Genomic DNA, 57,142 nt, shown 5'->3' with positions numbered 1-57,142 from the left:
AGCCGCTCTATGCGGCGTTCGAGAACGCGTTCAAGGCGGCGCCGGGGCGTTGATTGGATAATCCTCCCCCGCCAGGTGGAGGTGGCGCGCGCAGCGCGACGGAGGGCGAGGACACGAAACAGACGTGGCCGCCGCCCTCCCCCTCCGTCAGCTTCGCTGACACCTCCCCCTGGCGGGGGAGGATTTAGAGCCCCGCCACGATCTGCTTGAGCGTCGCCTTCATCCGGGCAAGCATCTCCGGGGTCGGCGGGCCGAGCACACCCTTGGTGTCGCCCTCCAGATGCGGCACCGGATCGGCCGAGAAGACGAAGTTGTCGAACACCATCCGCCAGACCTCGCGCTGCTCGTCGGGGATGCCGCGAAAGGCCCAGAGCGCGTGCATCAGCGCGTCATAGGGGCGGCCAAGGCCCGCCTGGGCGGGGTTCCACCAGTAATTGACGAAGGCGTTGACCTTTTCGAGCGAGTCCACCGCGTGCCACCAGTGAAAGGGCAGATAGATGGCGTCGCCAGGCTCCAGCACCGCCGACTGGGCATGCTTCGCGGCCTCGGCGTAGAGCGGGAAACGCTCAAGATCGGGATGCGCGAGATCGACCAGGCTCACCGGCGTCCCCGCGGGGGTCACCTCGATCGGGCCGATATAGAGGTTGGGCAGCTGATCGGGCGGGAAGACGGTGAAGCGCCGCCTGCCGAGCACGACCATGCCGATATTCTCCATCAGGTCGAAATGCGGCGCGACGCGGATCGTGTTGCCGATCCAGATGCGCGGCTGGACCGACCGGTCGAGCAGGCCGGTGTCGTTCGCCTCGACGAAGCCCGGGAGCAGCTGCGGGATATTCTCCCCCTGCACCGCGAGCGAGAAGGGCGCCTCGGCAGTGCGATCGCCCAGCAGCCGGCCGAAAAAGGCCGCGAGCGGCGCGGCGGCGCGGGTGAAGTTCATGCCCTTGAGATCGGGCGCGTAGAAGAAGCGGCCCTCGATCTCGGGCGCGCCGATCAGCACCGTGACCTCGCGCGGCGGGGCGAGCGACATGAGATAATCGATCCCCGCCTCGTCCGATTGCATGCCCGCCTTGACCGACGGCCAGTCGGCGCCGAGCCCGCGCAGGATCGCGGGCTGCTGGAGCGGACGGATCTCGTCCTCGAACATGCGCCGGTCGACGTTGGTGAACTCGCGGATCGGCCTGGGGTCGGGCAATTGGGTCACGAGGCGCGTCTCAAACTCACATCACTGTTGCTGTTGTTCTGCACGAAGAATTCCCGCTGGGTCGGCATCTGCTCGGCGGTACTCTCGATCACCTCGCGGATATGGCGGAGGCGCTTGAGCGTCTCCTCGTCGGAGAGCAGGTCGGCGCTGGGGTGATAGCCGCCCGCCTGGATCCCCTGCCCGATCAGCACCGCCTGCCAGCTGCTCTCGGTGAACAACTCCTCATGCTCGCGGAAGATGCGGCCGTTCGATCGGAACATGGCGAGCTTTTCGGCGAGGCCCGCGGGCGGATCGATGTTGCGGCAATAGTCCCAATAGGGCGTGTCGTTGCGCTCGGTCGCCATATAATGGAGGACGAGGAAGTCGCGGATATCGACATATTCCTCCTCGGTCTTGGCATTGTAGCGGTCGATCTCGGCCTGGTTGAAGTTGCGCGTCGGGAACAGCGTCATCAGACGGCCGATGCCCGACTGGACGAGGTGGATGCTGGTCGATTCGAGCGGTTCGAGGAACCCCCCGGCGAGCCCGAGCGCGACGACATTCTTGACCCAGGCCTTTTTCCGGTGCCCCGCCTGGAAGCGGAGGTAATTGGGATCGGCGAGCGTCGGCGCGCCCAGATTGGCGAGCAACGTCTCGAGCGCCTCGTCGTCCGAGATATGCGCCGAGCTATAGACATAGCCATTGCCGACGCGGTGCTGGAGCGGGATGCGCCATTGCCAGCCCGCGGGCCGCGCGGTCGACCGGGTGAGCGGCTGTTCGTCGGCGCTGCTCTCGCACGGAATCGCGATCGCGCGGTCGTTGGGGAGCCATTTGCCCCAATCCTCGAACCCGGCCCCCAACGTCTGCTCGATCAGCAGCCCGCGAAAGCCCGAGCAATCGATGAACAGGTCGCCCTCGACGCGGGCGCCGCTTTCGAGCGTCACCGCCTCGACGAAACCGGTTTCGCCATTCTGGACGACATCGACGATCTTGCCCTCGGTGCGGACCACGCCCCAGGCTTCGGCCATACCGCGCAGGAAGCGGGCGTAGAGCCCCGCGTCGAACTGGTAGGCATAGGCGATCTTCGAGACCGGCGAATTGGGCAGATCATAGCGCGGCCGCATCATCCGCGACTTGAGCCCCGCCACCGCGCCGATCGAATAAAGGTCGAGTTCGGTCGTGTCGCCGAGCGCGCGGCCCTTGAGCCAGTGATGGTAGAATTCGATCCCCATCATATCGACGCCGTAGAAGCCGAACGGATGGACGTAGCGATGCCCGATCCGCACCCAGTCGCGGAATTCGATGCCGAGCTTGTAGGTGCCGTTGGTCGCCTTGATGAAGGCGTCCTCGTCGATCCCCAGCATCTGGTTGAACAGGGTGATCTGCGGGATCGTCGCTTCGCCGACGCCGACGGTGCCGATCGCGTCGGATTCGATCAGCTCGATCCGCAGCCCGGGCATCTCGCCCATGATCTTGGAGAGCGCGGCGGCCGCCATCCAGCCGGCGGTGCCGCCGCCGACGATGACGACGCGCCGGATGCGGTCGTCCCTCACAGCGGCGTGCCCCAGTCGATCGGGGCGGGCGCGGGCGGCGACGGATTGGCGATCATCTGGAGGAATTCGCGCTGGCTGGGCATCTGCGCCGCGGTCTGGCGATAGCCTGCACGCATCTGCTCCATCGCCTCGAGCACGCGGTTCTCGTCCATCGAATCGGCGACCGGATCATAGCCGTCGGGGACGATCCCCTGCCCCAGCAGCACCGCCACCCAGCTGGTGACGCCGAACAGATCGAAACCCTCGCGGAAGGTCCGCCCCTTGGCGCGCCACAAGTCGATCACCTCGGCCAGCCCTGGCGGCAGTTCCATCGTGCGGCAATAATTCCAGTAATCCGAATCGTCGCGTGTGGTGGCGGCGAAATGGAGCGCGATGAAGTTGCGGACGTCCTCGTATTTGAGCTGCATCACCGCGTTGAACTTGTCGCGTTCGGCGTCGAGGAAGCGGCGGTCGGGGAAAACCAGCAACAGCATCGCGAGCGCGTTCTGGATCAGATGGATGCTGGTCGATTCGAGCGGCTCGATAAAGCCGCTCGACAGGCCCATCGAGACGACATTCTTGTTCCACGAAAGCTTGCGGCGGCCGGGGGTGAAGTTGATCCGCCGCGGCTCGTCGAGCGCCTCGCCGTCGAGGCCCGAGAGCAAGGTGTCGATCGCCTCGTCGTCGCTCATATGCGCGCTCGAAAAGACGATGCCGTTGCCGGTGCGGTGCTGGAGCGGGATGCGCCACTGCCAGCCCGCGCGCTTCGCGGTGACGCGGGTATAGGGCGTCAGCTCCTCGGGATTGGCGCAGGGGACCGCGTAGGCGCGGTCGTTGAGCAGCCACTGGCCCCAGCTCTCGTACCCTGTCCCCAGCGCCTGCTCGATCAGCAGCCCGCGGAAACCCGAGCAATCGATGAAGAGGTCGCCATGGATCTCGGTGCCGTTCTCGAGCCGGACCGCCTCCAGATAACCGGTCTCATTGTCCCGGAGCACATCGGTGATCTTGCCCTCGACGCGCGTCACCCCGCCGGCCTCGGCATAGCTGCGAAGGTATTTGGCGTAGAGGCTCGCATCGAAGTGATAGGCGTAGGTCAGCTCGCGGATCGGCCCCTGCGCGCTGGCGGCGGGGCGCGCCATCTTGTTCTGCAGCCCCGCCACCGCGCTCATGCAATATTCGGCGATATTGGGCATCGGCCGCTTGGCAGCCTCCCGCAGGTAGAAATGGTGGAAATGCACCCCGTGGATCTGGTGGCCATATTGGCCGAAGGGGTGGAAATAGCGCTCGCCGATCGCGCCCCAGTCGACGAACTCGATGCCGAGCTTGAACGTCCCCTGCGTCGCGGCCAGGAACTCGTTCTCGTTGAGCCCGAGCATGCGGTTGAACTCGACGATCGGCGGGATCGTCGCCTCGCCCACGCCGACGATGCCGATCTCGTCGCTCTCGATCAGCACGGTCTTCGTGTAGCCATTGTTCATGAAGCGGGCCATCGTCGCGGCCGCCATCCAGCCGGCGGTGCCGCCGCCGACGATGACGATACGGCGGATACGGCGATCGCTGTCGATCGAAACCTCTTCTGTCATCGGGAAGCACCTGAAAGCTGGCGCATATAGGCGCCCTGAGTGGGAAGGTTGGGGATCATCGCGGCGATCCCCTCGCGCATCTGGGCCATGGCCCGGTCGGACTGGTCGGGCGGGGTCAGGTCGATCAGCGGATCGACCCGGCGCGGCATCACCCCCTGGCCGAGCAGCACCGCAGCCCAGCTGTGGCGGGTGAAGGTCTCTTCCTCATAGAGCGGCAGCCGGCCGCGCTCGCGGAACAGGCGGAGCGTGTGCGCGAGCGAGTCCGGCGGCGTCGCCGCGGCGGCATCGCGCCAGAAGGGCTCGTTGCGCTCGGCGGCCGCATAATGGAGCGCGACGAAATCGCGCGCACGCTCGGCCTCGGCGGCGCATTCGCGGTTGAAATCCCACAGCTCGACCGGCGACCAGTCGCGGTCGGGCATCTTGGTGATCAGCCGGTCGAGCGCGCTGTGCGCGAGATGGAGGTTGGTCCATTCGAGCGGATCGATCGTCACCGCCGCATCGCCGATCGCGACGCAATTGCGGAACCAGGGCTGCGAGCGGCGGCCCGAGCGGAAGGCGACGCTCGTGCCGGGGAGCATCGCCCCCGCTTCCGCATCGGAGAGATGCGCCGAGCTGTAGACCAGCCCCCGCGAGCCCGAAGCGCGCGACTGGCACTGCCACGCCCAGCCCGCGGCGTGCGCGGTGGCGGTGTCGAGCGTCGGCGGATCGGCGGCGCCCGGCCCCTCGGCGAAGATCGCGCGGTCGCAGGGGAGCCAGGCGCTCCAATCCTCGAACCGGTCGTCGAGCTTCGAGCGGATCGTCGCGGCCGGGCCGGTGCAATCGACGAACAGATGCCCGCCGATGCTGGAGCCGTCGTCGAGCAGCAGGCTCTCGACATAGCCGGTGTCGGCCGCGAGCCGGACATCGGCGATCCCCACCGGCCGCTCGACCACCCCGACATGCTGCGCAAAGGCGCGCATCATCGCGACATGGCCGCGCGGATCGACGATGAGGCCATATTCGAAGCCCGAGAGCGGCGAATTCGGGTCGTCCTGCGGATGCACGAAGCGGCTCCCCCGCGCCATCATCGCGGCGGGCGAATAGCTGTCATAGGGCGCGGGCTTGCCCTTTTGCGCCTGGCGCACCCAATGCTGGTGGAACTGCGCGATCCCGATCGTGCGGCCGACCTCGCCATAGGCATGGACATAGCCGGGACGCTTGCCGTTCCAGCCCTCGAACAGCGTGCCGAGCCGGAAGGCGGCGCCGGTGCCCATCATCACCTGCGCCTCCTCGATCCCCAGATCGACATGGAGGCCGACGATCGAGGGCAAGGTGGCATGGAGCCGTTCGGACAGCGCATCGGCGGGCGCGGCGCCCACCAGGGTCACGGTGGCGCCCGGGATCTTGCGCTTGAGCATCGCCGCGGCGGTCAGCCCGACAAGGCCGCTGCCCGCGACGACGATCCGGGAGATGCGGCGATCCTCGGTCACATCGCCTCCGCCGGCATCGGGCAATAGCGCTCGAGATAGTCGCGATGGCCCTGCATCCCCGCGATCTCGGTGCGGATCTGGGCCTTCATCTGCTCCATGCCCTTCGCGACCTGATCGAGCGGCGGCGCGTCGGCGCGCAGGTCATGACCCTCGGGGATCACCCCCTGCCCCAGATAGACCGCGATCCAGCTCGCATCGAGGAACACGCCCTCGCGATATTTCACGACCCTGCCCCGCTTGCGGAACAGCTCGAGCTTGTCCGCAAGGCTTTCGGGGATGCTCATCGTGCGGACATAGTCCCAATAGGGCGTGTCGTTCCGCCGGGTCGCGTGATAATGCAGGATCAGGAAGTCGCGGATGCGGTCATATTCGAGATCGACCAGCCGGTTGAACTCGTCGCGGTCGATATCGGCGATCGCCTTTTCCGGGAACAGCTCGATCAGCGCGGTGATGCCGATCTGGGTGAGGTAAATGCTGGTCGATTCCAGCGGCTCGAGGAATCCCGAGGCGAGCCCCACCGAGACGACATTCTTGACCCAGCTCCTGCGCCGCCGCCCGGCGATGAACTTGAGCAGCCGGGGATCGGCCATCTTCTCGCCCTCGACCGCCGCGACCAAGGCCGCCGCGGCTTCGTCCTCGCTGATGAAGCGGGTCGAGAAGACATAGCCATTGCCGGTGCGGTGCTGGAGCGGGATGCGCCAGCGCCAGCCTGCGGGCATCGCGGTGACGGTGGTGAGCGGCGTCAGCGCCGTCGCGGTCTTGCAGGGCATCGCCACCGCGCGATCGTTGGGCAGCCAGTGCGACCAGTCCTCGAACGGCTCGCCCAGCGTCTTGCCGAGCAGCAGCGAGACGAAGCCCGAGCAATCGACGAACAGATCGCCCTCGATCACCTCGCCGCTCTCCATCGTCAGCGAGACGATGTCGCCGCTTTCGGGATGCTGGTTGACGCCGACCACCCGGCCCTCGGTCCGCACTGCGCCGGCCTCCTCGGCGACCTTGCGCATGAAGGGAGCATAGAGCGTCGCGTCGAACTGATAGGCATAGCCGAAGGTCGAGGCGAGCGAGGTCGGATCGGTCGAGGGCAAGGCGAAGCGCGCCTGGCGCGCGACCTGCACGCCCATCGACAGCTCGTCGAGTTCGGGCACCGGCACGCCCGCCTGCTTCAGCCGCAGCCAATATTGGTGGAAGTCGACCGCACCGCCGCCGAGACCGAAGGTGCCGAACGGGTGGATATAGGAGTCGCCGATCGCGCCCCAATCGTTGAACTCGATCCCCAGCTTGAAGGTCGCGCGGGTGGCGGCCATGAACTCGGCCTCGCGGATGCCCAGCCGCTCGTTGAAGGCGCGGATATGCGGCAGCGTCGCCTCGCCCACCCCGACGATCCCGATCGCTTCCGATTCGACCAGGCGGACATCGACGCGGTGCGGCAGCAGCTTCACCAGCGCCGCAGCCGTCATCCATCCGGCGGTGCCCCCGCCCACAATCACGACACGCTGTACAGAGCCGGCCTTCATCCGATCCCCGTTGCCTCCCCTAGCTATCCCGCGGGGTTAGGGCGCGCGCGGCGGCCAAGTCAAACCCGATTCGGCGCCTGCTGCGCGCGCACGGACAATATAGCCAATATGGCGCGACCCATTTTTGTCAGCGCTGTCACCCCCTTCGCCGTGCACGCGTCCCACGGCGAGACGAAGACCCCGCAAAATCCCTGATCCGCATTGGTCCAAAATGACGGCACATGCCTCGTTAACCACGGTTTTCTGCCATTCCCGGGCCGGCAGCGTTGCGCGGATGCCACATATGACAGGTTAATTACAGCACCTCTCCGGCGCCTCCCCCGCAGGACCTTGCAGTCCGTCCCACATTCCGATACCGCTAACATAACGAAAATAGCACTCAGTGCTGTCAGCGTTGTCAGAATACGCTTCAAATGGGGAGGAAGCTTCAATGATTCGGATCGGTAGTGAATCTGCGCGTCAGGGCGGGATGGGTCGCGCGCTCCGCTCGGGTGCCTCGGTGCTCGCGCTCGGCGTGATGGCCGCCGCATCGCCGGCGTTTGCGCAGGACGACAAGCAGGAAGAGCCGACGATCACCGTCACCGGCATCCGCGCGTCGCTGACCAATTCGCAGAACATCAAGCGCAACTCCGATACGGTTGTTGACGCGATCACCGCCTCGGACATCGGTGCCCTCCCCGACCGTTCGGTGACGGAAGCGCTGCAGCGCGTTCCTGGTGTCGCGATGAACCGCTTCGCCGGTTCGAACGACCCTGACCACTTCTCGGCGGAAGGCTCGGGCGTCGTCGTCCGCGGCCTCACCTTCGTCCGCTCGGAATTCAACGGCCGCGACGTGTTCGCGCCGGGCGTCTATGGCCAGTCGATCGGCTTCCAGGACGTGCCCGCCGACATGCTCGGCTCGGTCGAGGTCTACAAGAACTCGACGGCGGAACTGGTTGAGGGCGGCCTCTCGGGCACCGTCAACATGAACCTGCGCAAGCCGTTCGACCGCAAGGGCTTCTTCCTCGGCTTCTCGGCCGAGGCCGTCTATACCGACATGCGCCAGAAGTGGAGCCCGGTCGTCTCGGTCGTCGCCAGCGACACCTGGGATACCGGCATCGGCCGGATCGGCATCCTCGGCGCGATCTCCTATTCGAAGCTGTTCAGCCGCGCCGACGGCGTCCAGGTCTCGAACTTCCAGACCCGGGACGGCAAATATGCGGTCCAGTCGAACACCTCGAACACGCTGGTTTGCCGCAACGCGCTGCCGGGCAGCACCGACACGGTTGGCTTCCCGCCGAACGTGGCGGGCACCAATCCGGGTGACCCCTGCTATGGCCCTGCGCCTGCGGGCGCGAACGGCTTTGCCGACTATCTGCCGCTGGTCTATGCGCCGCTGGGCGGCCAGTTCCGCAGCCAGGAATATGACCGCACCCGCCGCGGCTATGCCGCTGCGTTCCAGTGGGAAAGCCTCGATCGCCGCGCGGTGTTCAGCGCCTCGTTCCTGCGCTCGCACGCGACCACCGAATGGGGCGAGTGGACCTTCGAGGCCGGCTCGGACCTTTCGGAGTACAACACCTATCCGAAGGGCTGCCGTCCGAACACCGCCGCCCCCGGCTCGGTGCCGCGCGCCGAGTGCCCGACCGGCTTCACCAACTATCAGTATGACTCGAGCAACATCTTCGAGAATGGCTACATCACGCTGCCCGTGGGCGGCTGGCGCGGCAACATCTACACCAACGCCAACGCCGATGTGGGCGACAAGGTGCCCGGCGGCGGCATGGAGAACACGCTGACCCGCCGCATGGTCGACGAGACCAACATCGTCAACGACCTGGGCTGGAACCTGAAGTTCACGCCGAACGAGCGCTGGGCGTTCAACTTCGACGGCCAGCACATCTGGGCGAAGCGCGATCAGCTCGACTTCTCGGTCACCGGCTCGAATTACGCCGACCAGGAGCTCGATCTGCGCGGCAACTATCCGGTCATCACCCCGCACAAGCCGCAGCAGCTCGGCCTGTGGGCGACCTGGTCGCAGAACTCGGCGGTGTCGCCGGCGCTGGCGGCTGCCAATGACGCCGAATATTTCGGCAATCCGCGCTACACCTTCTGGCGTTCGGCGATGGATCACATCGAATCGAGCACCGGTCAGGAATGGTCGGCCCGCGCCGACGTCCAGTTCAACTTCCTGGACGATGTGCCCTTCCTGAAGCACATCAAGTTCGGCGCGCGTTACGCCGATCGTGACCAGCAGGTTCGCTACACCACCTATAACTGGGGTTCGCTCTCGGAAACCTGGTCGGGCAACGCGATCCAGTTCGACGAGTTCGGCACCGGCTACAGCCAGCATGACTGGGGCAACTTCTTCCGCGGCCAGACCAAGGCGCCGCCGGTGGGCAATTTCTACAATGGCGACCTGATCGACCAGTACGGCTCGTCGGTGGCCTTCTTCCAGCAGATCCAGGGCCGCGCGCGGCTCCTCGGCGGTGGCGGCGCCACCAGCTGGGTCCCGCTGGCGGGGCGCCCGGGTGTTCTCACCGGTACGCCGTTCCTGCCGTCCGACATCCAGCCGGTCAGCGAAAGCAACTGGGCGGGCTATGCCATGCTCAGCTTCGGCAGCCCGGATCCGATCTTCGGCGGCGTTACGCTCGATGGTAATATCGGCGTCCGCTATGTCAGCACGCGCGTCACGTCCGGCGGATCGATCGGTGCGCCCACGCAGCAGTCGCTGGGTATCAACCTGCCCTTCACCGATCCCGATGGTGCCGGCCCCCTTTCGGGCCGTTGCGATCCGGTCCTCCCGCCGCTGCCGGCGCCGCAGGTGCCGCAGCCGCAGCGGGGCGTCTGCCTCCTGGGTGCGGCGGGTTATGCCGCGCTCCAGTCGTTCGCGAACGGTGCCACCTTCGCGAACACCGCGGTCAACACCTATGATTACTTCCTGCCGAGCATCAACCTGAAGTTCGGGCTGACGGATAACCTCATCCTGCGCCTCGCGGCGGGCCGTAACATGGCTCGTCCGGCGATGCAGGATATCCGCAACTTCCTGACCATCGGCGGTGCCGGCACCACGAGCGACTTCCAGCTGACGGCGACGGCGGGTAATCCCTTCCTGAAGCCGGCCATCTCGGACAATTTCGATGCGGGCCTCGAATGGTATTTCGGCGGTTCGCGGGTCGGCTCGCTGACGCTCAACCTGTTCGCGAAGAACATTCACAACTTCTTCTACCAGAACATCTCCGAGCGTCAGATCTCCAACAACGGACAGACCTACACCGTCTTCGTCCGTGGCCCGGCCAACTATGGCCAGACCGGCAAGGTCCGTGGCTTCGAAGTCGCCTACTCGCAGACGTACGACTTCCTGCCCGGCTTCCTGAGCGGGTTCGGCCTCAGCGCGAACTACACCTATATCGACAGCACGGGTCTCTCGAACTCGCAGCTTTTCCTGGGTGGCCGGTCGCCGATCGGTACGCCGGGCAACCTGCCGCTCGAGCAGCTGTCGAAGCACAACTTCAACATCCAGCCCTTCTACGAAAAGGGTCCGATCTCGATCCGTGTCGCGTACAGCTGGCGCTCGAAGTTCCTGCTGACCGCGTCGGACGTGATCTTCCCCTATTATCCGATCTACAACGCGGCGACGGGCACGCTGGACGCCACGGTGTTCCTGAAGCTCACCGACAACTTCAAGATCGGCGTGCAGGGCGTGAACCTGACCAACGAAGTCACGCAGACGCTCCAGCAGTTCACGCTGAGCGGCCTGCAGGGCCCGCGGTCGTACTTCATGAACGACCGTCGCGTGCACCTCATTCTCCGCGGCAGCTTCTAAGCTCCAAGGAGACGAACGGATTGGGGCCCCCGGAAACGGGGGCCCCTTTTCTTTTGCCCGAGGCGCATCGATGCCGCGCGCGAGGAGATGGCACGTGCAACCGCCCGGATGCCGCCAGCCAGAATGGCCGGAACCGCTGCGCCGAAATCCTCCATGGGGCTACCCGGCGCGGCTGGCATCCTCGCGGCGGAGGCGGCATAGCCATGGCATGGAGATCGAAGGGGTGACGCTGGCCGCGCTGAGGGCGCTTCCGCCCGGCGAGCAGGACGCGCTGCTCGCCTTTGGGCGCCCGATCACCTTTCGCATGGGGACCGTGACCATCCTCGCCGAGTTCAATCGCGCCGATCGCGCGCTGGAGGTCAATCTCGCACATATCGGCGGCGAAGGCGTGCTGGTGGCACTGTGGAAAGCCATTACGGCCTATGCCGCCGAGCGCGATTATTCGGCGATCATCTGGAACGTCCACGCGCTGACCTGCGCCAATCCCAATCCGCGCCTCCAGCGCTTCCTGCGTGCGCGGGGCTTTGCCGAGGCCGATCACCCCGTGCATGGCCGCATCCTGACGCTCGAGCACGCCCTGGGATCGTCGCCGCGCCCGCCCCACCTTCCCTCTCGCGCCGCGGGCGGCCGGCGTGCAGAGAGATAGCATGACCGCCCCGCTCCCCGCGCCGAATCCCCTGCCCGAGCGCGGCGGGGTGACGCCCGCGATCTTCGCCGCCGAGATCGAGCCGGGATACCGCCCGGTCGTGATGCGCGGCCTCGCACGCGACTGGCCCGCGGTGGCGGCGGCGCGGACGTCGGACGCCGAACTGGCCCGCTACGTCACCAGCTTCGATCGCGGCACGCCCGTCGAGGCATTCCTGGGGCCCGCCGCGATGCAGGGGCGCTATTTCTACACCGACGACATGCGCGGTTTCAATTTCGAGCGGCGCAAGGGGCCGCTCGCGGGGGTTTTCGACTTCCTGCTGCGTTCGGCCGAGGATCCCGCCCCGCCCTGCTTCTATGTCGGCGCGACGCCGGTGCCCGAGGCGCTGCCGGGGTTCGATACGGCCAATCCGATGACCCTGTTCGGTCCCGGCATGTCGATCCCTCGCGCCTGGATCGGCAACCGCTCCACCGTCACCACCCATTTCGACGTTTCGGACAATATCGCGGTGGTGGCCGCGGGACGGCGGCGCTTCACCCTTTTCCCGCCGGAGCAGCTCGCCAACCTCTATGTCGGCCCGCTCGACCATACGATGGCCGGGCAGCCGGCGAGCATGGTCTCGCTCCACGACCCCGATCTGGAGCGCTTCCCGCGCTTCGCCGAGGCGATGGGCGCGGCGATGAGCGCCGAGCTCGAGCCCGGCGATGCGATCTATATCCCGTCGCTATGGTGGCACCATGTCGAGGCGCTCGCGCCGGTCAACCTGCTGGTCAATTACTGGGTCGATCCCCCCGCCGACGAGGGATCGCCGTTCGACGCGATGATCCACGGCATCTTCGCGATCGCGGCGCTTCCCGCGCCGCGCCGGGCGGCATGGCGGAGCTTCTTCGATCATTATGTCTTCCGCCCCGAGCACGATCCGGCGGAACATCTGGCGCCCGAACATCGCGGCATCCTGGCCGAACAGACGCCGGAACTGCGCGAGAAACTGCGCCTGTTCCTGCTGCGGCACCTGAGCGGACGCTGACGGCGCAAATTTCCTTCAGGAACGGCGTGCTAATTCGCGCGTCCGGGACTAACAGCATGCCCGGACGGGCAGGAGTGGTTCGATGGCGGCCGGGGCCGCGGGCGAGGAATATGAGACGCTGCTGAGCGAGGTCGTGGAGCGCCGCGATCTCGATACGGCGTTGTTGCTCGCGCTCGCCGACGCCGTCGCGGCGATGCACGCCAGGGCGCCCGCCGCGGCTTCCGCGCCGCCGATCGCGGGCCTTCAGCGCCAGGCGGGGACGCTGGCCTCGCGTGCGGCGGCGGGGCGGGTGCGGCTCGGGCATGGCGATCTGCGCCTCTCGCATATCGCGCTGACCGAGGAGGGGGCCCTGCCCTTCGGCGGATCGGGCGCGCCGATCGACGTGCTCGCCGATCTCGCGGTGCTGCTCGCCGATCTGTGGGAGCGCGGGCTGATCGTGCCCGCCAATATCGTCGCCAACCGCTATGTCGATGTCGCCCCCCAAGGCGCGACCGGCTGGGCGCTGCTGCCGCATTTGATGGCCGCGCGGGCCGACGATCACGCGCTCGCCGATCCGGTGCCGCCGCGGCTGGTGGCGATCGGCGGGCTTTCGGGATCGGGCAAATCGACGCTGGCGCGGCAGATCGGCGCGTTCATCGGGCGGGCGCCGGGTGCGCGCGTGCTGCGCAGCGACGTGTTCCGCAAGCGGATCGCCGGGCTGCCCCCCGAAGCGCGGCTGCCCGCGTCGCACTATACCGCGCCGATGGACGAGGCGACCTGGGAGGCCTTGTTCGAATCGGCCGACGATCACCTCGCCTGCGGGACGAGCGTCGTCCTCGATGCGGTGTTCATGCGCCGCAGCGAGCGCGACATCGCTGAGATGCTCGCCGAGCAGCGCCGCGTGCCCTTCACCGGGCTGTGGCTCGAGGCGCCCGAGCGCGACCGGATCGGCCGGGTGATGGCGCGCTCGGGCGATGCCTCGGACGCCGGGGTCGATGTGGTGCGCGAACAATCGCGACGCTCGGTCGGCGAACTCTATGGCTGGCACCGGATGAAGGCGAACCGGCCGATCGAGACGCTCGTCGCCGCCGCGCGGGGTGCATTGGCCCGACGTTAGCCTATTTGGCGTATTTCAATCGAATTCACGATCCAGAAAGGCTCAGGCAGGTTCATGCTCGGCGCAGAGCAGCCCATGGAGCGTCTCGAGCATCAGCTTCGCATCCGCGCTCGACAGCGAATAATAGATGGTCTGGCCCGATCGGCGCGCGGTCACCATGCCCTGGCGGCGGAGCAAAGCGAGCTGTTGCGAGACTGCGGTGTCGCGCGCATCGGTCAGCCGCGCGAGCTCGCCCACGGACTTTTCGCCATCCCAGAGATGGCACAGCAGCAGCAGTCGGCTTCGACCCGCCAACGCCTTGAGGAACAGCGACGCGCGGTCGACTTCGGCAATCATTTCGTGCTTCACGGGCGCACAGCTATGAAATCGACCCGTCGATTACAACAGCTATCTTACAGAGATAGCTCGAAAATATTCTTACGTTTGTGCAATTATCAAGGAACGAAGCGGCTCACGACCTCTTTGGCGAGCCGCGCCGGGCGCTTTGTGACGCTGTCCAGACAGCACCACACGCTCTTCACCTCGGCCACCACCTCCTCGCCGCGGCGAATCGCCGTGTTGAAATAGGCGCGCACGCCCTGCATGTGCTCGGCGATCACGTCCGCCACGACCAGATCGTCGAGGAAGGTCGGCTTGAGATAGGTGATCTCATGCTTGAGCGCGACCCAGAGGTGCGCCGCAACCGCGTCGGCCGGCGCGATCTTCTCCCAATATTCCACCACCGCGTCCTGAACCCAGCGCAGATAGACCGAATTATTGACGTGACCCATATGATCGATGTCGTCCGGAGCGATGCCGATCGTGTGGCGAAACATGCGAAAATCCGTGCATTGGAGGGCGTTGCCCCCAATTGCTGACACGCTTGTAAGCAGCCCGCAAGCGCCATTTTGCAGCGCAGCAACCTAACGCTACGGCATCCGTGCCGAATAGAGGCTGTGATGGGTCAGGATGAAGAGCGTCCGCCCGTCCGCGCCGCCGAAAATCAGCTGGAGCGGGCGTTCGGGCACCTCGATCAGGCCCTTTTGCGTGCCGTCCGGGGCATAGACCCAGACCTGGCCGTTCGCGACATAGACCTGCCCGTCCGGCCCCACCGCGACGCTCTCGCCGCCGCGATTGGCGAAAGGCTTGAGATCGGTCAGCGCGCCGGCTGGGCCGAGCTGGCCGGTATAGGTGGTGTTCTCCGCCCCCGCGGTGAAGAAGACGCGCTGGCCCTGCCTGGCGGTCACGAAGCCATAGGTGTCGAGCGTGTCCGACCAGCGCCAGCCGAGGAAGTTCGCCCCGCCCTGCGCGATCGTGCGGAAGGCGGGGAGGACGAGGCTGCCGTCGGGCGAGACATATTCTCGGGCCTTGGGCGCGGCGAGATCGCGGGCGAGCAACTGGGGCAAGGTGGTGAAGCTGTCGCTACGCGCGTCATACTGGTCGCGAAACTCGCCATTGTTCCAGAAATTCACCGGGAGCGCGGTGAGCGCCTTCGGGCGGTCGGCCACGGGCGTGGGCGGGATCAGGGTGAGCGAGCCGTCCTGGGTGCCGGGCTTGAAGGCATAGACGGTCGCCTCGGGTCCCTCGATCGAGAGGACCATGATGTTGCCCGAGGCGTCGATCGCGAGGTTGACCGGGTCGAGCGGGGCGTCGCGGACCGTCTCCAGGCCGCGCTCGGGCGTCCAGCGATAGATGCGGTGGAACTTGCGCTCGACGAAGTGGAGCGCGCCCCTGGCGTCCACCGCCGCGCCCGAGATCGCGTAGAAGCCGGTTTCGAGCCGCTCGACCTTCACCCCGGCCAGGCTCGCCGATACGGGCCGGACGGGATTGAAGGGCACGTCGAGCACCGCGAACTCGCGCTCGCGCACTTCGAGCTTGTGCGTCATGTCCTGGATCGCATTCTCGAACGCGAACTTGCTCGCGCGCAGATAGGTGCCGCAGCCATTTTCGTCGCAAAAGGCGAAGCCGCTCTCGGCGTTCGAATGGAGGTTGCGGAAGCGGATATCGCCCGAATTGTAGAGCCGCACCGCCGCGGGGGCCGGTTTCTGCGATCGGGTGACGCGATAGCCGTGATAGTTGGCGATGCGGATATTGCGCGAGTTGCGGATCTCGAGCGCCACCGTGTCCCAGCCGTCGCGCTGCTCCTGCTCGGTCTGCGGGGCGAGGAACTCCCAATTCTCGACCCCGTCGAGCACGACCTCGTGGCGGACATGATGCTCGGCCGAGAGCTCGTAGACGGTGGCCGGCGTCTTGGTGTTCGAGACGAACAGGCCCGCCTGGGCAAAGGTGTTGGGCGTCCATACCGAGTTGAAGGTGCCGCCGCCGCCGTCGATCACCATCACGCTCGGATATTGCCCGTCCCAGCGGTTGCGCGGATCGTTGAAGTCGATGCGCTGGCCGCCCGCGCGCGTGGTGCCCGCGCCGCCATGGATGCGGACGTCGTCGACCTGCGAGGCCGCGCCCGCCTTCCACATCAAAGCGGTCGCACGCGGATTGATGATGCCGGTGTTGAGCCCGATCGCGTAGAGCATCGCAGCACCGCCGCTGGCGCTTTCGATCAGCGGCTTGGGCGCGCCGATGCCGCGATAGCCGGGCGTATCCTCGGGAATGATCAGCTGGGTCAGGTTCGGATGGAGCCCGATCAGCACGGTTTCCGGGCGCAGCTTGAGCGTGCCGGTGATCAGGTAGCGGCCCATCGGGAAATAGAGGACGCGATAGGTGTCGATCGCTTTCTGGATCGCGGCGGTATCGTCGGTCTGGTCGTCGCCCTTGACGCCCAGGCTCTTGACGTTGGTCCATAGCGACATGGGCGGGAGCGGCTTGATCGCGGCGGCGCGCGGTTTGGGCAGGTCCTTGAGCGGCACGATATCGGCGCGCTGATCGAAGCTGCCCATCGATCCCAGGCCGGGAAGCGTCAGGCCGTAGGTGAATTCCCTGACCTGATATTTGGGCCCCGCCGCAGCGACGGTCTTGCCGCTTTCGCGGTAGCGCGCGAACACCGGGGTGTTGGCCGCGAGCGCGTTGTCGAAACTCACCTGGGTGAAGACATTGCCCTCGTTGCTGATCAGCACCGCGCTGCCCGAGACATTCTCGAACCGGACGTCCTTGCCATAGAGCTGGTCGCTATAGCCCTTGTCGATCTCGATGCCCGTGGGCGTGTTGCGGATCGTGACGTTGGCGAGGGTGAGCTGCATCTCATGCTCACGAATCGCCGCGTCGCGCTGCCCCTCGAACACCGAATCGAGCAACGTATATTGCCACGCCGGCGAAGTCTTTTCGGCGAGGATGCCGTAGCGCCCGCCGATGAAGCGCAGATCATAGCCAACATTGCCCGCCTGATAGATGCCCGCGAGGCCCGACCCGATGTTGAAATCGATATGCGTCAGGAAGCTGTGCTGCGCGGTGCGGATGCGGACCGCGGCGGCGGCCGGATTGCCCTCGCCGATCTCGAAATCGACATTCGACATCGCCGAGTAGAAGGTCGCCGAATTGGCGTCGCGCACCTTGCCGGTGAAAGGCACCTCGCTGACCACGGGGACGGGGATGTCGCCCACGGCATATTGATCGCCGCCGGTGAAGATGAACATCGTGCCGACGCCGCGCTGGAAGCCCGGCGTGTTGTCGCCAAGGACGAAGACCGGGCGGCGCTTGCCGTAGCCGAACAGGCGCACGCCGGGCCAGACGAGGATGGTGCGGGTGAGCCGGTAGCGGCCCTGGGGCACGAAGACGATTCCCCCCTGCCCGCCCTTGGCCGCCAGGTCGATCGCGGACTGGATCGCGCCGCTATCGTCGGCCTTGCCGTCGCCGACGCCCTGGACGAGGACCGCGCGATCGTCGGCGGGCTTGTTCTGATAGGCCGAGGTCCCGGCCCGGGCAGGAAGGGCAAACGCGCACAGCAGCATCAGCGCCGCGATCAAGGTCCTCGTCACGTCCCCTCCTGTTTTCGATTCCCGTTCAGCGCCGCGCGCCGATCAGCCATGGCTTGAATGCAGGCGCGGGACGGCCCCGTCCATCTAGACGTTCGGCGCGGTTGATTTGCACGGGACGCAGCAGCATCTGCCCCTTCATCGCGCCCGAACCGCCGCCTGTCGCCATGGCGAGGATGCGGCGGACGACCGGCATGCCCTCGATCACGCGTCCAAAGGCGGCAAAGCCCTTCGACTTGCCATTGGCATCGAGCTGGGGATGCCCGCCGACGAGCAGCGAGAAGTTCGCATCGCCCGAATTGGGATCGTCGCCATGCGCGAGCGAGATGGTGCCGTCGATGTGGCGCAGGCCGGTCTGGCTGGTTGGTTCGAGCACGACCGGGGGCAGCCGGCGGCGCAGGTCGGTGCGAATCCCGCCCTGGATGAAGCCGGTGCCGGCCGCGCCCTTGGTGCGCGCGGCCCGATAGAAGACCGTCCCCTCGAGCCGCCCGTCATCGACATAGTTGAGGAAGTTCGCGGTGGTCTTGGGCGCGCGCTTGGCATCGAGCGCGACGACGATATTGCCCTCCGACGTGACCAGCCGGACGCGGACATAGCCGAGCATTGCGCGATTCTGCGCAGGCCCGGTGTTCGCGGCGATCCCCGGCACGGCGAGCAGCAGGGTGGCACAAAAAAGGACGATCAGCCGCATGTCCCCAGCCTAGCCGAGATGACATGACGGTGCGAGACAGAGTTTGACTGTTCGCAGATGCAGCATAAACTATGCTGCGAAAGCGAGGAACGTTTGCGCATAGCGATCATCGACGAAAGCGGGCTGCGCGCGACCATCCTGGAGGAGGGTCTGCGCGAGGCCGGATTCGACGATATCGAGGTGGTGCCGCCGACGGGCGCGTTCGTGGCGCGACTCGAGCGGATGGCGCCCGATGTCGTGCTGATGAACCTCGGCAGCCCCAGCCGCGATTCGCTCGAGGAAATGCTCGCGGTGAGCCGGGTGCTGGCGCGGCCGATCGCGATGTTCGTCGATCAGAGCGACGACGCCATGATCGGCGCGGCGATCGATGCGGGGGTCTCGGCCTATGTCGTCGACGGGCTGCGCAAGGACCGGGTGAAGCCGATCCTCGACCTCGCCATCCGCCGCTTCCACGCCTTTTCACGGCTCCAGGCCGAACTGGACGAGGCGCGGACCGAACTCGCCGAGCGCAAGAGCATCGACCGCGCCAAGGCGATTTTGATGGAGAGCCGCGGATTGGGTGAGCCCGAGGCATACGCCCTGCTGCGCAGCACGGCGATGAACCAGGGGCGGCGGATCGTCGATGTCACCGAGGCGCTGATCACCGCCGCGGGATTGCTGGGGGGCCCCAAATGACGCCGCTTTCGATCGCCTTCCTGCCGCTGACCGACAGCGCGCCGCTCGTCGTCGCGGCCGAACTCGGCTTTGCCGAAGCGGAGGGGCTGGCCCTCAACCTGATTCGCGACACGAGCTGGGCCACGGTGCGCGACCGGCTGGTCTATGGCCAGGTGCAGGCGGCACATCTGCTTGCCCCTCTGGCGGTGGCGGTGACGCTGGGGCTCAGCCAGACGCCGTGCGCGATCGCCGCGCCGTTCAAGCTCAACGACAATGGCAATGCGCTGACGCTGTCGGCGGAGTTCGCCGCCGCGCTCGATCCGCGCCCAAGCAACCGCATCGACGATCCCATCGCGACCGCGCATGATTTCGCGGCGGCGATCGGGCTGCATCACCGCAAGCCGGTGATCGGTACGGTCCACCGCTTCTCGAGCCATGCGCTGATGCTGCGCTACTGGCTGGCCTATGCCGGGGTGAACCCCGACCGCGACGTGACGTTGCGCGTGCTGCCGCCCTCGCTGATGACCGAGGCGCTGCGGGCGGGCGAGATTGACGGCTTCATCGCGGGCGAGCCGTGGAGCAGCGTCGCGGTCGCCGAGGGGCTGGGCGAGATCGCCGCGGTAGGCGTGAACATCTGGCAGCGCGGGGTCGAGAAGGTGCTGGGCGTCCGCGCCGATTGGGCCGCGGCGAATCCCGACACGCTCGACCGGCTGGTGCGCGCGCTCGACCGGGCCGCCGCCTGGTGCGACGATCCGGCGAATCGCGCCCCGCTTGCGGAGATGCTCGCCCAGCCGCGCTTCGTGGGCCAGCCCGCTCCTCTGATCGCGCAGGCGCTGGCCGGGCGGATGCCGCTTCGGCCGGGCGAGGAACCGGTCGAAATCCCCGACTTCCTCGTCTTCCATCGCGGCGCGGCCAACTTCCCGTGGCGCAGCCAGGCGCTGTGGATCTACTCGCAGTTCGTGCGCTGGGGGATGGTCGAGGCGAGCCCCGAGGCGGAGCGCGCGGCGGCGGGGGTGTTCGCATCGGACCTGTACCGGCGCGCGCTGGCCGGCGGCCCCACGCCGATGCCGGGCGCGAGCATGAAGGTCGAAGGATCGATCGGAACCCCGCTCGCTGCTGCAACGCACCAGGGCAGTCTGACCCTCGCCCCGGATCGCTTCTTCGACGGAAAAACCTTCGATCCGGAGGCGATTTCGGCGTATTTGCGGGGACTTGGTGCATGAAAAATTTTGCACTTGCGAAATAGCTTCGAACGCGTCAGCCTATACGAGTCGCCTGAAGAATCGGGCGGCGCGAGCGGGAAACGCGGCCAGAGCCGGCGGCGCTTCCTTCAACCAACAGCAAAGCCGCTGTCCGGCCACCGCATCTGCGCGGGGGGCCGGAGGCGGCTTTTTTCGTGCCTGGGCGGCATGGGGAGCGTGGCGATGAAGATCGGGGAATTGGCGGCGGAGAGCTATGGGCTCAGCGATGGCGGGGCGAATTCCGCGCCCCAGACCAAATCGGCATTCTGGAGCAGCGGACACACGCCGACGCTGATTGCGGCATTTCTCTATTTCGATCTCGCCTTCATGGTCTGGGTGCTGCTGGGGCCGCTCGCGCCCGAAATCGCCAAGACACTGCACCTGACGCCCGCCGAAAAGGGACTGATGGTCGCCACGCCGACGCTGGCCGGCGCGATCCTGCGCGTGGTCAACGGGCTGCTGGTCGACCGGATCGGGCCCAAGCGCTCGGGCGCGATCAGCCAGCTCATCGTGATCGCCGGGCTGCTCTTCGCCTGGATCATGGGGGTCAACAGCTTCGGCGGCACGCTGGCGCTGGGCGTGATCCTCGGCTTTGCCGGGGCGAGCTTCGCGATCGCGCTGCCGCTCGCCAGCCGCTGGTATCCGCCCGAGCATCAGGGCAAGGCGATGGGGCTCGCAGGGATGGGCAATTCGGGCACCGTGCTCGCCGCCCTGTTCGCGCCGACGCTCGCCAAGCTGTTCGGGTGGAACGCAGTGCTCGGGCTCGCCTGCATTCCGCTGACGATCGTGTTCGTGCTCTACATGATCATGGCCAAGGACGCGCCGAACGCTCCGGCGCCGAAGCGGCTGATCGACTATTTCGAGCCGCTCAAACAGGCTGATGCCTGGTGGTTCATGGCGTTCTACAGCGTGACCTTTGGCGGGTTCGTCGGGCTCGCGGCCTCGCTCACCATCTATTTCACCGACCGGTTCGGGCTGACCACGATCACCGCGGGCTATTGCACCGCGGCCTGCGTGTTCGCGGGATCGCTGGTGCGGCCGATGGGCGGCGGGCTCGCCGACGCGATCGGCGGGGTGAAGACGCTGAGCGCGGTGTTCGTCGTCGCGGCGCTGGCGCTCGCCGGAGTGAGCGGCGCGCCCACCGTTTCGAGCGCGCTCGGGCTGTTCGTGGTTGCGATGCTGGCGCTGGGCGCGGGCAATGGCGCGGTGTTCCAGCTGGTGCCGCAGCGCTTCGGCAAGGAGATCGGTATCATGACGGGACTCGTCGGCATGGCGGGGGGCGTGGGCGGCTTCTATCTCGCCTCTTCCCTCGGCTTTTCGAAGCAGCTAACGGGGACGTACCAGACCGGCTTCCTGGTGTTCGCGGCGCTCGCCCTCACGGCGCTCGCGGGGTTGACGCTGGTCAAGGGCAAGTGGCGCACGCGGTGGGAAGCTGCCGCGAACGGCGTCCGGATCTGAATGGAAAACTACCTCCGTCCTTCGGGACGGAGGCTCGAGTGGGGGTAATATGATGAAGTGGATTCTCTTTGCGGGCGCGGCCGTTGTCGTTGCCACGCCTGCCTGTGCGCAGGATATCAAGTTCAAGCCGCTGCTCGAAGCGCGTCTCCGGATGGAGAATGTCGAGCAGACGGGCCTCGCCACCGACGAATCGACCGCGGTGACGCTCCGGGTCCGCGCCGGGGGCATCATCACCCGCAAGCGGGTGAGCGCGCTGTTCGAGGCGCAGGGCGTGCTGGCGCTGGACGATCATTATTATGACGGGCTCCACGGCGCCGCGACGCGGCCCCTGATCGCCGATCCGGAGAATGTGGCGATCCATCGCGCGCAGCTCCAGTACAAGGACAAGGACATCACCGTCACCGCGGGGCGCCAGCGCATCTCGCTCGACGACGACCGCTTCGTCGACGCCGCGCTGTTCCGCCAGAGCGCCCAGACCTTCGATGCGGTGCGGGTCGAATGGACGCCGATCCCCAAGCTCAAGGCCGACGTCACCTATGCCTGGAGCGTGCGCACCGTGTGGGGCATCGAAGGAACCGGCGCGCGGCAACGGGCGGTTTCCGGCGACAATGTCTTCGCGAACCTGAGCTACACGACCCCGATCGGGACGGTGACGGGCTATGCCTATCTGGTCGATCAGGACGAGGCGGCGGTGCAGAATTTCCGCCTCTCCAACCAGACCTATGGTGCGAAGTTCGCGGGCAGCCAGACGCTCGCCCCCAAGGTGAAGCTCAACTACCAGCTGAGCTTCGCCCGCCAGACCAACTATCACCGCAACCCGAACAGCTATTCCGCGAGCTATTATCTGGTCGACGGGATGCTGGAGGCGAGGGAGTTCCGGCTGGGCGGGGGCTATGAGGTGCTGGGCGCCGATAATGGCGTCGCCTTCACCTCGTTCCAGATGCCGGTGGGCAGCGGGTTCCGCTGGCGCGGATGGGCGGGCAAGTTCGTGCCCGATCCGGCCGACGGCGTGCGCGACGTGTACGGCACGGTTGGCTATGTCGCGCCGACGCTGGGCAAGCTCAAAGCCGTGACGCTTCAGGCGACCTGGCACAGCTTCCGCAGCGATCGGATGGACCGGCCTTATGGCACCGAGCTCGACCTGTTGGGGAGCGCGAAGCTGGGCCGCTACACCGTCTCGGCGCGCTATGCGGGCTATGAGAGCGCCGGCTTCGCGACCGACACGCACAAGCTGTGGCTGCAGCTCGATTGGGCCTTTTAGTCCCGAAATCGTGCTGCGGTGCAAAATAAGGGCTTGATGCGGGGCACATTGCACCGCATCATGCTCGCATCGGGCAAGGACGCCTGAACAGGACATAGCCGCCGCTTCCAGGGACGGGAGACGGGGGTGCATCGGGCGGGAAACCGCTCAAGGGTGATTGGCAAGGCCGCCATGCGGGCATCTCTTCGGAGGTGTCCCGCATGGCGGCCTTTTCGCGTTTGGAGCTTGGGACGATGGAGCTTTCGGGAAGCGAATGGACCGGCGAGGAGGCGGGCGGCATGCCCCGGCCCCCGCAGGCACGCGAGCATCTGGTGGTGATCGGCAACGGCATGGCCGGGTGCCGCGCGATCGAGGAATTGCTTGCGCGCGATCCCGAGCGCTATCGCGTGACGATCATCGGCGCCGAGCCGCATGTGAACTATAACCGGATCATGCTCTCGCCCGTGCTCGCCGGCGAGAAGAGCTTCGAGGACATCGTCCTCAACGGGCATGACTGGTATCGCGACAATGGCATCGAACTGATCGCGGGCGACGCCGTGATCTCGATCGACCGCCAGGCGAAGAATGTGTTCGCAGCATCGGGACGGGTGGTGAGCTACGACCGGCTGCTGCTCGCCACCGGCTCCGATCCCTTCATCATCCCGGTGCCGGGACACGACCTGCCCGGCGTGATCAGCTTCCGCGACATGGCCGATGTCGACCGGATGCTGATGGCGGCGGACATGGGCGGCGACGCGGTGGTGATCGGCGGCGGTCTGCTCGGGCTCGAGGCTGCGCACGGGCTGAGCCTGCGCGGCATGAAGGTGACGGTGGTCCATCTGATGCCGACGCTGATGGAGCGCCAGCTCGACGAGGCGGCGGGCTGGCTGCTCAAGACCGCGCTCGAAGGGCGCGGGCAGACGATCCTGACCCAGGCAGACACCGCCGAGATCGTCGGCGATGGCGCGGTGGAGGGGGTGCGGCTCAAGGACGGCACGCTGATCCCGGCGAGCCTGGTGGTGATGGCGGTGGGCATCCGCCCCAATGTGAAGCTTGCCCGCGAGGCCGGGCTGGCGGTGGGGCGCGGCATCCATGTCGATGATCATATGGTCACCTCGGACCCGGCGGTGCTCGCCGTCGGCGAATGCGTCGAGCATGACGGGCAGGTCTATGGCCTGGTCGCGCCGCTGTTCGAGATGTGCCGGGCGCTCGCGGACGGGCTGGTCGAGAAGCCGACCGGCTACAAGGGGTCGGTCACCTCGACCAAGCTCAAGGTCTCCGGGATCGACGTCTTCTCGGCGGGCGATTTCTCGGCGGTCGAGGGCGCCGAAGACATTGTACTGCGCGACGCCTCACGCGGGGTCTACAAGCGCGTCGTCGTGAAGGACGACAGGATCGTCGGCGCGGTCCTCTATGGCGATACCGGCGATGGCGGCTGGTATTTCGATCTGCTCAAGCGGCAGGAGGATGTCTCCGAACTCCGCGATCTGCTGATCTTCGGCCAGGCTTTCGCCCAGGGAGGGGGCGTATCGGACCCTAAGGCGGCCGTTGCGGCGCTCTCGGACGATGCCGAGATCTGCGGCTGCAACGGCGTTTCCAAGGGCCAGGTGCTGGCGTGCATCGACAAGGGGGCGTGCAGCCTCGACGCGGTGCGCGCGGGCTGCAAGGCCTCGGCGAGCTGCGGCTCGTGCACCGGCCTTGTCGAGAATCTCCTCGCGCTCAAGCTCGGCGACGAGGTTCAGGCCGGACCCAAGACGATGTGCAAATGCACCTCGTTCGGCCATGACGATGTCCGCCGCGAGATCGTCGCGCAGGGGATGCGTTCGATCCCCGAGGTGATGCAGAAGCTGCACTGGAGCACCCCCGACGGCTGCTCCTCGTGCCGCCCTGCCCTCAATTACTATCTGCTCTGCGCGCTGCCCGGCGACTATGCCGACGACCAGCAGAGCCGCTTCGTCAACGAGCGGATGCACGCCAATATCCAGAAGGACGGCACCTATTCGGTCGTCCCGCGGATGTGGGGCGGGATCACCAATCCGCGCGAGCTGCGCGCGATCGCCGATGTGGTCGAGAAGTTCAACGCGCCGATGGTGAAGGTCACCGGCGGGCAGCGGCTCGATATCTTCGGGATCAAGAAGGAGGATCTGCCCGCGGTCTGGGCCGATCTGAATGCCGCCGGGATGGTTTCGGGTCACGCATACGGCAAGTCGCTGCGCACGGTGAAGACCTGTGTCGGTTCCGAATGGTGCCGCTTCGGCACGCAGGACTCGACCGGGCTGGGCGTCAAAATCGAGCGGATGACCTGGGGATCGTGGATGCCCCACAAGTTCAAGATCGCGGTCAGCGGCTGCCCGCGCAACTGCGCCGAGGCGACGATCAAGGACTTCGGCGTGGTCTGCGTCGACTCGGGCTATGAGCTCCATGTCGGCGGCAATGGCGGCATCCATGTCCGCGCGACCGACTTTCTCTGCAAGGTCGCGACCGAGGAAGAGGCGATGCATTATTGCGCCGCCTTCGTGCAGCTCTATCGCGAAGAGGCGCGCTATCTCGAGCGCACCGCGCCGTGGATCGAGCGGGTCGGGGTCGAATACATCCGCGAACGGATCGCCGATGACGCCGAGGGCCGCGACGCGCTCGCCGCCCGCTTCCTCTTCTCGCAAAGCTTCAGCCAGGAAGACCCCTGGGCCGAGCGCGCCGCGGGCGCCGACCGCGTCCAGCACAGCCACATGGCCGAATTCCACCCCGTCGGAGAATCCGCATGACCGCAGACTGGCTCGATATCGGCTGGCTCGACCAGATCCCTGTGCGCGGCGCGCGCACCGTCCCCGTCGCGGGCGGGGAGGAGATCGCGGTGTTCCGCACCGGCGACAATCAGGTGTTCGCGCTGGTCAATCGCTGCCCGCACAAGGGCGGCCCGCTGAGCCAGGGCATCGTCCACGGCCACAGCGTCGCCTGCCCGCTCCACAATTGGAACATCGCGCTGAAGACGGGGACGGCGCAGGGCGAGGACAAGGGATGCACGCCGACGGTGCCGGTGAAGATCGTCAGCGGCCGCGTGCTGATCGGCCGCGCCGGCGCGCTGGCGGCGGCGTGAAATGACGGCGATCCGCACCACCTGCGCCTATTGCGGCGTCGGCTGCGGGATCGCCGCAACGGTCACCGGCGAACGCTCAGCCGAGATCAAGGGCGACCCCGAACACCCCGCCAACCACGGGCGGCTCTGTTCCAAGGGCACGCATCTGGGCGAGACCACCAGCCTCGAGGGCCGGCTGCTGCACCCGACCATCCACGGCAAGCGCGCGAGCTGGGACAAGGCGCTCGATCTGGTCGCCAAGCGCTTCCGCGAGGCGGTGGCGCAGCATGGGCCGAACAGCGTCGCCTTCTATGTCTCGGGCCAGCTGCTGACCGAGGACTATTACGTCGCCAACAAGCTGATGAAGGGTTTCATCGGCTCGGCGAATATCGACACCAATTCGCGGCTGTGCATGTCGAGCGCGGTCACCGGGCATCTGCGCGCGTTCGGCGAGGATATGGTGCCCGCCTCCTATGACGATCTCGACGCCGCGGATCTCGTCATCCTCGTCGGGTCGAACACGGCATGGTGCCACCCGATCGTCTATCAGCGGATCATGGCCGCCCGGGCTGCGCGCGGCACGAAGCTGGTCGTGATCGATCCGCGCCGCACCGAGACGTGCGAGGATGCCGACCTCCACCTCGCGATCCGCCCGGGGAGCGATGTCGCACTGTTCAACGGCCTGCTCGCGCATTGCCGCGCCGAAGGCATCATCGATGAGGCTTACCTGGCCCGGAGCGTCAACGTCCCTGACGGCCTCTGGGACCAGGTGGGAGAGGGGAGCGACCTGTGGTCAGTGGCGCGGACGTGCGACGTCCAACCCGCCGATCTCAGGCGCTTCTTCGATCTGTTCGCGCAATTCCCACGCACCGTGACCCTGTTCAGCCAGGGGGTGAACCAGTCGCTGCGCGGCACCGATCAGGTGAATGCGATCACCAATCTGCATCTGGCGACGGCACGGATCGGCAAGCCCGGCGCGGCGCCCTTCTCGATCACCGGCCAGCCCAATGCGATGGGTGGGCGCGAGGTGGGCGGGCTCGCCTCGACGCTCGCCGCGCATATGGATTTCGCACCCGACAATGTCGCGCGCGTCGGGCGCTTCTGGGCGGCGCCGAACATGGCGGCCAAGCCCGGGCTCAAGGCGGTCGACCTGTTCCGCTCGGTCGCCGAGGGACGGATCAAGGCGCTATGGGTGATGGCGACCAACCCCGCAGTCTCGATGCCCGATGCGGGCGCGGTGCGCGAGGCGCTGGCCAGCTGTCCGTTCGTCGTGGTCTCGGACTGCATCGCCGAGACCGACACCAGCAAATACGCGCATGTGAAGCTGCCCGCCGCCGGCTGGGGCGAGAAGGACGGCACGGTCACCAATTCGGAGCGGGTGATCAGCCGCCAGCGGGCGCTGTTCGCACTGCCCGGCGAAGCGCGGCCCGACTGGTGGATCGTCAAGGAAATCGGCCGCCGGATGGGCTGGACCAGCGACTTCGCCTATAGCCGCCCGGCCGACATCTATCGCGAACATGCCCGGCTCTCGACCTATCAGAATGACGGCGCGCGCCTGTTCGACATCGGCAAGCACGCCGCGATCGGCAATGCCGATTATGACGCAATGGCGCCGTGGCGCTGGGGCGGTCAGGCGTTCGCGGATGGGCGCTTCCCGACCGCTGACGGCAAGGCGCGGCTGGTGCCGGTCAGCCAGATGCCCCTCCCCGCCCCGCTCGCCAACTGGCCGATGACGCTCAACACGGGGCGCTATCGCGACCAGTGGCACACGATGACCCGGACCGGCCTCTCGCCCAAGCTGGCGAGCCATCGCCGCGAGCCTTTGGTCGAGATCCACCCCGAGGATGCCGAAGCGCTGGGAATCACCGAGGGCGACCTCGCGCGCGTCTCGACGCCGCAGGGCGCGAGCGTCTTCCGCGCGACGCTGAGCGAGGGGCAGCGCAGGGGCGAGCTTTTCACCCCGATCCACTGGACCGACCGGCAATCGACGGGCGGCCGCACCGGCCTGCTCCCTCGCCCCTTGGTCGATCCGCATTCGGGCCAGCCGGGGTTCAAATCGACCCCAGCGCGCGCCGAGCGCGTCGCGGTCGAATGGCGCGGCTTCCTGATCGCGCGCGAGGAGCCCGGTGCGATCGACGCGGTCTGGGCGACACGCGTGCGGGTGCCGCAAGGTTGGCTGGTCGAGCTGGCCGGTGATGGCGACCCCGCGCGGCTGATCCGCCAGCTGCTCCCGCGCGGCGAGCGGATCGAGACGAGCGACCCGGCGCGCGGTCAGATGCGCCATGCGGTAATCGCGAACGGCAAGCTCGCGGCGGCGCTCTATCTCTCGCGCACCGGCAGCCTGCCCTCGCGCGACTGGCTGATCGGCCAGCTCGCCGCCGCCGACGCGCCACCCGCGATCGAGTTGCTCGCGGGCCGCCCCGCCGCGCCCCAGCCCGATCGCGGACCGATCGTCTGCGCGTGCTTCGATGTCGGCATGAAGACGATCGTCACCGCGATCGCGCGCCAAGGGCTGACCAGCGTCGAAGCGGTCGGCGCGGCGCTTTCGGCGGGCACCAATTGCGGGTCGTGCCGCCCGGCGATCGGGCGGCTGATCGGCGAAGCGAAGGAGAAGGCGCATGGCTGACGGTATCGCGCCCGGCACGGTATGGCTGGTCGGCGCCGGCCCGGGCGATCCCGATCTGATGACGTGGAAGGCCAGCCGGCTGCTGTGCGACGCATCGATCGTGTTCTACGACGCGCTGATCGGGCCGGGCATTCTCGAAATGATCCCCGCCCATGTCGTCCGCGTGCCCGTGGGCAAGCGATCGGGGCGGCATTCGAAGGATCAGGCGAGCATCAACGATTTGCTGCTCGCCGCGGCGCAGGATGGCGAGCGCGTGGTGCGGCTGAAGGGCGGCGACCCGTCGGTGTTCGGCCGCTCGGGCGAGGAGATCGATCATCTGCGCGCGGCCGGCGTTGCGGTCCATGTCTGCCCCGGCATCACCGCGGCCAGCGCGGCGGCGGCGAGCGCCTGCACCTCGCTGACCCTGCGCGGCTTCTCGCGCCGCCTCCAGCTCGTGACGGCGCATGCCCGCGCGGGCGAGGCGCTCGATCTCGACTGGGCGGCGCTCGCCGATCCCAAGGCCACCCTCGCCGTCTATATGGGCCGCGCCGCCGCGCCCGAGATTGCGCGGGAATTGATGGCGCATGGGCTGGCGGTCGACACGCCGGTGCTGATCGCCGCCGATGTCAGCCTTCCGACCGAGCGGCTGGTGTTCACCCGGCTCGACCTGCTGCCGCTCACCGTGGCCGCGGTCGCGGGGGAAAGTCCGGCGTTGCTGCTGATCGGCGAAGCGGTGCGCGGCGGCCAAAGCGGGCGACGGGCCGCGGCGCATACTGCCGAAGAACGCAGGCTGCCGCGCTAGGCTTGCGCCCGCGCCCGCGCCTCTGCTAGCCCGCGCGCATGGCTCTCGATCCCTCCGCCCCGCTGGTGCGCTCGCCCGATATCATCGCTTCCGAAGTCGATGGCGAACTGGTGCTGATCAGCATCCAGGACGGCAAATATTTCGGGCTCGATCCGATCGGCAGCGAGATCTGGCGCTTGCTCGAACAGCCCCATACGCCCGCTGCGGTGTGCGAGACGCTCCAGTCGCAGTTCGATGGCGACGCTGCCGAAATCGAGGGTGACGCCATGGAGTTCATGGCGGAACTCGCCTCGCACGCGCTGCTCCGCGCGGCTTAGAGATACCCGAACCGCGCCATCATCTCCCCATGCTCGCGCTCGATCCGCGCGGTATGTTCGGGGCTGAGCACCTCGCGCCACGTCCCCGATTTGCCGGTGTGGAAGAAGCGCTTGGCCTTGGCCGCGCGCTCCATGAAGCCCTCGCGCCGCTCCTTGGCGGCAAGCTGTTCGAAATGGGTGAGCTCGACCGCCCTGGCCACCGCCGCGTCGGGCGCGTCCCAGCCGATCCGCTCGGCCATCCGCCGCAATGCCCCGGGCTGATCGGCGAGCATGTCCTCGTATCGGATGACGAGCGGATCGAGCCCCGATTCGTCGATCCAGCTGCGAGCATGATCGCTCCAGCTGCCGGTGCGCTGGACGATCTGCGTTCCGATCCCCCGCGCGTTGGTGCCGAGCGCAGCCTCGTGATCGCACATGAAGGCCACGCTGCGCGCAACGCTCCAGTCGACGAAGCGCGACCAGGACACCGCGACATCGCGCGGATCGCGGATCAGATAGATGGTCGCATGGGTGAAGGCGGCGTCGAAGATCGGCCGGCCGCTGGGGGTGCGAATCCACGCGTCATGGACCTTGCAAAGCTCCGGCTCGGTCTTGGGACCATAAAGGACGGCATGCGCGTCGGGGCGCATCTCCTCGAGTTCATCGAAGGTCATCAGCCCCGAATCGATCTCGAGCGCGCGATCGATCAGCTCGCGCCGCGCCGACATCCGGCCGAACAGGCCGACCTCCTCGAAATCGATTTCGGCGCCGCCGTTGTGGAGCGAATAGAGCGCCATCCGCGTCCAGGTGTTACCCGATCGCGGATAGGAGGTGAGCCAGATCGCGCCGCTCATCGGATCAGCCGCACCGTCTCCACCACCGCATCGACCGTCGCGTCGAGATTGTCGAAGCCGACCCGGCGGAAGAGTTCGAAATGGCGGGGAATGCCCGCGGCGGCGCGGATCACGCGCGAGATCGCCTCGGGCCTGCCCACCGATTGCTTGAGCGTGCGCCAGCGATAGACCTGGCGCCGCACCTGCTGCACTGCGCCGGCACCCTGGAGCCGTGTGAGCATCACGTCACCGATCGTGTCGGAGATGGGGCGGAGGTGGAACAGTGCGGCCGGCGTCATCGGCTCGGTCACGAAATCGCGGTCGAAGGATCGGCTGAACTTCTCGATCCCCTCGCGGCACCGCTCGAGTTCCGCGACATCCCAATCGGCGTCGCGCAACGAATCGGGCCAGAGCCGGATCCGGCGCAACCCGGGCAGGAAGCGGACCTGGCCGCCATCGACCGCGATCGGCGTCACATCGTCGGCGAACAGGCGGAATCCGCGGCGGTTGAACGCCGCCGCCAGGGTCGACTTGCCCGACCCCGAGGCACCCGCGAACGCGACCGCCTTGCCGTCGATCTCGACCGAAGCCGCATGAAGCGGGAGCAGCCCGCGCTGGTTGCACAACAGGCCGAACACGCTGCCGAGCAACCATAGCCGCACATCGGGCGATTCCGGGTCCATGCCCGGCTGGATCGTGATGCTGCGGCCATGCTCGACCAGGAAATCGGCCACGCCGGGGATGGTGTAGCGCGCATGACCCTCGGCGTCGGTCTGGAGGAACGGGGTGTCGAGGACGAGGTTCGGGATGCTGGGCGGCACTTCGCCGATCCGGATGGCGACATCGATCGGGCCGGGCGTACCGGGCCAGGGCGCAAGTTCGGGCAGGTTGATCTCGCTCGATACCCGCCAGCCGCACAGATTATAGTCGCGGCCCTCCTCAGCCATTGCTTCCCTCATGCCAGCGCAGGAACGCCCCCATGGCGACGCTGAAGTGCAGGACGTAACGGTGCTGCCGCTCGCTGCGCTGCGCCTCTTCGGCGTTCCCGGGCCAGGTATCGACCAGAGTCTTGAGATGTTTCACGTCGAGGATACGGCTCGCGAGCGGCGACCGGCTCAGCCGCTCGACCGCCTCGGCGGTCTGCTCGCGCCGCAAATTGGCGAGATGGTACCATTCGCCGATCTGCCGCCCGCGCCTCGTCTGGGCGAGCAGCGCCTCCGGAAGCCGGTCCGCAAAGGCGCGCCGCGCGAGATGACGGCGGACGCCGTCGCGCTGATATTGCCGTTCGGGCACACCCAGCGTGAATTCGGCGATCCGCCGGTCGCTGAACGGATCGAGCATCTCGTGCGGCAGATGGCCACGCAGATAGGCGGCGCGATCGGCCATGTCCTCGCGCTGAAGCATCGACCAGCGCCGCGCCCGCCCGCTGAGCGGAACCCGGCGGAGGATATCGTGCGCGGCACTTTCCGTATGCGATTCATAGTCGAGCGATTGCAGGAAATCGGGGGAAAGTGCCGCCGACATCTGCCAGCGCGCGCGCTCATCGGTCCGGCGGCCCACTTGCCAGCGGCGAAGCGCACGCGGCTGGATCGCGGCGCCGATCTCGCTGCGCAGCGCCCGTGCGACCGATCCCCCCTCGCGCCGCGTGCGCTGGATCACGCCCCGGACGGCGGAGATCATCCTGCCGCCCCGGACCTGCTCGAAGCACAAGGCATTGCCGCTCCACGAAAGCGTGGCGTTGCCCATGCCGCCGGTCAGCAGCGTGCGCACGCCGATCGCCGCCGCGCGCTGATGGATCGGCTCGAACCAGGTGCGCGGAAACGGCGTGACCGGAAGGCCCATCGTCGCCGACTCCCATTCGGGATGCACGTCGCGCTCAGCCTGGTGGAGGTCGTCGACGACTACCCAGTCGATATTGGGGTAGCGCGCCGCGACAAGGCCCGCGAAGGCCTTTTCGTCGAAGCGGGTATAGGGATTGTGCGCGCCGGCGACGCGGGTGAAGGCGGTCAGCCCCTGGCCGCCCAGCAAGCGCGCCGCGGTCGCGGTGACCGCCGCCGAATCGAAGCCGCCCGAGAGCATCGTCGCGACGGTGCCGCCCGCGGGCAGCCGGCTGGCCACGGCCTTGTCGAGCAGGTCGCGCGCCGCTTCGACATAGTCCTCATCGCGCGCCAGCCGGACGGGGGCGATGGCGTCGAGCGTCCAATAGCGCGCGGTGCGGCAGCCGGTCTGGTCGAAGGTGGCGGTGCCGCCCGCGGGCACGCGCCGGATGTCGCGATACAGGGTGCGCTCGGGCATGTCGGTGGCGCCGACCAGGAAATCGGTGACGCCCAGATCGTCGAGATCGCGCGGCACGCCGGCCATGGCGAGCAAATGGTGGATCGCGGTGGCGAAGCGGAGCGCCTGCCCGTCGAAATGATAGAAGAGCGCGCGCGTGCCGAGTGCGTCCCGGGCCAGCGTAACCCGCCGCGCCGCCTCGTCCCAATGGACGAGCGCGAACTCGCCATAGAGCCGTTCGGGCGCCGAAAGGCCCCAGCGGTCATAGGCCGCGGCGATCAGCGCGGGATCGTCTTTCGCCCCGGCGCCGGGCCCCAGTTCGCGCAGCAGCGCATCGCGGTCGTCGAGGCGCGCCTCGACGAACAGCTTCGCGCCCGATGCGAGGTCGAATGGCTGGGGGGCGCCCGGCTCGGTGGCAAGATAGCGCGGCGGATAATAGGCGAATGCCCATGCGCCCTCCGCACGCACTCGAGCAGGCCGGACGCCACCGGCGCCGGCCCCACTCTTCCACCGATCGGTTATCGAGCGATCAACGGGTCCGCCATCGAGGCGAACAATTCCAACGAGACCGCCCATCTACCCCCAGCAATGCGAAAAATTCGCAGAAACAGTTGCTTAGGAATAGTTGCCCAGATCAATGCCGGGATAGACGGTCTGGCCGTCATCGCCGGGGGCATTCAGATCCTGCCCAGTAGCATTGACCATCGTATCGAGGGTCAGCTTCGGCTTGCGCCAGCGCGGGAGACCATTTTCACGCGCAGCCGACTCGTTTTCGATCCGATCCATCGTCATCTACCCTTTTGAAAACCCCGCAAAGTTGCCGGGATAATAGCTTGAGAGGTCAATAAATCAAGGTCGCAAGCGTAATAACTTGCCGTCAGACAGTATCTATTCGTACCAATCCGGCATCGGCAAGCTTGGCCAGCGCAGCGGCAACCGCTTCCACAGAATAGTCGGAACCCAGCAGGCCGGGCAGCGCGGCGACCGCAAGCGGCTTCTCGCGCAGGGCTGCGACCACCGCCTGCACCGCCGGCGTCGCGACAAGCGCGGCATGCGCCGCAGAGAGCATGTCGCCATTTGACGCGGGTCCGATCGTCACGTTGAGCGTCGCCATCCCCTCCGCGGTTGGCGCGCCCGGGCTGAGATCGAGCGACTGAATCCGCGCCCGCCGCGCCTGATGCTCGGCGTACCAGGCCATCGGATCGATCGCGGCGATTTGCGCGATCATCCGCGCCTTGACCGCCTCCAGCTCCGCGGCGACCGCCTCCTCGCCCAGGAAACCGGGCAAGGGAGCGCCCGCTCTCGCTTCGTCATTCACCAGTTCCGCGGCATAGTTCGCGAAGCCTGCCGCCGACGGATAACTGACGATGATCCCCAGATGCAGCGACCAGTCCCCCGGCGTGCAGCGGTGGAACAGGCCCGAGGGGACATAGAGCAGGTCGCCCGGCCGCATCGTCACCTCGCCGGTGATCTCGGTCGGCGGATCGCGATGATGGTTGGTGAAGCGCTTGGCGCTGTCGGCGATGGCGGGGCCGAAAAAGCTCCAGGTCTTCGACCCGTTCAAATGGACGATGATCAGGTCGGCGCTGTCATAGTGCAGCTCGATCCCCGATTGGCCGAACGAGATCACCGCCGCCAGCGTGACCCCCGTTCCCAGCCAGCGCTCGGCCGCGCAGGCCAGGTCCCACAGCTCGGGGGTCAGCCGCTGGGCATTGTTGACCACCACGGTGCCGCCCTGCCGCGCGAGCCCTCGCAGCGCGAGCGGCCGCAGCGCCTTGCCCTTGACCACCCCCACGCGCTCGAGATCGAGCTGCGAATAGGCGCCGAACACGCGCAGCTCGTCGACCGGGATCACGCCCCGCGCGAGGCCCTGCTCGATCGTCTCGAGCGTCACGATCGCCGCCGGATCGATCGTGCCGTCCGCCGGCACGCGATACGCGGTGCGCGCCGCCATCTGGCTGCGCAGGTCGTCGTCGGGCAGCAGCGAACGGATCGAGGTCAGGATCGGGCTCATTGCCCGGAGGCTAGCAACGCTTCACTTCCGCCGCCACGGCCATTTCGCATATTGGTCGATCGCCTTCTGCGGCCCGTTGCTGAACCAGCTATAGCCGTTGCGCCGTTCGAGGCTGAGTTCGTTGGGATCGTCATGGATCGTCTTGTCGCGATCCCCGAACACCGGCTTGCCGGTGGTGAAGTCGTAATAGCGCGACCAGATCGGGCCCGCGCCCGGCTTGGGCGAAAGCATCGCGCCATTCGGCCCACGCTTCCATTCCATGTCGCGGATCGCATGCGCCTGAAGCCAGTCGATCCCGGCCCGCACCGCGGCGACGAGCTGTGGCGAGGGATTGGGCCGGCGCATCAGCATCGCGAGGATATCGGCGCTTTCGTAGCTGGAGAGCGAGGCAGGCTCGAAATTGCGCGCCCCGACCGGCTTGAGCGTGAGCGCGTCGTGCTGCTGGCCCCAGACGGTGCGCTTGCCGTCGATCACGACCTGGGTGGTGAGGATCAGCGCGATCGCCTTGTCGACCGACGTGCCCGCCTGCGCCGCGAGCGGCGCGGGGATGGCGGCAAAATCGCCCGCGCGCCCGGCGACGCTGGTCAGCACCGCGATCACATCGGACATGGCATCGTCATTATAGGTGATCGCATCGTGATAGCCGCCCTGGAGCGGATAGATTTGCGGCCAGCCGCCATTCGGGAATTGCGCGGTCAGCAGATAGCGCACGCCCTTGGCCATCGCTGCGCGGTACGGCTCACCCTCCGCCCCCGGCAACGCGGCCTGGACGCGCGCGAGGAAGCGGATCTCGGTGGTGGTCGCGTTGTTGTCGATCGTGCCGACATAGGCCCAGTCCTCGTCGCCGGGGATGTCGCTGCGGGCGTTGGCGGGGAGATGCTCGATCGGCACGTAATGCTGGCCCCGCAGCCGCGGCGGGCCCGATCGGTCGACATTCTTGCCCCATCCGCCCGCAGGCGTCTGGAAGCTGACGATATTGTCGGCCACCTTGCGTGCCTCGGGGCCCGCATACCATTCCGCCGGGTTGGCCAGCGGCATGCCCGCTCCGCCCGAGGGGCCGGTCGGCGGCGCATCGGGCGCGACGCCCCCTGCCCGCTCGCGCGACAGCGACGCCATGTCCTCGGCCTTGAGCGCGCGCGACCTGGCCAGATAGGCGGTCCAGGCGGCCTGCTCGCCCTTGGGGAGCTGGGCGATCCGCGCCTCGGTGATCGGCTCGGCCGGGATCATGTGACCGATCACCCCCGCCGCCGCCACGCCAGCGGGAACACTTGCGAGTAACAGTGCCGCTTGCCAGAATCGCATTCTACTTCACTCCTGCCAGCCAGCGGACCGCATTTTCCAGGAAGCGGCGCTGCAGTGGTTGAACCATATCGGGCATGCGGTGAACGACCGCGTGCATGCCGTTCGCGCGGGCGATCAGGGTCGCGGCGCCGTTCCTGCGGTCATGGTCGCGGCTATAGGCGGCGACGATCTCGACACCCTCGCCGTCCACGATCAGGCCGTTCGACGGCTGCCCCTCGACCTGATGGAGCACGCTTGTGGCGCAGTCGGCAGGGATGCCTTCGAACAAGGGATGCGCGCGGAGATAATTCCAATTGCCCATCCAGGGCGCGCGGAGATTGCCGACCTGTCCCGCATAGCGGAACAGGCCAAGCGCCGAGAGCTGCTTCGCGACGCCGTCGGCGAGGCCATCCTCGGGCACGAGCGCGAGCAAGGGCGTTCCGGTCTTGACGGCGGCGAGGACTTCGGCGGGGAGTTCGCCGAGCACCATCGGCGGCTTCTCGCCTGCGCGGGGCTGCGCCTCCAGACCCGTCTGCTCGCCGACCTGGCGGCGGGCGATCTCGTCGGCCCTGAGGCCCGAGGCGATGACGCCGTCATAGCGTTGGCCGGGCCGGAAATCCTCGAACGCCACCCCGGCAAAATCGAGCTGCTTGCGCAGCGATTGCGCCACGCCCGCCACACCGATGCGGAGCGCGTGCGCGAAGGGTGCCGCGGGGCCGACCACCCAGAAATCGCGCTCGAACGCCGGAACATCCGGCGTCGTATGCGCCAGGCGGATCGTCCATTTGCCCGGCTTGTCGAACGGAAAAAGCTTCGCCTTCTCTTCGATCAGATAGGCGAACACATCGGGTTCGAAGCGCGCAGGCGTGGGGAAGGAGGCGCGGGTCAGCTCGCGCCCGTCCGGGCCGATCATCGTCAGGATCAGGTCCAGCCCGATCCCGCTCGTCCCGCCGGTATCGTCGAACAGCCAGATATCGAGTTCGGCGGTCTCGCCCAGCGCATAGACCAGCCGGCGCTGCTTGGCGCAGGGCCGCACCGGCAGCAGCGCGCGGCGGATGATCTCCGGATCGGTCTTGAAGTGGCGCAGATTGTCGACGACCCCCGAATGATTCTCGATTGCGGTCGTCTCCCAGCCGCTGACGCAGGCCATGTCGACGTTGTCGCCCAGCCGGATATTCTCGAAATAATTCTCCCAGGCGTGATAGGCCTTGCGGCCGATCGACAGGAACAGGCTCTCCGCGGTCGGGAAGGCCTTGCGGAAGCCCCAGCGGTCGAGGAACGCCTCGGTCTCCCTGAGAATCACCCGATGGTCCTCGATATCGTAGGACTTGCCGCCACGCGCATCGATCTCGGCGACGATCCCGGCGTGATTGTCCGCCACCGCGCAGCCCTGCATCTCGCCGAACTCGACGATGAAGGGCTTGCCCGCCTGCTGGTGGATATAGGCGTCCTTGGACTGGTAGAATTTGTCGTACCACTGGTCGCCCGCGCCCTGGTGATTGACCCACCAGCCGCCCCATTGCTCGACGTCCGAGCGGTAAGTGTGATCGCTGTACGGCAGAATCATCGCCTGCGCTGCGCCGCGCTGGACGAAGCCGTCGTTGAGGATGACGGTGCGGCTGGGATCGGCATCGTGGATCGCCCTGAGCACCGCCTGGACGTCCGGATTGGCGAGGTTGGCCCCGATCTCGTTCTGGAGCGTATATTGCACGAGGCTGGGGTGCGAGCGGAAGGTCTTCGCCATCGCCACGCATTTCTCGACGAGGAAATCGCGGCTGAACCTGTCGGCGTCGGACAGGGTCTCGCCGGGCTTCAGATCCCTGCCGATCGCGTGACGCCCGCCGCCCGGCTCCATCACCCGGAGCAGCCCACCCGCATCCTGCGCGGCGAACACCTCCTCCTTGCCGACATTGCGATGGAAATGGAGGCAGTTGAGTCCCAGCGCTTTCGCGGCGGTGACTTCGCGGCGCGCCAGTTCGGGCGTGGGCCACAGCCCGTTATACCCCCAATAGCCCCATGAGATCGCCGAATAGAGCTTCACGCGCCGTCCGTTGAGACGAAGCAAGGCATTGGTCCCGATCCCCTCGGGCGAGAACCAGCGGAAGCCGAACCGGACCGTGCGCCTGTCCTCGCCGAAGCCGAAGCGGAGTTGGTGGAGGTGCGGGGTTTCAAGGTCCCAGAGCTTCGCGTCGGGCGCCTTCACCCGGAACACGAAGGTCGCGACATTGGCGTCGGTGCTGATGCTCTCCAGCTTCACGACACCCTTTACGCCCACCAGTTCCACCCGCGCGCGACCGCGCAGCTTCACCATGTCGCGCGCGCTCGCCAGCACGACCTGCATATGCGCGGTCACTTCGCGCGGGTTCGGCGTGTTGAGCACCCAGGCATCGGCGATATGCGCGTCGAGCGGATGCGCGCTCAGCGTCATGCCGCGGTCGATCCCGCCAAAGCCGTGCGATGCGAACAGCTTGGCCGCGCCCCACATCATCGTCGTCGAATCGCGCCAGTCGTAGCGGCCGCCGGGATTGGTGATGCGGATCGCGAGCCGGTTCGCCTGCCCGGGCCGCATCGCTTGCGTGAGATCGCAATGGATCGGCAGCTCCGACATGATCGAATAGCCGACGAGCCTTTCGTTGAGGAAGACCTCCGCCCGCAGCCGCGCGCCGCGGATATGGAGCATCACGCGCTTGCCCCTGGCGGAGGCGGGAATGTCGATCTCGCGATACCACCAGGAGACGCCGCGATACGCACCGTTCTGAGGGACGGCATCGTCCTCGGCGTAGCGATACTCGTCCCCGGTATAGGACCGCTCGCCGAACGCACCCCAGAAATGCTCCTCGACCGTGGTGGGGAGCGTCACCGCCAGCGCCTTCGCCTTCCACAAGGCCCCCCAGCCGCCGGTCGGCGGGTTCAGCGGGAGCGCATGGAGATTCACCTGCGAGGGGAGATGGATCGCATCGTCGCGCCACGCGGCATCGCGGTCGAGCCAGAGCATCCAGCCGGTATCGGGCAGGTCGGCCAGCACCGGCGCCGCATGGGTCGAGGGAATGAAGGACATGGCGGCCCCGGCCGCGCTCGCGCCGAGAAATCCCCGCCGGCTGATCCCTGACATACCCTCTCCCGCGACCCATACGCGCCGATTCCCGGCTGGGCTGTGGGAGCGTTATGACACCGGTATCAATACGCGGCAAGCGGGCTGATCGAATTCGATCCGGAGCCGGCTGGTGTCGTATTGACGAAGGCGGTTCAACCCGATCCCATCTCGCTCTAAGCGAGGGTACCCGCCCCTTGCGGTTCCAACCGGAGATGACCCACCAGTTCAATGCCCAGCCCGACAATGTCAGAATGGGCCGAAGCGAGGTAGGCGATGGCCTTTTGAATAGGTGGCTGGACGGCGAACAGACCTATCGGATTACCGAGGAAGTCGTGGGGCTTGGCGGGTACGGGCGCACTCTCACGGTTCTGACCTGCAGTTCGCTCTCTGTGCGGCCAGAAGATCAGCCCGATGAAGATGACGAGGAAGCGCTCATCGAAAGCTGGACACCGCGCTTTAAGCGGTGATGGCCGCTCAGCATCTCCCCCAGCATGCTCGCCGTGCGGCCGTCATATCTCCAGTCGTAGTGCAGTGGGTGGTGGCGGGGGGAGGGATTCATGGTTCACCCAACCGGGTGGGGAATGACCCAACTTGCACCGCGCCCGCGCCGACCAGACGTCGGTCGATGCCTGCAGCGCGAAGGATCCCGTCCCCGGTTCGCCCAAGCATGACCGAGGTGAGCCCGAGCCCCGTCGCGACTTGGCAGATCGTCGCAGAAAGAGCGCCAGCTTCCCGCCACAGCAACGAACCCGCGTTCGAGTAGCACGCCTCGAGCAGATCGACGTCGCACGCGAGCTGTAGCGTCGTGCCCGTCCCGCAGTCCAGCATTTCGGCCAGACTGGCCCGGTTGATCTCGAGCGCCTCTGCGTCGATCGGCGCGATCCCGTGGACGTCGGGTACATATTCACCCGCGGTCGACGGATCGCCCAGCGGCATCACGACGACGCGCATGGCGTGCAGTCCGCCAACGGAGGGGGCGGGTCGGCTTTCCCACGGGAGGCCGAACCGGCCACCGGTCTGCCGCTCCCTCAGACTGGTCGAGTGCCAGAGCAAAGAGGACAGGTCCTCAACGGTGATGTCTCCCCCGATCAGGGAACGTCTGCCCTGGAGGATCTCCATGAAGCTGGCACTTGGCTGCCTGATGTCACGCGGAAGCGGGACCCATCGATCGGGGCGGGGTATGCGAGATGGAGGGCCGGAGCGATCGAGCCGCGGTATCGGCTCGTGGTCAGTAGGCATCGTCGAACAGCTGCTCCGTTACCTGGAAGTGCTTGTGGCAACCGCGGCAGTCGCCGCATGCCAATGGCCCCGTGTGACAGGAATGGGCCCAGGCGAGAATCTCGCGGGGCACCCCGGACGTCTTGATCAGCTCGACTGTCGTCATGCCGATGGCCGGCACGATGACGCGGACGTTTCCTTCCTGCATCCCCATCAGGGCATCAGCCGCCGCATAGAATTCGGCCCTACCATCAGCATGGGTTCCGTCCGACGCGACTGAACCGGTCATTAGCTCGGTGACGCCGATCGCGACGGCCCTCATACCTGCGAAGGTGAGCAGCATCTGGTTCCTGAACGGCCACCATTCCGTGACGGGAGCGGCCGCAAGAGGCTCACTACCGGCCATGTCGCCCGAACCGAGCGAGGAACAGTCCACGCGGATGATCTCGTGGCGCATGTTCAATGTCCGGGCCACCTCGGCAGCAACGGCCAGTTCAGTCGAGGCGGCTTTCTGGGCGTAGTCGATGGTGATCGCGACTTCGGGGCGCTTCCAATACGCCAGCGCGATCGAATCCATTCCGCCGGATAGGAGCACGGCCTTCAAGGAAGCGCCCACACCGCTTGGTAAATCGCCGAGGCCAGATCGCCAACGATAGTGCAGCCCGACCCTGCGACCATCTTCAAGTCTTCGGCGCGCATGTTTTGGGCGAGAGCCACCACGGGGATTCCCCTCGCAACGGCGTAACCGACCTCGAACACCGTGCCGGTGTCAGAACCGTTCAGGATCGCGAGCACCACTTGGCAGTCGTCGAGGCCAGCCAGGTCCTGCGGTGCCACGATCTCGCCGGGACCCTCCCCGACCTCGTGGAGCGGCGAGAAGACCGGAATGCCCATGTCGATAAGTTGTGCCCGGACTTCCTCAACGATCCAGCGCTCGGCCAGGTTGAAGAACGGAGCCGCAATGTAGATCCGGCCGTCCCCGGAGGTTATCGGTACGAGGTCAGCTGCCGTAAGGTCATGAGCGGTCGGGATAGGTAGCGACTTGGTATCGACATATCGGCTCACAGCTCGCGAAGCGAGATCAGCGGCTTCGTCTGGCGAACGTCCGTCGATTGCCCAGAACTGGGTGAACGCCGCGGAGAAGACGTCGCCCGATCCGATCTTGAAGACGTTCTCGCTCCGGTACGCGGGCACCTGATGGGAACTCGTCGCCGTCAGCACGAGGGCTCCGCGGCTTCCCATCTTGAGGACGACCACCTCGGTGTCCCCCCGGGCGAGCAGCGCTTCCGCCGCTTTGCGCGCGTCCGGATCACCGGTAAACCGCCTAGCTTCATGCTGGTTGAGGATCAGCGCCAGGCGGCCGGCGGTCGAGCCATTCTCGTCGTAAGGGCGGGGGTCGAATGCCGATTGCGGATCGTAGACGACTGTGCCTGCCGACACGACAGCGTCACCCTCGAGCATGCCGAACCGAAGCACGATGTCGTCCTCGACCTTAATAGACGACTGTCGTTTCACCGCATCCGGACGCGGGGTAATGCGCGGCACAGCGAGTGGATGGAAGTAGTCGAATGCGATCTGCTCGGCGACCTCGGGGCCATCGATCGCCAGACCGTACGCGTTCTCGAGACTCGCGAACGCGCTGGCGAGCGGCTTCGCACGATAGGTCAAAAGCCGGACATCGGGCGTGGCCGCGCTGATGGCGGCAGCAGCGCGCCCGGCTGAGCCATACACGTCGTCCCAGTGGGGTTCGACGCACCGTTCGACGTACACGCCCCCGACGACCGTGGTCATACCGGCTCGATCCGGACCTCCACCGCTCCTCCGACTTTCTTGACGACGATTGCTTGGTAGGTCCGACCGTTTACGATGCAATTGATAAGGGTGAGGTGGTTGCGGTGCGTGAGTGCACCGGCACGCTGGCCGTTGCGTTGCACCTCGAGCACAGGGCGGGGCCCATTCGTATCAAGCATGACATCGAGGATGTCGCCGACATTTAGCGTAGCGATGATGGCGGGTTGTGGACTGTTGAGCGGAACGGTCTCGACTATGTCGCACGGATCGCTGCCGCCACCGCCTCCGCCGCCCCCTCCGCCGCCGCCACCGTCGGTCGGCTTTGGCGTGGACGGTGGTGTCGGTGAATAATAGTCGCTTCGTCCGCCGCCGCTTCCAGTCATGATACCCCCTGTGCCTTGGTCTATCGACCTATCGGTGGGCTCATACCAACTGAAGCTGCCCCGTGTCGAACTTTCCGCGCCGATTTGATTGTGTTGTGCTCGGCGCCGGAGCCTTCAGGGTTAGAGCGATCGATGATGGTAACTGGCGCATTGTCATCCACATCACGGAGTCGAGGATGGAGGCGCGGGCGTCGATTGCCGAGCAGAAGCGGAGATACGCTTTCTCCATGCGCCGATAGTCCCGACCGACCTGCCAACCACTTTCGAAGAGTCCGAGGCCCGTCGCCGCCCGGATGATGTGTATGTCCAGGATGGAGACCTGGTCGCTCCCGCGCCAGTTGCGTACCACCCAGGACGCGGTCTTCAGGCCTATCCCAGGGAGTTCCACCAGTTGGTCGCGCAGGGTCACATCGTCGAGGTCCTCCGATATAACCTCCATGCCGCTCATGGCCGCGGCGATGTAACCGGACTTCTGGTTCGCGAAGCGGTACCGGACGGGTCGGCCCTGGATCTCGAGGGGCCGCGTGAGATTGGCGCGGACGACGTCGGCGTCCCGAAGCTCGTCCGTCGAGAGAATACGCAGGCGGTGGTAGGCTGCAAGGCCGACCTCGGCGGGAATGCCATACCCGCCGAGTAGGCAAGCCAAGATCTCCTCGCGGAGTGTCCTGCCAAGTCGATAGTGCTCCGGCTCGTCGAGTTCCCAAAGCCATGATTGGGCCGACCAGTAGGCCGGGCTGCCGATCTCCTCGATGCGCCCCCATTCGATCCGGTGACCGGCGATCCGCTGATGAGGCGAAGGGAACTGCCGCTCGACGGTCTGATCGCCGTGCATCACCACCACCGACTGCGTTGACGATGAGTTTAATGAATGCATATATGCATTCTAATATGCATTCCAGCGCGGCGCAACGATGGACTTGATACTCAGTGTAGATCAGGCGCGGCGCGCCAAGAGGATGTCGCAGACTGAGATCGCCGACGAGCTCGCGGTCACCCAAGGTCACTACAGCAAGGTCTTGACCAGGCGCGCGCCGCTGTCTGCCAAGCTAGCCGAGCGGATGGAGGCTTGGCTCAGCGAAGGCGGCCATAAGCCGATCGGCGACAGCGCCAGTCGTCGCATCAACCAACTCGCGATGTCGATCCGCCGGCAATGCATGGAACTTACGCATTTGGTTGGACTGGCGGAATCGGAGGAGTCTGGTCGGTAAATAGGGGTCTATGCACAAACCGGTCATGGCGGGAATCCCGAGCTTCGCCACACCGACCCGGTGAACCTGCGCTTCAGCATTCTCCAGCGCACCTCCCCAGACTTGGAACCGACCGAAATCATCGCGCTCGAGGCCAGCTCGAAGGAACGCCTTCACACGAGAGAATTCGGCCTCAATAGGAACTGACCACAAACGGCGGCTGACCGTCGCCTGAACTGTCCCGCTGATCGACATTCCATTCGACTTCGCTCGCAAACGGAGCATTGGTGCTCGTGTGAATCGCGGCCGGGACTGACCGGCGGCCGCCCCGATCAGCGCGACTGCCGGGGCTCTGGGTGGTGGGAGCGGCGCAGTGCTGCTCGCCTGAACAAGGACCACCATCATGACCAAGCTCAACGACACTCAGCTGATCCTGCTCTCGACCGCCGCCCAGCGCGACAATGGGAGCCTGATCCCGCTCCCCGACAATCTGGCTGCCGAGGCAGACAAGGTCCGCAAGGCAATTACCGCGATGATCAAGGCAGGCGTCGCCGAGGAAGGCGAAGTGCAGGACGCCACCCTGGCTTGGCGCGCCGACGGCGAAATCAATCTCGGTGCCCGCATCACCGATGTCGGCCGGACGGCGATCGGGCTTGGAGAAACCGGCGGCGCAATAGCTGGGGCGCCGGAAACGAACGAGCCACCGTCCGTGCCTGCGAAGCAGACCAAGGCAGGGCTGGTGCTGGAATTGCTGCAACGCGAGCAGGGCGCGACACTAGCCGAACTCGTCATCGCCACCGGCTGGCTGCCGCACACCACCCGCGCTGCACTCACCGGGCTGCGGAAGAAGGGCCATGAGATCGAGAAGTGCAAGCGCGGCGACGCGACCTGCTACCGGGTGGCGGTGAAGGCCTGATCATGGCTAGCCTCGAAGAGGAAGTGGAGGCGCTGGCGACGATGTCGCCAGCGCAACTCCGTTCGCGGTGGCAGGTACTGACGCGCGGTCCGGTGCCAAAGATCAGCGACGAACTTCTGCGGCTCGCTGTCGCGTATGAGTTGCAGGCAAAGAAGATGGGTGACCTGTCGCGGGATGCTCGACGGCGCTTGGATCAGCCCGGGAGCGGCAGGCGCGCCGATATCCCCACCTCACCCGGAACCCGCCTCGCACGCGAATGGCAGGGCGCCGTGCATATCGTCGCGATCGAAGAAGATGGCCGCATCCTCTGGAACGGTCGTCCCTGGCGCAGCCTCAGCGAGGTCGCGCGCGCGATAACTGGCACCCGGTGGTCGGGACCGAAATTCTTCGGCCTCAAGCAGAAGGCTACAGCATGAGGAAGGTCCGCTGCGCAATCTACACGCGCAAATCCAGCGAGGACGGTCTCGAACAGAGCTTCAACTCGCTACATGCCCAGCGCGAAGCATGTGCCGCCTATATTCTGAGTCAGGCCAGTGAAGGCTGGTCGCCGCTTCCCGACGAGTATGATGACGGTGGTCTGTCCGGGGGGACGCTGGAACGCCCTGCCCTTCAGCGCCTGCTTGCCGATATCACCGCAGGCAAGATCGATATCGTCGTGGTCTACAAGGTGGACCGACTGACCCGTTCGCTTCTCGACTTCTCCACGCTCGTCCAGGCTTTCGATGCGGCTGGCACGTCGTTCGTCTCGATCACCCAGTCGTTCAATACGACCACCAGCATGGGGCGGCTCACCCTCAACATGCTGCTCTCGTTTGCGCAGTTCGAGCGAGAGGTTACCGCAGAGCGCATTCGCGACAAGATCGCAGCATCCAAAGCCAAGGGCATGTGGATGGGTGGTACACCGCCGATTGGCTACAAGCCCGCGGGTCGCACGCTGGAGATTGTAGAAGAGCATGCGGCGATCATCCAACATGTTTTCAAGCTCTATTTTGAGGTCGGAACGGTCCGGGCGCTGATCGACAGCTTAGCTGCCGAGGATGTCCGCACCCCTGAGCGGCAAACCGCGGATGGACGGATATTTGGTGGCGGACTCTTCTCCCGGGGGCAGCTCTACTCGATGCTCAAGAACCCGATCTATGTCGGTGACATCTCCCACAAAGGCGAGATCCATGCGGGCCAGCATCCGCCCATCATCGACCGCGCTCTCTGGGATCAGGTCCAGCAACAGCTCGCCGACCATGTTCCGGGGCAGCGCCAGGGGAAGCGCGTCGAGCACCCAAGCCTGCTGGCCAGGTTGATCGTCGATGACGCTGGCAAGCCGTTGATTGCCACCCATGCCTGCAAGGGCAATCGCCGGTATCGCTACTATGTCAGTCGCGCGCTCCATCACCGCCATGAAGAACTGCGGGGTGGTGGCGTTCGCATCCCGGCGCGCGAACTTGAGGCAGCGGTAATGAAGCACATCGCCTCGGCATTCGACGAACCGATCACTCTCATCGCCACGGCAGGATTGCCTCTCAATGCAGTTGATCTTGGCGGAATTGGGAAGCGCGCCGCATCAGTCGCAAAGCGGGTTCGCGCGCGGGAGTCTGAACTGATCCGCGCTCTGCTATCGATCGTCCGGATCGAAGTGGATTGCATCAGGTTGACGCTTTCAGTCCCGGTGATCGCCGAAGTTCTTAAGCTGACGCCGGGGCCCAGCGCAGCGACCGTTGATCTCCATCTGGCGGCGAAGCTGAAGCGATCGGGCAAGGCTGTGCGCTTCATACAAACCGATGGGCGTAGCGCGACCGCGGGCGCACCCGATCAATCCCTCATCGATCTGATTGCGAAGGCGCGACGTTGGTGGGCGCGACTGCGAACAGGCGAGATTCACTCGGCGGCGCTTGCACGAGAGGAGGGCGTGACTCGCACGTACTTTGCGAACGTGATCGGCATCGCTTTCCTTTCGCCGCGCCTGGTCGAAATGATCGTGGCCGGGCAACAGCCTGCGCGTGTCTCAGGGAAGACGCTCACGGCCAACCGCGTGCCGGCCTCCTGGGAAGAGCAGCAGAAGCTGCTCGGCTGATCCGCCCGCGGCCAGCATGATCTTGGCCAGCGCGGCCCCCAACGCACCGTATAGGTGCTAACCTCCAAAAAGGCCTCCAGAGAAAAAGGCGCGAAAGCCTCACATCCGGGACGCTGTCGCAGTCTCCGTGGTTAGCACTATCGCCCTGAGTGCCGCGGAACGGCGCGGCTTTCGGTTGCGACCGCGGAAACTCTCTGCACCGGCAGACTGGTTGGCTGGGGCGGCGGGCAGCCACCCAGTCCTACTAGTGGTACACCTAATCCTCTCGCCTTACTATTCAATGCCTTCGACCTGACAGTCGTTCGCGGCGCAAACCCAAAGCCCAGGCCATGAGCGCCGCGAACCCTTCGCGCCTCGCGCCTCTCTCCTTGCGCCTGTCGCGCGAGGAGCGAGCCCGCCTTGAGCGGGCTGCCGGAGCCCAGCCGCTCGGCACCTACATCAAGTCCCGGCTCTTCGGTGACGGTGTGGTGCTGATGCCCGCCCGCAGCCGCAAACCCGTCCGCGACGAGCGCACTTTGGCGCAATTGCTTGCCCGCCTCGGCTCGAGCCGGATGGCGAGCAACCTGAACCAGCTCGCCCACGCCGCCAACATCGGAGCGCTTGATTGCGACGAAGAAATCGCAACCGCGCTCGCCGCCGCCTGCGCGGACATCCGGGCGATGCGCCTGATGCTGATGACGGCGCTGGGATCGAAAAGCCCGACGCCCGCCCCAAGCACCGCACCCCCACGCCAAGCATTTGCCGACGCTGACAGCAGGGAGCGCCAGCGGTGATACTCAAGGGATCGCAACGGGCCGGGTCCGCCCAACTGGCAGCCCATTTACTCAGTAGGCGCGACAACGAGCATGTCTGCGTCCACGAGCTGCGCGGGTTTGCCGCCGACGATCTGCATGGCGCGCTGGCGGAAAGCTACGCCATTTCGCGCGGTACGAAATGCACGCAGTTCATGTTCTCGCTGAGCCTGAACCCGCCCAAGGGCGCGGTCGTCGGCGAGGAAGAGTTCGAGCGGGCGGCGGATGAGGCGGAGAAGCGCCTCGGCCTCGAAGGTCAGCCGCGTGCTATGGTGTTCCACGAAAAGGAGGGGCGGCGGCACGCGCATGTCGTGTGGTCGCGCATCGACGCCGAGGCGATGCGGGCGATCAACCTCCCGCATTTCAAGCGTAGGCTAACCGACCTTTCGCGCGAGCTGTACCTCGAACACGGATGGATGCTGCCGGACGGGCTGCGCACGAACGGCGGCAAGAGCCCACTCAACTTCACACTGGAGGAATGGCAGCGGGCGAAACGGAATGGCGTCGATCCGCGCGAGATCAAGGACGCCATCCGCGACGCCTGGGCGCGTTCCGATTCCGCGAAAGCGCTGAGCGCGGCGCTCGAAGAGCGCGGCTATTTCTTGGCGCAAGGCGACCGGCGCGGCTTCGTCGCCATCGATACCAACGGCGACGTGTACCCCATTTCGCGCTGGGCGGGGATAAAGGCGAAGGAAGTCGCCGCCAAGCTCGGCGCACCGGACGCGCTGCGGAGCGTCGCCGATGTGAAGCGCGACCTCGCGCTGCGCATGACCGAACAGCTCCGCGATTTCCATGGCGCGCTGCGCGAGCGCCACGCCCGCGAACTGGAAGCCCCCCGCGAAGAGTTGCGGCGCATCGTCCTCGTCCAGCGCGCTGAACGCGACAATCTGGACGCGGCGCAGAAAGAGCGCCGGGAGCGTGAGACGCGCGACCGCGCCGCGCGCTTCCGCAAGGGTCTTGCCGGCCTGTGGGACGCGATCACCGGGCGGCGGCGCGAACTGACACGCGCCAACGAAGCCGAGACAATCGACGCTATGAAGCGGGACCGCGCCGAACGCGACGCGCTCGTGCGGGCGCATCTGGAACAGCGCCGGGCGAGCCAGATGCGGATCGGATCGATGCGCGCCCGGCACGCGCAGGATCGGCGCGTCATGACGCGGGAGGCGGTCGCCGCGCTGCGGCGCCTCAGGCCGCCCAAGACGCGGGACGCTGAAACCCGCGCCCGCGGGCACGCGCCCCAGCTCACCCCCTGAATGTGGAGGAAGACATGACCGCCAGATTGTCCGGCAAATCGAAGCGCCCCCGCGAGTTCACAATCTGGGCGGCTGCGCTCCTGATCCTCTGCGAGTTGGCTTGCACGTTATTCGCCCGCATCAGTGCTCGGCCCGATTTCTGGTACGACCTCCCGCTGTGGTGGTATCTGGCTGTCTTCACCGCGCCGACCCTTATCGCATGGGCCATGCCGGTTGCGTGGTACGCGCTGGGCCGCCGGTGGCGAGACAGATTCACCCCATCCCGGAAACTGAAGTCCGCTCTTCTGAGCGTGGCCGTGCACCTCGTTTCGGCGTTCTGTCAGGCATACCTGTTTGACGCGCGGGGGTATGCGGTCGCGCTCCTGTCAGCCGCAGGTTTCTCGCTGGGGCTGTATCGCATTGACTGGTTCGCAGAGCCGTCGCTCCCGCCCTCCACGGTGCACGGTTCTGCCCAATGGGCCACCTTCGACTATCTGCGCCTGCGGGGCCTTATCGGCGGCGACGGGCTGATGGTCGGTTTCGTCGCCGATGAAGGCGCCGGGCTAGAGACGCTGCGCTACAACGGCGACCGCCACCTGCTCACCTTCGCGCCGACGCGCTGGGGAAAGGGCACGACGATGATCGTCCCGAACCTCCTCATCTACGGCGGCTCGGCTATCGTCATCGACCCGAAGGGCGAGAACGCGCTCATCACGGCGCAAGCGCGCGCCGCGATGGGCCAAGAAATCCACGTGGTGGATCCCTGGGGCATCGCCGCCGGGTGGGGCGGCGGGATTTCCCGGTTCAACCCGCTCGACTGGCTCGTGCCGGGTGATCCCGACATGGCCGAGAACGCCATGATCCTCGCAGACGCGCTCGTCGCCAAGGAGGGCGCGGGCGATCCGTTCTGGAACGAGGAAGCCAAGGCGCTCCTGCACGGCCTCATCCTCTACGTGGCGACCGACGCCGAGGAAGCCGGGTCGCGCCATCTGGGCCGGGTGCGCGAGCTTCTGCTGCTCGACGGCGAGGATATGCCGGCGTTGTTCCAGAGGATGTACGAGTCGCCGCATCGTGTCGTCGCCAGCGCGGGCGCACGCTCGCTCCAGAAGGACGAGAAGCTGCTGGCGAGCGTGGTGTCGTCGGCGCAGGCGCACACGCATTTTCTCGACAGCCCACGCCTTCTCGACAGCCTGTCCGCGTCGGATTTCGATTTCGCGGAGTTGAAGGCAAGAAAGATCACCGTCTATCTCGTGCTGCCGAGCGACCGGCTGGAGACCTTCTCGCGCTGGCTGCGCCTGCTGATCCAACAGGCGCTCACGGTCAATGCGCGCAACATCGAAATCCAGCCCGACAAGCCCATCCTGTTCATGCTCGATGAGCTGGCGTCGCTGGGCCGTCTCGCCGCGATCAAGACGGCGTATGGGCTCATGGCCGGGTATGGGATGCAGCTCTGGGGCGTCGTGCAGGACGCAACGCAGCTCCGCGACCTGTACGGCGAGGGCTGGGAGACGTTCATCTCGAACGCGGGCGCGGTGCAGTATTTCGGGAGCCGGGACCGCCTGTCGTCCGAGTATTTCTCGGCGCTGTGCGGTCAGGCGACGGTGACGAACCTGAGCATGACGTTCAGCCGTTCGACCACCTGGACCAAGGACGGCTGCTCCTCCACGTCCGGCACCTCGACCACATGGTCGCATGTCCAGCGGAAGCTCGCCTTTCCCGACGAGCTGGCCCGCCTCGACCGAGGCCGCCAGCTCGTCCTGATCGAAAACCACAACCCGATCCTCGCGCAGCGCCTGCCGTGGTTCGACGATCCAAAGCTGAAGCTTCTCGGGCGCAACCTTCACCTTGAGCAACGGAGCGAACCGACATGTCCGATTCCCGCGATCCTTCCCTCAAGCGCTTCAATCTCACTCGTGGAGAGAGCGTGAGACCGTTCCGGCTGGCGGCAGACCAACCCCAGCCCCGCGACAAGGACAACGTCCAGCGCGTGCCGCCGCCGCCGCGCACGGTGTTCATTCCGCACCCGCAGCTCGCGCCGCCGGGGATGGCGGGGTCGCGGCTCGCGGCGGAGGCGAAGCGATGGATGGAGGCGAGGAAATTCGAGACGCCGGATCGCGGTGAAAAGCGCGAGTTCAAGCCGCTGGTGCGGTCGCCGGACAAGAGTCGGACCCGTGATCGCTAATTGGAGGAAGTTGAGATGGGCAAAGGATATTTCGAACGGCTAGAAGGGATGAGCCATTTCAAGCGGGAGCGCGCTCTGGAAACGGTGGCTCGCCATATCGGCAACCGTCCATATGTCTCGACCCAATGCGTCTTGGACGCGTGCGGTTCGGCGCTTGGCAGGCGGCTGCCCACGCAAGCGGACCGCGAATATGCGCGCGGTATTAGCAGGGTGCTTAACGCCAATCCCAGCCTTCGCGCGGAAGCCAGTCGCCTGTCGCTGATAAAATTCACGATCCCGACTCTCAAAGCGATTGCCGCGAGAGAGGTGGTGGAGAAATATCGCGCGGAGTTCGGCGGGGCAAAACGCATATTCAAACCGCTCGTGCGGTCGCCTGAGAAGAGCAAGGGCCGTGATCGGTGATGGTCAGCATCAACAAGCCCGCCAACGAGAGCAAGCCCGGCGTCAGCAGGAGGAAGCCATTCGCGCTTCGGCCCCGCGCCGACGAACCGGATCGGGGCGACCATGTGGTGACGTTCCAACACGCCCATGCGGACAAGCGTCTGAGCGCCATGCTGAATGGCACCCGGTCGTCCTCCATCGATCGTCGCGTCAGGAAGGGCTTCTACTGGGGCAACTTTCCGGCCAACGACTATTGGCGCGACCGCGAACGCTAGGACGCGGCGAAATAGGGCGCGCTAAGCGCGCGCCCCGACTTCCTTCGGCTCTTTCGCTTCGCGCATCACGATGCGCCCGGTCAGCGGCACGAGGCCGCAATCGATCGAGAAACCCTTGCCGTCCTTGTGCTGCCAGGCCGCGCCGATCTCGCGCCAGAAGGCGTTGTCGCCGTCTCCGGTGACGTTGAACAGCCGGTGGGTCGGCTTGCGGGAGAAAATGGAAGCTTGTGCGCTCATGTCGTCCTCCTTGGTGTCCGCCGCAGACCATTCCGCGGCTTCATGGGGAGGAGATTGCGGGGGACAGGGAGGCAGCGATCACACCCCGCGTGGAACACGCGCCGGAACGGGGCGGAGCTGCACAAGCCGAAGGCGCGGAAGCGAGCCGGGTTGATCGCCGCCGGTCCCCCGCCAGAAATCCCCGATGAAGAAGCCGCGATGATCGGCGCAGATCGCAGGACGATTTGACCCCACCCGGCCCTTTCTAGCCGCCCGTGGGCGGGAACCCGCAATGCACACGGAAGGACAGGAACGCCGCCCGCAGCCCGGTCGTCGGCAGGTCAAGACTGTAGCCGCCAGCGGTGACACGCAGCGTCTTGGCGTGCGCCAGCGCGTCCAGGACGGGCGCGCCGTAGAACGTGTCGGCGGAAAGGTCGTAGCCGCCGCTCTCCATGTCCTCGCCAACCTCGCCCCGCACGTCGAATGGCTTGCCGTCGATGGCCAAGTGCAAGACCGTGTCGCGCGGTTTGGATTTCATCGCGTGGCGGACGAGCCACACGGTCTGTCTGGAGCGGTCGCAGCTCGCGTAGAACATCGTGAAATCCAAGTCGCCCGTGCTGTCGACAAGGCCCACCGAGGTCAGGTTGCTCGGCGGGTTCCACCACGTCCCCGACACGCGCTCCGCGCGAGGAGCAGCGGCGGCGGGTTTGGCGAAAGGTCGCGCGATCGGCGCAGCCGGTGCGCTCCGCCGGGTCGCGGTGCCGGAGAAACCGCACGACATGCCGTGCATGGCAGCGCAACCCGTTTCGCTGACGCGTAGCGTGCCACCCGTCTTCGCAAGTGTGACTTTGCAGACCGACTGGTCGCCGGGGTTGAAGACGCGCAGCGTCATTGTGGCCCCGGTCGGCGCGGCCACGGAGTTGATCTCCCCCGAGCATCCTCCCTCGCCAAGCGTCACGACATTGACGGCGTAGTCGCCGGTTTCGCGATCACGGGTGATCTTCACTTCACCGCGCCCGCCGTCGAACGGACCGCGATACTCGCCTGCCCACGGGTCGGCCCCGGATTGCGCGAAAGCGACGGCAGCGGCGGGGAGCGCGAAGGCGGCGGCAGTCGCGAGGGCGCGATGTCGAAAATTCATGGCCGTTCTCCCTAGCGCTTGGTGGCGGCGCGGACGCAGAGATCGACCGCGTGCAGATAGACGGTGGCGGCGCGGTCCTCGCAGGCGCGCCGCACGCGGCTGGACCATTCGTGCGCGCAGATACGGTTGTTGTAGTCGAGCTGGTCGGCCCGCGCCTTGGCCTTGCATTGTTCAAGCGTTTGGGGCGGCGTCATCGCCAACCCGGCGAGCGCCGCCCCCATCATCCAGAAATGCGTCATGCCCGTTCCCCTGAAAAAGGGAGCGCCCGGCCCGAAAGACCGAGCGCCCCGATGCGGTCAGTAGCCGCCGTTCTTGGTGCGCTGCTCCTGCGCGCGGCGCGCGGCTGCTGCCGCCTCGTTCGCCTGATCATGGTTCATGCCCCGCTGCATGAAATCCTGCTGCGAGAGGCCGGGGCGCTGCGCGCCATACTGTCCTGCCGGATTGGAACTCATCGCGTTTACTCCTCGCTGAGCGGCCCGCCCTTGGACCGCACCGGAAGAATCACACTGATCGTGTGTATGCGCGATGAACACGATCAGTGTCGCATTTGCAATGGATCACACTGATCGTGGGTAGAGGTTTAAGGCCCGCCGCCCGACGCTGGTTTCGTGAACGCGGAGGAGGAATTGCTGGCGCTGGGGCGCAACGTGCGGCGGCTGCGGATGGAGCGCGGCCTCAGCCAGGAAGAGCTGGCCGACCTGTCCGGCCTGCACCGCAACTATATCGGAGGGATCGAGCGCGGCGAGCGCAATGTCGGCGTGAAAGCCCTGTTCGCCATAGCCAAGGGATTGAAGATCGCCGCGATGGAGCTGCTTCGCTAAGCGGCGTCCGCCTGTTCCATCGCTCGCTGCACGACCCGTTCGTCGGCGATCAGGATGCTCTCAGGATTACCGAGATTCACATAACGAATGACATCTGAGGCGGCGAGAATATCGCTGTAGGTGGCTTGCCAGCGCGCGGCTTCGAATCCCCCGACATCTTGGCAACGCTCGGCCAAACGGTCCAGCCAATCGGGCCGCGGCGTGTTGATGTCCATGTTCGCCTGAAGCTGAACATCGTTCGCCTGATCTGCGGGCAGCAAGTCACGCGCGACGAGGCCGCGCACGATGTCGCTCGCGAGTTGCATGCGCAGGGCACCGCCGACGATGTTGGTCCAAGGGGCCGACCGGCCCATGCGATTCATGATGTCGCCGAACGTGATCGCGCGCCGCATCAATCGATTGAGAAATACAGCTCCGTCCCGGGCGCCGATGGGTAGAACGGTCGCCAGAACGGCCCGCGCGCCGCATGCGAGAAAGCCGTTGGCGGCGGTCGCGTGGGAACGGTCGAAGGGATGCGTGTCGCACGCGCTGAGCACCACGATCGGCGGGGCTGTCAGCCGATCCTTCAAATCCCATGCGTTGACCACGTCGCCGCCGATGACGAGGCCGCCGATGTTCGGGTTGTTGGGGTGGGTGCCGTGGCTATCGACGATGAGGATCGGTCCGGTATAGGCGTTGACCGCTGCCACGAATTCATCGACCGTCCGCGCCGCGACATGCGTTCCGGTGATCTGGCCGCCTTCTGCGTCGGGTAGAATCTCCAAGCTCCGCCGCACGAAATGAGCGATGTTGTCGTCCGCCTCGAACATCGAAACGACGAGATAGCTCTTGAACTGCTCCGGTGGGATATAGAGCGGCGGCATCGAGCGGAGCTGTTCGATCAGCACGTTGCCCGGCGTCGCGTTGATGCGTGAAACGTCAGAGCGTATCCCGAGCGGCAGGCCGTCCACCGGCAGCCATTCCAGCGGGGCGTTGCCGATGATTTTGATGCCCGTCTCGGATTGCTTGATCAGGTCGAGGTGAGCGGGAGGAACGGCATCTAGCAGAGCGTCCTGAACCGCCTTGAACACGCGGGCTGTCTTGATGTCGGGTGGATCGTCATAGTGACGCAGATGTCGCGCGAGCTGCCCGACGACGCCCGCCGTCCGGTTCAGGACGGGCGGCAATCGTATCGTGGCGGAGATCGTTGAGGCGGTTCTCAGCCCAACGGCCATGGATTGAAGTTTCAGCTCCGCGCCGCGCATCGATAGGAAGGGACCGATCTCGTCGATCTCGCCTTCCTCCATCGGGATTTCCATGGTGTAGCGGCGTTGCCTATCGAGCGCGCGCAATGCCTTCTTTGCACCCGGCGGAAAGGGCCCGGCACTGAGCGTCGAAAGCACTTCCGGAAACATCGCCGGCGCAAGAAGTGTCACGTCCGGTTGCGGCGGATTCAAGAGGTTGGCCACGCGACCGCCGATCTCGCCTTGAAGGTTTAGGACCGCTTGCGCCGATTCCGTGATGCCGTCGATATAATCGTCCTGCGGCGAGACGTTGAGATGCCCGTCCTCACCGGACGCCGGTGTCTCACCGGCGGCCATAAGAACCATTTGATTCGGGACAACGACATTATGAGAGTGGAGGCGTAGACTGGTGGGACGTTCTTCGGTCGGCTGCCATGCCTCTATCGCCGCCGCGTGGTCCGCGATGTCGAGATGTCGGCTAATTTGCCGCGCCTGCCTCAGGGCGTTTCGGCAGTAGGTTTGGAGACGCTCGACGGTCAGTTCGTTGGGCGGAATCGCGCCACCAATCTGGGTCGCGCTGATGTGAAGAGGTCGCAGGCGGAGATTGCGTCGCCATGCCGCCACACGCCGCGCGATCTCTGCCTCGGCGCTGATCACAACTAGAAACGGCTGTTGCGGTGTCGGCTTTCGGTACCGAATGAGCGTCTCGATATTGACGGGCGACCAGAACAAGCTGCCTGCGCCCGCTCGTCGCCGCGCAAGGCGATCAAGCGGCTCCATCGTGAGTTCGAGAATGTCGCTCGGGAGGTCGACGATGATCGGAAGCAGCGCCGCAGCCGATACCAAGCCCGGCGCGAAACCCTGAAAAGGCGTGACGTGGCGAGGATCCCAGGAGGGGATCGCAAAGGCGTAGATGATTTCGGTAAAGGGCGTCACGCGGTTCCGCCGTCAGCACCAAAGAGCGTGTCGCTGAGATTGAGCGCATAGCGCGTGTGTCTGAGCGTGCCGCTCGACACGAGTACACCCTTACTCACAAGATCAGCCAGGTCGCGTGTTGCGGTGGCACGCGATGCCTTCGTGATGGTGATATAGTTCGCGGCGCTCAAGCCACCCTTGAACCCGTCGAGTCCCTCGCGGAACATCCGGGCGACGGCGCGCGCCTGCCGCTCGTTAAGCTGGTCCCGCACGCGGTCATAGAGCTTCGTCTTGGCGATCAGGAAGTCGATCAGGCGTTGCGTGTAGGCCTGCGCTTCAAGGGCCGTCTCGGCGAAATAGCCAAGCCAGTCACCGACCGCCGGCCCTTTGTTGTTGCGCTCGAGCGCGTCGTAATAGTCCGCGCGCCGCCTTTGGATCGTGTGCGAGAGGGCGAGCAAGCTCGGCTGCCCCACGGCCTGCGCGAGCGCTTTTTCGGCGAGCGCGCGCGCGATGCGTCCGTTGCCGTCCTCATAGGGATGGATGCTCACGAAATAGAGGTGAGCCAATCCCGCGCGCGTCAGCGCGGGCATGGGACGCGCGCCGTCCGGCGCGCTGCTCGCGAACCACGCGACGAACGCATCCATTTCGCGGTCAACGTCGCTAGACGGCGGCGCCTCGAAATGCACCTTGGGCTTGTGCAGATAGCCGGACACGACCTGCATCGGCGTCTCGTGCGTGCGGTAGGCACCCACCCGTTTCAGATCGTGACGACCGTTCACGATCATGCGATGCCAGCGGTGCAACGTCTCGTGCGCCAGTGGCTCCGCGAAGTCGCGATAGAGATCGACCATCATCTCCGCGATCCCCGCCTCGGCGGGCGGGACGCGGCGATGGTCGGTTTCCATGCCGAACTGACGGCGCAAGGAGGATTGGACGCTCTCGCGATTTAGCAGCTCGCCCTCGATCTCGGAGGTTTTGAGGGCTTCGCCGGTCATCATGTCAATGAGGATCGCTTTCCGATCCTCATCGCCAACATGCTTGATCGAACCGAGTTGCTCCCCTGCGTTGCGTAGGAAACGCGCTTCGAGTGCC

53 protein-coding genes (2 of these 53 cut by a window edge) are annotated in these 57,142 nt (G+C 66.3%); 26 read left to right on the top strand and 27 right to left on the bottom strand.

What is annotated here, in order from left to right:
- Window positions 1-53, top strand: partial view of an endo-1,4-beta-xylanase gene (locus OF829_RS09205; RefSeq protein ID WP_264939717.1) — the final stretch only. 1,096 nt of this gene lie to the left of the window's left edge; only the last 53 of its 1,149 coding nucleotides appear in the window; its start codon lies off the left edge, out of view; the stop codon is at window positions 51-53.
- Between the two features lie 131 nt (window positions 54-184).
- Here the strand turns inward: OF829_RS09205 and OF829_RS09200 are convergent, their stop codons facing one another.
- The 5 genes from OF829_RS09200 to OF829_RS09180 are packed head-to-tail and all read right to left on the bottom strand — an operon-like array spanning window position 185 to window position 7,278.
- Entirely contained in the window at window positions 185-1,201 is a 1,017-nt protein-coding gene (locus OF829_RS09200; RefSeq protein WP_264939716.1) for a cupin-like domain-containing protein, read from the bottom strand.
- A complete protein-coding gene (locus tag OF829_RS09195) occupies window positions 1,198-2,733 on the bottom strand; it encodes a tryptophan halogenase family protein (protein WP_264939715.1) in 1,536 nt (511 codons plus the stop codon). Before OF829_RS09195 ends, OF829_RS09200 begins: the two co-directional genes overlap by 4 nt.
- A complete protein-coding gene (locus OF829_RS09190; RefSeq protein WP_264939714.1) occupies window positions 2,730-4,295 on the bottom strand; it encodes a tryptophan halogenase family protein in 1,566 nt (521 codons plus the stop codon). Before OF829_RS09190 ends, OF829_RS09195 begins: the two co-directional genes overlap by 4 nt.
- The gene (locus tag OF829_RS09185) at window positions 4,292-5,764 is read right to left on the bottom strand and encodes a tryptophan halogenase family protein (protein WP_264939713.1); all 1,473 of its coding nucleotides are present in this window, start codon (window positions 5,762-5,764) and stop codon (window positions 4,292-4,294) included. The genes OF829_RS09190 and OF829_RS09185 overlap by 4 nt, the downstream gene beginning before the upstream one ends.
- Window positions 5,761-7,278 (bottom strand): tryptophan halogenase family protein, encoded by a 1,518-nt coding sequence (locus OF829_RS09180; protein WP_264939712.1) that lies wholly within the window; start codon window positions 7,276-7,278, stop codon window positions 5,761-5,763. Before OF829_RS09180 ends, OF829_RS09185 begins: the two co-directional genes overlap by 4 nt.
- Before the next feature lie 469 nt (window positions 7,279-7,747).
- Between OF829_RS09180 and OF829_RS09175 the strand changes: the two genes are divergently transcribed.
- From OF829_RS09175 to OF829_RS09160, 4 genes are all read left to right on the top strand, one after another.
- Entirely contained in the window at window positions 7,748-11,080 is a 3,333-nt protein-coding gene (locus OF829_RS09175; RefSeq protein ID WP_264939711.1) for a TonB-dependent receptor, read from the top strand.
- 208 nt (window positions 11,081-11,288) lie between these two features.
- Window positions 11,289-11,726 (top strand): hypothetical protein, encoded by a 438-nt coding sequence (locus OF829_RS09170; RefSeq protein ID WP_264939710.1) that lies wholly within the window; start codon window positions 11,289-11,291, stop codon window positions 11,724-11,726.
- 1 nt (window position 11,727) lies between these two features.
- Window positions 11,728-12,753: a cupin-like domain-containing protein gene (locus OF829_RS09165; protein WP_264939709.1), complete on the top strand. Its 1,026-nt coding sequence runs from the start codon at window positions 11,728-11,730 to the stop codon at window positions 12,751-12,753.
- A gap of 82 nt (window positions 12,754-12,835) precedes the next feature.
- Entirely contained in the window at window positions 12,836-13,849 is a 1,014-nt protein-coding gene (locus OF829_RS09160) for an AAA family ATPase (RefSeq protein ID WP_264939708.1), read from the top strand.
- A gap of 42 nt (window positions 13,850-13,891) precedes the next feature.
- Here OF829_RS09160 and OF829_RS09155 read toward each other — a convergent pair whose 3' ends face one another.
- The 4 genes from OF829_RS09155 to OF829_RS09140 form a co-directional block, all read right to left on the bottom strand.
- Window positions 13,892-14,197, bottom strand: a complete 306-nt coding sequence (locus OF829_RS09155) for an ArsR/SmtB family transcription factor (RefSeq protein WP_264939707.1) — start codon at window positions 14,195-14,197, stop codon at window positions 13,892-13,894.
- Between the two features lie 86 nt (window positions 14,198-14,283).
- Complete coding sequence (locus tag OF829_RS09150; protein ID WP_264939706.1) at window positions 14,284-14,664, bottom strand: acyl-CoA thioesterase; 381 nt, start codon at window positions 14,662-14,664, stop codon at window positions 14,284-14,286.
- A 93-nt stretch (window positions 14,665-14,757) separates the two neighbouring features.
- On the bottom strand, window positions 14,758-17,730 hold the full coding sequence (locus OF829_RS09145; RefSeq protein ID WP_264940175.1) for a glycosyl hydrolase family 28-related protein: 2,973 nt from the start codon (window positions 17,728-17,730) through the stop codon (window positions 14,758-14,760).
- 52 nt (window positions 17,731-17,782) lie between these two features.
- Window positions 17,783-18,445, bottom strand: coding sequence for a peptidylprolyl isomerase (locus OF829_RS09140; protein ID WP_264939705.1), 663 nt, complete (start codon window positions 18,443-18,445; stop codon window positions 17,783-17,785).
- A gap of 93 nt (window positions 18,446-18,538) precedes the next feature.
- Between OF829_RS09140 and OF829_RS09135 the strand changes: the two genes are divergently transcribed.
- The 9 genes from OF829_RS09135 to OF829_RS09095 all read left to right on the top strand — a co-directional run bounded on the left by OF829_RS09135 (window position 18,539) and on the right by OF829_RS09095 (window position 29,835).
- Window positions 18,539-19,120: an ANTAR domain-containing response regulator gene (locus tag OF829_RS09135; protein ID WP_264939704.1), complete on the top strand. Its 582-nt coding sequence runs from the start codon at window positions 18,539-18,541 to the stop codon at window positions 19,118-19,120.
- On the top strand, window positions 19,117-20,322 hold the full coding sequence (locus OF829_RS09130) for a CmpA/NrtA family ABC transporter substrate-binding protein (protein ID WP_264939703.1): 1,206 nt from the start codon (window positions 19,117-19,119) through the stop codon (window positions 20,320-20,322). Before OF829_RS09135 ends, OF829_RS09130 begins: the two co-directional genes overlap by 4 nt.
- 201 nt (window positions 20,323-20,523) lie before the next feature.
- Complete coding sequence (locus OF829_RS09125; RefSeq protein ID WP_264939702.1) at window positions 20,524-21,798, top strand: nitrate/nitrite transporter; 1,275 nt, start codon at window positions 20,524-20,526, stop codon at window positions 21,796-21,798.
- A 52-nt stretch (window positions 21,799-21,850) separates the two neighbouring features.
- Window positions 21,851-23,059: an alginate export family protein gene (locus OF829_RS09120; protein ID WP_264939701.1), complete on the top strand. Its 1,209-nt coding sequence runs from the start codon at window positions 21,851-21,853 to the stop codon at window positions 23,057-23,059.
- 278 nt (window positions 23,060-23,337) lie between these two features.
- Window positions 23,338-25,800 (top strand): nitrite reductase large subunit NirB, encoded by a 2,463-nt coding sequence (gene nirB, locus OF829_RS09115; protein ID WP_264940173.1) that lies wholly within the window; start codon window positions 23,338-23,340, stop codon window positions 25,798-25,800.
- On the top strand, window positions 25,797-26,132 hold the full coding sequence (gene nirD / locus OF829_RS09110; RefSeq protein ID WP_264939700.1) for a nitrite reductase small subunit NirD: 336 nt from the start codon (window positions 25,797-25,799) through the stop codon (window positions 26,130-26,132). Before nirB ends, nirD begins: the two co-directional genes overlap by 4 nt.
- A gap of 1 nt (window position 26,133) precedes the next feature.
- Window positions 26,134-28,737, top strand: coding sequence for a nitrate reductase (locus OF829_RS09105; RefSeq protein ID WP_264939699.1), 2,604 nt, complete (start codon window positions 26,134-26,136; stop codon window positions 28,735-28,737).
- Window positions 28,730-29,518: a uroporphyrinogen-III C-methyltransferase gene (gene cobA / locus OF829_RS09100; RefSeq protein ID WP_264939698.1), complete on the top strand. Its 789-nt coding sequence runs from the start codon at window positions 28,730-28,732 to the stop codon at window positions 29,516-29,518. Before OF829_RS09105 ends, cobA begins: the two co-directional genes overlap by 8 nt.
- Before the next feature lie 38 nt (window positions 29,519-29,556).
- Complete coding sequence (locus tag OF829_RS09095; protein ID WP_264939697.1) at window positions 29,557-29,835, top strand: PqqD family peptide modification chaperone; 279 nt, start codon at window positions 29,557-29,559, stop codon at window positions 29,833-29,835.
- Here OF829_RS09095 and OF829_RS09090 read toward each other — a convergent pair.
- From OF829_RS09090 to OF829_RS09060, 7 genes are all read right to left on the bottom strand, one after another.
- Complete coding sequence (locus OF829_RS09090; protein ID WP_264939696.1) at window positions 29,832-30,668, bottom strand: sulfotransferase domain-containing protein; 837 nt, start codon at window positions 30,666-30,668, stop codon at window positions 29,832-29,834. The two genes, OF829_RS09095 and OF829_RS09090, sit on opposite strands and share 4 nt — an antisense overlap.
- Window positions 30,665-31,594, bottom strand: a complete 930-nt coding sequence (locus tag OF829_RS09085) for a hypothetical protein (RefSeq protein WP_264939695.1) — start codon at window positions 31,592-31,594, stop codon at window positions 30,665-30,667. Before OF829_RS09085 ends, OF829_RS09090 begins: the two co-directional genes overlap by 4 nt.
- The gene (locus tag OF829_RS09080) at window positions 31,587-33,389 is read right to left on the bottom strand and encodes an asparagine synthetase B family protein (RefSeq protein WP_264939694.1); all 1,803 of its coding nucleotides are present in this window, start codon (window positions 33,387-33,389) and stop codon (window positions 31,587-31,589) included. The genes OF829_RS09085 and OF829_RS09080 overlap by 8 nt, the downstream gene beginning before the upstream one ends.
- A gap of 147 nt (window positions 33,390-33,536) precedes the next feature.
- Window positions 33,537-33,707, bottom strand: a complete 171-nt coding sequence (locus tag OF829_RS09075; protein WP_264939693.1) for a hypothetical protein — start codon at window positions 33,705-33,707, stop codon at window positions 33,537-33,539.
- 91 nt (window positions 33,708-33,798) lie between these two features.
- Entirely contained in the window at window positions 33,799-34,935 is a 1,137-nt protein-coding gene (locus tag OF829_RS09070; protein ID WP_264939692.1) for a cupin domain-containing protein, read from the bottom strand.
- A gap of 21 nt (window positions 34,936-34,956) precedes the next feature.
- The gene (pelA, locus tag OF829_RS09065) at window positions 34,957-36,237 is read right to left on the bottom strand and encodes a pectate lyase (RefSeq protein WP_264939691.1); all 1,281 of its coding nucleotides are present in this window, start codon (window positions 36,235-36,237) and stop codon (window positions 34,957-34,959) included.
- A gap of 1 nt (window position 36,238) precedes the next feature.
- Complete coding sequence (locus tag OF829_RS09060; RefSeq protein WP_264939690.1) at window positions 36,239-39,328, bottom strand: sugar-binding domain-containing protein; 3,090 nt, start codon at window positions 39,326-39,328, stop codon at window positions 36,239-36,241.
- A gap of 194 nt (window positions 39,329-39,522) precedes the next feature.
- Between OF829_RS09060 and OF829_RS09055 the strand changes: the two genes are divergently transcribed.
- Window positions 39,523-39,777 (top strand): hypothetical protein, encoded by a 255-nt coding sequence (locus OF829_RS09055; RefSeq protein WP_264939689.1) that lies wholly within the window; start codon window positions 39,523-39,525, stop codon window positions 39,775-39,777.
- An 88-nt stretch (window positions 39,778-39,865) separates the two neighbouring features.
- Here OF829_RS09055 and OF829_RS09050 read toward each other — a convergent pair whose 3' ends face one another.
- The 5 genes from OF829_RS09050 to OF829_RS09030 all read right to left on the bottom strand — a co-directional run bounded on the left by OF829_RS09050 (window position 39,866) and on the right by OF829_RS09030 (window position 43,534).
- Window positions 39,866-40,429 carry a nitroreductase family protein gene (locus OF829_RS09050; RefSeq protein WP_264939688.1) on the bottom strand — a complete coding sequence of 188 codons (564 nt, stop codon included), beginning with the start codon at window positions 40,427-40,429 and terminating at the stop codon, window positions 39,866-39,868.
- A gap of 109 nt (window positions 40,430-40,538) precedes the next feature.
- Entirely contained in the window at window positions 40,539-41,123 is a 585-nt protein-coding gene (locus tag OF829_RS09045; RefSeq protein ID WP_264940172.1) for a 7-cyano-7-deazaguanine synthase, read from the bottom strand.
- 5 nt (window positions 41,124-41,128) lie between these two features.
- The gene (locus OF829_RS09040; protein ID WP_264939687.1) at window positions 41,129-42,319 is read right to left on the bottom strand and encodes a PfkB family carbohydrate kinase; all 1,191 of its coding nucleotides are present in this window, start codon (window positions 42,317-42,319) and stop codon (window positions 41,129-41,131) included.
- The gene (locus OF829_RS09035; protein ID WP_264939686.1) at window positions 42,316-42,702 is read right to left on the bottom strand and encodes a hypothetical protein; all 387 of its coding nucleotides are present in this window, start codon (window positions 42,700-42,702) and stop codon (window positions 42,316-42,318) included. Before OF829_RS09035 ends, OF829_RS09040 begins: the two co-directional genes overlap by 4 nt.
- 40 nt (window positions 42,703-42,742) lie before the next feature.
- The gene (locus tag OF829_RS09030; RefSeq protein WP_406701423.1) at window positions 42,743-43,534 is read right to left on the bottom strand and encodes an 8-oxoguanine DNA glycosylase; all 792 of its coding nucleotides are present in this window, start codon (window positions 43,532-43,534) and stop codon (window positions 42,743-42,745) included.
- Window positions 43,535-43,613: 79 nt separating this feature from the next.
- On the opposite strand from OF829_RS09030, the gene OF829_RS09025 reads away from it, so the two are divergent.
- The 10 genes from OF829_RS09025 (at window position 43,614) to OF829_RS08980 (ending at window position 51,734) form a co-directional block, all read left to right on the top strand.
- Window positions 43,614-43,910: a helix-turn-helix domain-containing protein gene (locus OF829_RS09025; protein WP_264939684.1), complete on the top strand. Its 297-nt coding sequence runs from the start codon at window positions 43,614-43,616 to the stop codon at window positions 43,908-43,910.
- A gap of 382 nt (window positions 43,911-44,292) precedes the next feature.
- Window positions 44,293-44,805 (top strand): DUF3489 domain-containing protein, encoded by a 513-nt coding sequence (locus tag OF829_RS09020; protein ID WP_264939683.1) that lies wholly within the window; start codon window positions 44,293-44,295, stop codon window positions 44,803-44,805.
- A 2-nt stretch (window positions 44,806-44,807) separates the two neighbouring features.
- Window positions 44,808-45,221, top strand: coding sequence for a DUF2924 domain-containing protein (locus OF829_RS09015; protein ID WP_264939682.1), 414 nt, complete (start codon window positions 44,808-44,810; stop codon window positions 45,219-45,221).
- Window positions 45,218-46,873: a recombinase family protein gene (locus OF829_RS09010; protein ID WP_264939681.1), complete on the top strand. Its 1,656-nt coding sequence runs from the start codon at window positions 45,218-45,220 to the stop codon at window positions 46,871-46,873. Before OF829_RS09015 ends, OF829_RS09010 begins: the two co-directional genes overlap by 4 nt.
- A gap of 329 nt (window positions 46,874-47,202) precedes the next feature.
- A complete protein-coding gene (locus OF829_RS09005; RefSeq protein WP_264939680.1) occupies window positions 47,203-47,646 on the top strand; it encodes a MobC family plasmid mobilization relaxosome protein in 444 nt (147 codons plus the stop codon).
- A complete protein-coding gene (locus OF829_RS09000) occupies window positions 47,643-48,917 on the top strand; it encodes a relaxase/mobilization nuclease domain-containing protein (protein ID WP_264939679.1) in 1,275 nt (424 codons plus the stop codon). Before OF829_RS09005 ends, OF829_RS09000 begins: the two co-directional genes overlap by 4 nt.
- Before the next feature lie 14 nt (window positions 48,918-48,931).
- Window positions 48,932-50,824, top strand: a complete 1,893-nt coding sequence (locus OF829_RS08995; RefSeq protein ID WP_264939678.1) for a type IV secretory system conjugative DNA transfer family protein — start codon at window positions 48,932-48,934, stop codon at window positions 50,822-50,824.
- Window positions 50,764-51,078, top strand: coding sequence for a hypothetical protein (locus OF829_RS08990; protein ID WP_264939677.1), 315 nt, complete (start codon window positions 50,764-50,766; stop codon window positions 51,076-51,078). Before OF829_RS08995 ends, OF829_RS08990 begins: the two co-directional genes overlap by 61 nt.
- A gap of 15 nt (window positions 51,079-51,093) precedes the next feature.
- Window positions 51,094-51,480, top strand: a complete 387-nt coding sequence (locus tag OF829_RS08985) for a hypothetical protein (RefSeq protein WP_264939676.1) — start codon at window positions 51,094-51,096, stop codon at window positions 51,478-51,480.
- Window positions 51,477-51,734 (top strand): hypothetical protein, encoded by a 258-nt coding sequence (locus OF829_RS08980; RefSeq protein WP_264939675.1) that lies wholly within the window; start codon window positions 51,477-51,479, stop codon window positions 51,732-51,734. The genes OF829_RS08985 and OF829_RS08980 overlap by 4 nt, the downstream gene beginning before the upstream one ends.
- Before the next feature lie 21 nt (window positions 51,735-51,755).
- Here the strand turns inward: OF829_RS08980 and OF829_RS08975 are convergent, their stop codons facing one another.
- The 4 genes from OF829_RS08975 to OF829_RS08960 form a co-directional block, all read right to left on the bottom strand.
- Window positions 51,756-51,971, bottom strand: coding sequence for a hypothetical protein (locus OF829_RS08975; protein ID WP_264939674.1), 216 nt, complete (start codon window positions 51,969-51,971; stop codon window positions 51,756-51,758).
- 244 nt (window positions 51,972-52,215) lie between these two features.
- Window positions 52,216-53,091, bottom strand: a complete 876-nt coding sequence (locus OF829_RS08970; RefSeq protein WP_264939673.1) for a hypothetical protein — start codon at window positions 53,089-53,091, stop codon at window positions 52,216-52,218.
- Window positions 53,092-53,102: 11 nt separating this feature from the next.
- The gene (locus OF829_RS08965) at window positions 53,103-53,330 is read right to left on the bottom strand and encodes a hypothetical protein (protein ID WP_264939672.1); all 228 of its coding nucleotides are present in this window, start codon (window positions 53,328-53,330) and stop codon (window positions 53,103-53,105) included.
- A 57-nt stretch (window positions 53,331-53,387) separates the two neighbouring features.
- The gene (locus OF829_RS08960; RefSeq protein WP_264939671.1) at window positions 53,388-53,543 is read right to left on the bottom strand and encodes a hypothetical protein; all 156 of its coding nucleotides are present in this window, start codon (window positions 53,541-53,543) and stop codon (window positions 53,388-53,390) included.
- A 156-nt stretch (window positions 53,544-53,699) separates the two neighbouring features.
- On the opposite strand from OF829_RS08960, the gene OF829_RS08955 reads away from it, so the two are divergent.
- Window positions 53,700-53,912: a helix-turn-helix domain-containing protein gene (locus OF829_RS08955; RefSeq protein ID WP_264939670.1), complete on the top strand. Its 213-nt coding sequence runs from the start codon at window positions 53,700-53,702 to the stop codon at window positions 53,910-53,912.
- Here the strand turns inward: OF829_RS08955 and OF829_RS08950 are convergent.
- Window positions 53,909-56,071, bottom strand: a complete 2,163-nt coding sequence (locus OF829_RS08950; RefSeq protein WP_264939669.1) for a CHAT domain-containing protein — start codon at window positions 56,069-56,071, stop codon at window positions 53,909-53,911. The genes OF829_RS08955 and OF829_RS08950 overlap by 4 nt on opposite strands.
- Window positions 56,068-57,142 carry the 3' portion of a Fic family protein gene (locus OF829_RS08945; protein WP_264939668.1) on the bottom strand. Its footprint extends 62 nt past the window's final position, so only the last 1,075 of its 1,137 coding nucleotides appear in the window; its start codon lies off the right edge, out of view; it ends in the stop codon at window positions 56,068-56,070. Before OF829_RS08945 ends, OF829_RS08950 begins: the two co-directional genes overlap by 4 nt.

This window comes from Sphingomonas caeni, assembly GCF_026013415.1.
In the GTDB taxonomy this organism is placed as follows: Bacteria; Pseudomonadota; Alphaproteobacteria; order Sphingomonadales; family Sphingomonadaceae; genus Sphingomonas; species Sphingomonas caeni.
The sequence above is the reverse complement of the archived record's forward strand: the minus strand, read 5'-3'. Positions and strand labels throughout refer to the sequence as shown.

Excerpts from the sequence above, each read along its gene's own strand:
- OF829_RS08985 (WP_264939676.1), top strand. The coding sequence starts at position 51,094 with ATGGGCAAAGGATATTTCGAACGGCTAGAAGGGATGAGCCATTTCAAG.
- OF829_RS09105 (WP_264939699.1), top strand. The coding sequence starts at position 26,134 with ATGACGGCGATCCGCACCACCTGCGCCTATTGCGGCGTCGGCTGCGGG.
- OF829_RS09060 (WP_264939690.1), bottom strand. The coding sequence starts at position 39,328 with ATGTCAGGGATCAGCCGGCGGGGATTTCTCGGCGCGAGCGCGGCCGGG.
- OF829_RS09010 (WP_264939681.1), top strand. The coding sequence starts at position 45,218 with ATGAGGAAGGTCCGCTGCGCAATCTACACGCGCAAATCCAGCGAGGAC.
- OF829_RS09130 (WP_264939703.1), top strand. The coding sequence starts at position 19,117 with ATGACGCCGCTTTCGATCGCCTTCCTGCCGCTGACCGACAGCGCGCCG.
- pelA (WP_264939691.1), bottom strand. The coding sequence starts at position 36,237 with ATGCGATTCTGGCAAGCGGCACTGTTACTCGCAAGTGTTCCCGCTGGC.
- OF829_RS09125 (WP_264939702.1), top strand. The coding sequence starts at position 20,524 with ATGAAGATCGGGGAATTGGCGGCGGAGAGCTATGGGCTCAGCGATGGC.
- OF829_RS09165 (WP_264939709.1), top strand. The coding sequence starts at position 11,728 with ATGACCGCCCCGCTCCCCGCGCCGAATCCCCTGCCCGAGCGCGGCGGG.
- OF829_RS09140 (WP_264939705.1), bottom strand. The coding sequence starts at position 18,445 with ATGCGGCTGATCGTCCTTTTTTGTGCCACCCTGCTGCTCGCCGTGCCG.
- OF829_RS08995 (WP_264939678.1), top strand. The coding sequence starts at position 48,932 with ATGACCGCCAGATTGTCCGGCAAATCGAAGCGCCCCCGCGAGTTCACA.
- OF829_RS09090 (WP_264939696.1), bottom strand. The coding sequence starts at position 30,668 with ATGAGCGGCGCGATCTGGCTCACCTCCTATCCGCGATCGGGTAACACC.
- OF829_RS09050 (WP_264939688.1), bottom strand. The coding sequence starts at position 40,429 with ATGGAGATCCTCCAGGGCAGACGTTCCCTGATCGGGGGAGACATCACC.
- OF829_RS09085 (WP_264939695.1), bottom strand. The coding sequence starts at position 31,594 with ATGGCTGAGGAGGGCCGCGACTATAATCTGTGCGGCTGGCGGGTATCG.
- OF829_RS09035 (WP_264939686.1), bottom strand. The coding sequence starts at position 42,702 with ATGACTGGAAGCGGCGGCGGACGAAGCGACTATTATTCACCGACACCA.
- OF829_RS09160 (WP_264939708.1), top strand. The coding sequence starts at position 12,836 with ATGGCGGCCGGGGCCGCGGGCGAGGAATATGAGACGCTGCTGAGCGAG.
- OF829_RS09150 (WP_264939706.1), bottom strand. The coding sequence starts at position 14,664 with ATGTTTCGCCACACGATCGGCATCGCTCCGGACGACATCGATCATATG.
- OF829_RS08960 (WP_264939671.1), bottom strand. The coding sequence starts at position 53,543 with ATGAGTTCCAATCCGGCAGGACAGTATGGCGCGCAGCGCCCCGGCCTC.
- OF829_RS09025 (WP_264939684.1), top strand. The coding sequence starts at position 43,614 with ATGGACTTGATACTCAGTGTAGATCAGGCGCGGCGCGCCAAGAGGATG.
- cobA (WP_264939698.1), top strand. The coding sequence starts at position 28,730 with ATGGCTGACGGTATCGCGCCCGGCACGGTATGGCTGGTCGGCGCCGGC.
- OF829_RS08990 (WP_264939677.1), top strand. The coding sequence starts at position 50,764 with ATGTCCGATTCCCGCGATCCTTCCCTCAAGCGCTTCAATCTCACTCGT.
- OF829_RS09170 (WP_264939710.1), top strand. The coding sequence starts at position 11,289 with ATGGAGATCGAAGGGGTGACGCTGGCCGCGCTGAGGGCGCTTCCGCCC.
- OF829_RS09005 (WP_264939680.1), top strand. The coding sequence starts at position 47,203 with ATGAGCGCCGCGAACCCTTCGCGCCTCGCGCCTCTCTCCTTGCGCCTG.
- OF829_RS08975 (WP_264939674.1), bottom strand. The coding sequence starts at position 51,971 with ATGAGCGCACAAGCTTCCATTTTCTCCCGCAAGCCGACCCACCGGCTG.
- OF829_RS09040 (WP_264939687.1), bottom strand. The coding sequence starts at position 42,319 with ATGACCACGGTCGTCGGGGGCGTGTACGTCGAACGGTGCGTCGAACCC.
- OF829_RS09015 (WP_264939682.1), top strand. The coding sequence starts at position 44,808 with ATGGCTAGCCTCGAAGAGGAAGTGGAGGCGCTGGCGACGATGTCGCCA.
- OF829_RS09095 (WP_264939697.1), top strand. The coding sequence starts at position 29,557 with ATGGCTCTCGATCCCTCCGCCCCGCTGGTGCGCTCGCCCGATATCATC.
- OF829_RS09190 (WP_264939714.1), bottom strand. The coding sequence starts at position 4,295 with ATGACAGAAGAGGTTTCGATCGACAGCGATCGCCGTATCCGCCGTATC.
- OF829_RS09145 (WP_264940175.1), bottom strand. The coding sequence starts at position 17,730 with ATGCTGCTGTGCGCGTTTGCCCTTCCTGCCCGGGCCGGGACCTCGGCC.
- OF829_RS09175 (WP_264939711.1), top strand. The coding sequence starts at position 7,748 with ATGGGTCGCGCGCTCCGCTCGGGTGCCTCGGTGCTCGCGCTCGGCGTG.
- OF829_RS08965 (WP_264939672.1), bottom strand. The coding sequence starts at position 53,330 with ATGACGCATTTCTGGATGATGGGGGCGGCGCTCGCCGGGTTGGCGATG.
- OF829_RS08970 (WP_264939673.1), bottom strand. The coding sequence starts at position 53,091 with ATGAATTTTCGACATCGCGCCCTCGCGACTGCCGCCGCCTTCGCGCTC.
- OF829_RS09120 (WP_264939701.1), top strand. The coding sequence starts at position 21,851 with ATGAAGTGGATTCTCTTTGCGGGCGCGGCCGTTGTCGTTGCCACGCCT.
- OF829_RS09030 (WP_406701423.1), bottom strand. The coding sequence starts at position 43,534 with ATGCACGGCGATCAGACCGTCGAGCGGCAGTTCCCTTCGCCTCATCAG.
- OF829_RS09020 (WP_264939683.1), top strand. The coding sequence starts at position 44,293 with ATGACCAAGCTCAACGACACTCAGCTGATCCTGCTCTCGACCGCCGCC.
- OF829_RS09075 (WP_264939693.1), bottom strand. The coding sequence starts at position 33,707 with ATGGATCGGATCGAAAACGAGTCGGCTGCGCGTGAAAATGGTCTCCCG.
- nirB (WP_264940173.1), top strand. The coding sequence starts at position 23,338 with ATGCCCCGGCCCCCGCAGGCACGCGAGCATCTGGTGGTGATCGGCAAC.
- OF829_RS09180 (WP_264939712.1), bottom strand. The coding sequence starts at position 7,278 with ATGAAGGCCGGCTCTGTACAGCGTGTCGTGATTGTGGGCGGGGGCACC.
- OF829_RS09070 (WP_264939692.1), bottom strand. The coding sequence starts at position 34,935 with ATGAGCCCGATCCTGACCTCGATCCGTTCGCTGCTGCCCGACGACGAC.
- OF829_RS09055 (WP_264939689.1), top strand. The coding sequence starts at position 39,523 with ATGACCCACCAGTTCAATGCCCAGCCCGACAATGTCAGAATGGGCCGA.
- nirD (WP_264939700.1), top strand. The coding sequence starts at position 25,797 with ATGACCGCAGACTGGCTCGATATCGGCTGGCTCGACCAGATCCCTGTG.